This is a genomic window from Candidatus Kosakonia sp. 282A-S69 (genome assembly GCF_029433855.1).
GTDB classification, from domain to species: domain Bacteria; phylum Pseudomonadota; class Gammaproteobacteria; order Enterobacterales; family Enterobacteriaceae; genus Kosakonia; species Kosakonia cowanii_A.
This window is the reverse complement of sequence record NZ_JAROAU010000003.1, coordinates 1205356-1256856: the sequence shown is the minus strand read 5'-3', so window position 1 is coordinate 1256856 and position 51501 is coordinate 1205356. Positions and strand designations below refer to the sequence as shown.

Genomic DNA, 51501 nt, shown 5'->3' with positions numbered 1-51501 from the left:
ACGTGACCCGCAGGCCTGATAAGCGAAGCGCCATCAGGCAATGACGCCCGGTATACACCTCAACGCCGGATGGCGGCGTTGCCTTATCCGGCCTACGCCACCATTCAGGCCTCGTGACCCGTAGGCCTGATAAGCGAAGCGCCATCAGGCAATGAGGCGCGGCATACTTTCCACATAAAAAACCCCGGCTTCCCGGGGTTTTCTTTTTTCCACCTGCTGCTTAAAAATATTTGCGCAGATACTCAGTCAAACAGAGCATCGCCATTGCCTGGCCATAGGGCATGGAGGTTAACGGGATCTGGCGGTAAAACTCGAGATCGCTGCCCATCCCTGTGCCGAATGAGACCTGCAACAGCTCCCCTTCTGGCGAGATATGATTAACAATCGCCTTCACCGCCCGCTCGGCGACCGGCGCGTAATCGGCGCTGATATAACGCTTACGCAGCGCTTTTAACATCCCGTAAGCAAACCCGGCGGTGGCGGAAGCCTCCAGATAGGAGTCAGGATCGTCCAGCAGCGTATGCCACAACCCGCTCTGATGCTGGCATTTCGCCAGCGCCGCGACCTGCGCATTCAACACCTGCACCAGATAACGGCGCACGGCGTTGTGTTCCGGCAGATCCACCAGCTCGAGAAAATCGGGGATCACAATCGTCAGCCAGCTGTTGCCGCGCGCCCAGCGGGCTTTCGCAAAGTTGTGCAACCCCTCATAGCTCCAGCCGTGGAACCACAGCCCCGTTTCGCGATCCATCAAATTCTGCACATGCAGCAGGAACTGGTAGACCGCCTCTTCCACATACTCCGGCTTGTTGAGCAATTTACCGATCTTCGCCAGCGGTAGCACCGTCATCATCAGCGTATCGTCCCACATCTGCTGATGGTTCTCCTCCGCCAGCGTGATGTGCTGCATGCCGCCGTGATCGGTGCGCGGCATCTCACTCATCGCCCACTCTGCCCAGCTCTCCAGCCAGGGAAGCAACGCCGGGTTACGCGTCTCTTCATAGCGGTACGCCAGCGTCAGGAACGGCGCCATGGTATTGACGTTTTTGGTGGTTGCCCCCTCGGCAAAGCGATCGGTAAACCAGCTATCAATCACGCCAAGAATGTATTCATCGCCGGTCTGGCGATAATATTGATACATCCCATACAGCCCGACGCCGTGCGTCCACTCCCATCCGGCCCAGCCTTTAGTGTCAATCACACGACCATCGTCGAGACGGAGTAAAAATTCGCCGCTATCATCGTGAATGTTGACAAGATTGTGCGTCACCTTGCGGATCAACGCTTTCAGTTCATCACGGGCGATAAAACGCTCTGGCTGACGCAGTAACGGGCTCTGTTTGACAGGCCAAACCTTCATAGTATTAACCTCAGTTATAAGTCGATTTCAGATGCGCCTCTTTCAGCGTGGGCGCAGCCGGTTTATTGCGATTCAGGAAACCAATGTTGTTATTGCCCCACAAGGATTCATACGGCATCCCCGCCAGCATCTCGACCGTTTTACGCGCGTCTGGCGTGATGCTCTCCGGCATCGCGCGGCCGTTCTGGCGCATTTTTGCCGTCTCTTCACGCAGCACGCTGTGGGTTTCCAGGTTGAGCTTAAAGCGCAGCGAGACAAGGAAGCCGCAGCAGAGCACGGCGACAGTACCGAAACACATAATCATCAAAATGGTGTGGCTCACTTCCGGCAACTGGGTTTTCTGACCGGAGACAAAACCGGAGGCCTGCATCACAATCCCGACCAGCATCACTGCGCCAGCCTGCGACGCTTTGCGGGTCAGGGTCATAATCCCGGCGAAGATCCCCTCGCGGCGCTGTCCGGTGACCACTTCATCGATATCGGCAATATAGGTGTAGGTATTCCATGGCACATAGTTGATGCCCCCGCGTCCCAGACCCGCCACAGCCGAGATCAGCAGCAGCAGCGAGTAGACATCGCTCAAGCCCGCGTAGTAGAGCACCGCGTATGAGACCGCGCTGAGGCCAAACAGCACCACCACCATGCGATAAGAGGGTGCCGGGCCGAAGCGGATGCAGAGCGGGATCATGGCGATAACGGCGATAAACTGGAAAATCGCCATCGTACCAAGCAGGTTCGAGGCTAATGAGGCCTCCTGCATCAGCACAAACACCACGTAGTAGGTGAAGACAGCGTTAAACACATCCTGGGCGATATAGCCGCCAAGATACATGCCAAGATGCTGGCGGAAGATCTTAATACGCAGCGTCGAGCTCAGTTCCACCACCAGGCGGCGCAGGCTCTGCCCGAGTGATAAACTTTTCTTCTCCTCTTCGGCGCGCAGCGCCGCTTCTGTCCACGCCTCGCGCGGGCGTTCCCAGGTAAAGATCCAGACGAAAGTCAGCATAATGGCGCACAGCACCGAGAAGACCAGGCTGGCATAGAAGAAGGAGACGGCGTTGTCTTTACCAAAGTGCGTCAGCAGCACGCCCGGCAGGAAGGAGGCGAGGATCGCCGACATCTGCGCCATAGAGATGCGTGCACCGGAGAATTTGGTTTTTTGTTTGAAATCATCGGTCATCTCCGGAACCAGCGTCTCATACGGCACCAGGATCATCGTGTAGACCACATCAAACAGCAGATAGGTGAGCAAGTAGTACCAGAAGCTCATATCCCCAACCCACATAATCGAGTAACTAAAGACGCAGGGGATACCAAGCAGAATAAAGAATTTACGGCGGCCAAAGCGCTTGCCTAAGCGGGTCGAGCCGAAGTTATCGGTCAGGAAGCCCATCAGCGGGCTGACCACCGCATCCAGCACCCTTGCGGCGGCGAAGATAAAGGTCGCTTCAATCGGCGTCAGGCCGCAAAAGGTGGTGTAGAAGTAGAGTAACCATGCGGCGGTGAGCGCCGTCGTGCCTGCACCCAGAAAATCGCCCGACCCATAGGCCAGGTAATTAGCCAATCCAATTTTTCGTGTTTTCATTGCCGTCAACCCTGTTCATTTTGGGGGACCTTTGACGATCCGGCTGAGTCAAAGGAATTTGTTACACGGCTAAAGTAAGGGGATGCGCAATGGGAAACCTTTCTGTTTCTGCCATTAACATGCGCCATCTGGCAAAAATGCAAAGAGTGCCAATACTCGCTTCACTGATTTATAAAACAGCGTTTCTTTTGCATCAAAAGGAGAGGTCAAAAGTGCGGGGCGGATAGCAAAATCCCGCGCGAATGGCGGGATTGTCGGTGAAAAAGTGGGCTAACTGATTGAGTTTACAGCTCAGGGCTGCGCCGGAGGACGGCGATAGTTGACGATAACCTGATTGCTGCGCACCGATAGCGCAGGCCATAAACGCCCACCGCCCGGTACTTCCCAGACATAGCGCAGCGGCTCCAGCGCCGGTACACCATTAAACGCGCGGGTGGTGCCGCTCTGACCATCCAGCGCAACGCAGCGCGCCTGTGAACAGAGGCGCACAATCAGCCCGGCGGGCGTCGGGCCATTCAGCTCATAACGCCAGGAGACATCGGTCATCAGACCGCTGACCGGCTCTGTCGGGCCAAGCTGCGATGAGGAGGCGACCACGCCGCGGTTGGCGAGCGTGACGCCAATACTGCTCGCCTGCCAGGTCCCCTCGCCCATCGCGTGCGCCAGCACCGGCAGCGTGAGCAACAGTAGAGCAAGCTTGCGCATTATTTGCCTCCGATGGTCGCGGTCATGCGAATGCTGCGGTTGTCAGACATCTCCATATTTGACAGCACCACCAGCTGCGGCAGGCTGCGGCGCAGGAAGCGGGCCAGCAGCGGACGCAGAGCGTGGTTAACCAGCAGCACCGGCGGCGCGCCGAGCATCTCCTGGCGAGTCAGCGCTTCCTGGGTCTGTTCCAGCAAACGATCTGCCAGACCCGGCTCGAGGCCGCCACCGCCCTGCAGGGCTTGTAACAACAGGCGCTCCAGCGGCGTATCAAGACCAATCACCTGCACTTCACCCGTGCCCGGGAACCACTGCTGAGTAATAGCGCGGCCCAGTGCCACACGCACCACGGAGGTGAGTTCATGCGGATCGTTCTGCAACGGTGCATGCTCGGCCAGCGTCTCCAGAATGGTGCGCATGTCGCGGATCGGTACGCGCTCGGCCAGCAGATTTTGCAACACTTTATGCAGCGTCGTCAGCGTCACCACGCCCGGAACCAGATCTTCGGTCAGCTTCGGCATCTCCTGGCTGACGCGGTCAAGCAGCTGTTGCGCCTCCTGGCGGCCAAACAGCTCGGGAGCGTACTGCCCAATCAGATGGTTGAGGTGGGTCGCCACCACGGTACTCGCCTCCACTACCGTAAAGCCCTGGATCTGCGCCTGCTCTTTCAGGGCGCTCTCAATCCAGATTGCCGACAGGCCAAAGGCCGGATCGACGGTCGCTTCACCCGGCAGCGAGCCTGCCGCGGTGCCGGGGTTAATCGCCAGCCAACGGCCCGGATAGGCTTCGCCGCTGCCAATCTCCACCCCTTTCATCAGAATACGGTAGCGCGCGGGCGGCAGATCCATATTGTCACGGATGTGCACAACCGGCGGCAGGAAGCCCATATCCTGCGCAAATTTCTTACGAATACTGCGGATACGCCCAAGCAGTTCACCATCCTGCTGGAAATCGACCATCGGGATCAGGCGGTAGCCCACTTCCATCCCGAGGTTATCTTCCAGCTGCACATCGCTCCAGGTGGCTTCCACCGCCTGGGTGTTCTCCGGCATTTTCACCGGCGCGGCTTCCAGTGGCGCTTTCTGCTCTTTGCCACGCAGCCACCAGGCAAGCCCGAGCAGCGCGGCGGTAAAGAGAAGGAAGACGAAGTTTGGCATGCCTGGCACCATACCGAGCAGACCGAGTACACCGGCGCTCAGCATCATGACGCGCGGGTTGCTGAAGAGCTGCCCCACCATCTGCTGACCAACGTCCTGATCGGTGCTGACGCGGGTCACGATAACGCCCGCGGCGGTAGAGATCACCAGCGCCGGGATCTGGGCAACCAGACCATCACCGATGGTCAGCAGGGTGTAGGTTGATCCCGCATCGCCCATCGACATACCGTGCTGAATCACACCGACCAGCAGACCGCCGATGACGTTGATCACCATGATCAAAATCCCGGCGACGGCATCACCACGCACAAACTTACTCGCACCGTCCATGGAGCCGTAGAAATCCGCCTCCTGGGTCACTTCGCTACGACGACGCTTGGCTTCATCTTCGCCGATAATCCCGGCGTTGAGGTCGGCGTCGATCGCCATCTGTTTACCCGGCATCCCGTCAAGCACGAAGCGCGCGCCCACTTCGGCAATACGCCCCGCACCCTTGGTGATAACCATAAAGTTGATGATCACGAGAATGATAAAGACCACGATACCGATGGCGAAGTTACCGCCGACGAGGAAGTGGCCAAACGCTTCCACCACGCGCCCCGCCGCGGCACCGCCGGTATGCCCTTCCATCAGAATGATACGGGTGGATGCGACGTTCAGCGCCAGACGCAGCAGCGTGGTGAAGAGCAAAATGGTCGGGAAGGCGGCAAATTCGAGCGTACGCTGGGTGAACATCGCCACCAGCAGCACCATGATCGACAGCGCAATATTAAAGGTAAACAGCAGGTCGAGGACAAACGCCGGCAGCGGCAGCACCATCATCGACAGGATAAGCAAAATGAGCACCGGCCCGGCGAGCACTTGCCACTGGGTCGATTTCAGATTGTTCGGCAGACGCAGCATTGCCACCAGATTAGCCATCAGTGTCCTTCTCTTTCAAAAAGTCCAGCGCCTCTGGCACCGGGAGATTCTCAGGTTTAACAGGTCGTTGTCCGCCGGACAGACGCCAGCGTTTCAACTGCCATACCCACGCCAGCACTTCGGCAACTGCCGCATAGAGCTGGCCCGGGATTTGCTGACCAATTTCAGCATGACGATAGAGCGCACGCGCCAGCGGCGGCGCTTCCAGAATCGGCACGCGGTTTTCGGTGCCCAGCTCGCGAATACGCAGCGCCACGGCACCCGCGCCTTTGGCGACGACTTTTGGCGCGCTCATTTTGTTCTCGTCATACTGCAGCGCCACGGAGTAGTGCGTCGGGTTAGTGACAATCACATCCGCTTTCGGCACGTCCGCCATCATGCGACGGCGGGCGGCGGAGCGCTGCATCTGGCGAATACGCCCCTTCACATGCGGGTCGCCTTCGCTCTGTTTAAATTCGTCACGAATATCCTGCCGTGACATGCGCAATTTTTTGATGTGGCTGTAGATCTGCCAGAAGACGTCAAAGCCGACCATCGGGATGATGCTCAGCGAAACCAGCAGCGCGCAGAGCCCGGCAAGGTTCATGGCGCTGGCCATCGCCGTCACCGGCGATTCGCTCATCAGGCGCATCATGTCCGGCCAGTGATTCCAGAGGAAGAGGCCGGCCACGCTGCCCATCAGCAGCGCTTTCATCAATGCCTTTACCAGCTCCGCGCCGACCTGGGCGGAGAAGAGACGTCCAATGCCGCTAATCGGATTGAGTTTGGAGAACTTAAACGCCAGCGATTTGGTGCTGAACACCAACCCGCCGAGCAGCACCGGTGCCACCAGCGCGATAATCACCACGCCCACCAGCAGCGGCAGCATGCCGATCAGCGCCGTCTTCAGCATCATGATGATTTGGCCGAGGATCAGGTTCTGGTCGCTAATAATCTTGTGATCGAAACGTAGCCCGGAGGAGAGCACCATCGAGAGGCGGTGGCCAAACGACGCGCCGCCAAACCAGAGGATGCAGACGCCGGCCAGCATAATCAGCACCGAGGTCAGCTCTTTGGATCGGGGGATCTGCCCCTCTTCACGCGCTTTTTGCAACCGTTGCGCGGTGGGCGATTCTGTTTTGTCGTCGTTATCTTCAGAAGCCACGTTCAACGTCCGGGGTTACAGGTGTGACGTCATATTGCCAGAGTCAAGCGCGTCTAATGGGCAGAGTAAGGCATAAAAAGAGGGGGTTTTCGCCTTTTGGGCAGGAATGATTCACGCGTAGGCCACGTAAAGGGGGGAAAGTAGAACGGTATTGAAAAAGCGGGAAGGCTCTCCCCTTCCCGCTTTTAACGCCAGGGCTGATGCGAAATCAGAAGCCGAGGCTGTCCAGCAGATCGTCCACCTGATCCTGGCTTGCCACCACGCCCGCTTTTGTGACGTCGAGTTGTGGGCCATTGAGCAGGCTGTCGTTTTCACGTTTCGGACGCGCGGCCTGCTCCGGCATGTTCTCCAGCAGCACCATCAACAGCTGACGCTCAATCTCCTGGATAACATCCATCATGCGCTTGATGACCTGACCGGTCAGATCCTGGAAATCCTGCGCCATCATAATGTCGAGCAGCTGGGCGTTGGTAAAGCTGGTGTGACCCGGGACTTCTGCGAGGAACTGGCGAGTATCGGTTACCAGTTCACGGGCATCCGTCAGCTCGATCGGGTTTTCAAACCACTCATCCCAACGTTTGGTCAGCGCTTTCGAGCCTTTTTCCATCTCATCCTGATGCGGCTGTGAGGCTTCAACGCTGTTCAGCGCGCGCTCTGCCGCCTGGGCGGTCATCTGCACCACATAGTCGAGACGGTCACGGGCATCGGGAATCGCTTCCGCTGCTTCAGCAATCGCCTGGTCAAGACCCAGTTCGCGCAGACTGTCGCGCAGCATACGCGTCAGGCTACCAATACGGGCAATGATCTCGCTGGGTGAATGCTCTTCCGTGGGTTTAATTGAAGGTTGCATCATTTATCCAGTCCTCACATGCCAAGTTTCTCGAAGATCTTGCCAAGCTTCTCTTCGAGGGTTGCCGCCGTGAACGGTTTCACCACATAGCCGCTTGCACCCGCCTGCGCTGCAGCGATGATGTTCTCTTTTTTCGCTTCGGCCGTGACCATCAGCACCGGCATAGAGGCCATGTTGCTGTCTGCACGAATGGTTTTAAGCAGTTCCAGACCGTCCATGTTTGGCATGTTCCAGTCAGAGATGACGAAACCAAAACCACCGGCCTGGAGTTTATTGAGCGCATCAACGCCGTCTTCAGCTTCTTCGACGTTGTTGAATCCCAGCTCTTTTAACAGGTTGCGCACAATTCGACGCATCGTGGAAAAGTCGTCCACAACCAGAAATCTGAGCTCTTTATCCGCCATATAACTTCACTCCTCGTTAAATACGTATTGCCTGTCCGGCACTGATTTTCGCCAGCATCTGCTGGCTTACCTGGCTAAGATCGACCACTTCGCTGACGCCACCCATATTGATGGCCTCACGCGGCATGCCGAACACCACACAACTTGCTTCGTTCTGTGCGATGGTCCAGGCGCCCGCCTGGTGCATCGCTAACATCCCGGCGGCACCATCGTTGCCCATCCCCGTGAGAATAACCCCCACGGCGTTGCGCCCCGCATGTTTCGCCACCGAATGAAACAACACATCTACCGATGGCCGGTGCCGGTTGACCGGCGGGCCATCGTGAATCTTAATCTGGTAGTTGGCACCGCTACGGGCCAGCTCCATATGCTTATCACCGGGCGCGATATACGCATGCCCTGGTAATACACGCTCACCATCTTCCGCCTCTTTCACGCTGATCTGACAGAGCTTATTCAGGCGCTCTGCGAACGAGCGGGTAAAGCCCGGCGGCATGTGCTGGGTAATCAGAATACCCGGGCTTGAGAGCGGCAATGGCTGGAGTACATGGCGAATTGCCTCTGTTCCGCCCGTTGACGCACCAATTACCAACAATTTTTCCGAACTGAGCAGCGGACCGGCCTTCAGCGTTGCCGGTGCCGGCATCGGTTTATGCGCCGCGATACGGGCGCGCGATGCGGTGCGCACCTTTTCAGCGATCATTTCACTGTAGGCCAGCATGCCTTCGCGAATACCGATTTGCGGTTTGGTCACGAAATCGATCGCCCCCAGCTCCAGCGCGCGCAGCGTCACTTCTGAGCCTTTACCGGTCAGCGAGGAGACCATCACTACCGGCATCGGACGCAGACGCATCAGTTTTTCAAGAAAATCCAGCCCATCCATGCGCGGCATTTCCACGTCCAGGGTTAAAACATCCGGATTGAATTTCTTAATCAAATCCCTCGCCACTAAGGGATCCGGCGCGGTTGCCACCATCTCCATATCACTGTGGCTATTGATAATTTCGGTCATGATCTGCCGCATCAATGCGGAATCATCGACGGACAATACCCTGATTTTACTCATGCTTTATCCTTACTCAGCGCATAAACTGTTTGCCCACGCAGGCTAAACTCGCGCACGAGGTTGCTGAAATTCTCCGAATGCCCGGCAAACAGTAATCCGTCCGGTTTAAGCAGCGGAGCGAAACGATGCAGAATGTCCTGTTGCGTCGTTTTATCAAAATAAATCATTACGTTACGGCAGAAGATTGCGTCAAAAGGCCCCGGCACGTTGTACTGTTTATCCAGCAGGTTGAGGGTGGTGAACTCAACATAGTTCGCCAGCTCCTGCCGTACGCGCACCAGCCCTGCGTGCGGTCCTGTGCCGCGCATAAAGTAGCGCTGCATCTGCTGCGGCGAGAGGGTCTTCAGCTCATCGAGGCGGTAGATCCCACTGCGCGCCTTCTCCAGCACTTCGGTATCGATATCGCTGGCAAAGACTTTGAAGCGGCCGGGCGCCATCCCCAGCGCATCGGCGAGGGTGATGGCCAGTGAATAGGGCTCTTCCCCGGTCGAGGCCGCTGCGCTCCAGACGCGGTATTCTCCCGTGCGCTTACGCGCGTGCTCAGCCAGCACCGGAAAGTGGTGCGCTTCGCGGAAAAAAGCGGTCAGGTTGGTGGTCAGCGAGTTAATAAACGCTTGCCACTCAGCGCTGTTCTGGTTCGCTTCCAGCATGCTCAGATAGCGGCCAAAATCATCTAACCCCAGCGTGCGCAAGCGGCGAACGAGGCGGTTGTAAACCATGTCGCGTTTATGATCGGCAAGCACGATCCCGGCACGCTGGTAAATCAATTGGCATATCCGACGGAAATGCGCATCGGAGAGCGCCAGGCGCTGGGTCATCTGCTGCAATATTGATGACGTTTGCCCGTTAGGGATAGATGTTGTCATAGCGCCTTCTCAACTCAGTTCAGGATGCAACGAGCACGGCTTTTGGCGGTGCCACTTTTGTGGTGTGACATATTTTTCATCTTTATTCTGTTACCGGGCGTGACCGCCCGGCGTTGCAACCCTGCTTAAAACGTTTCCCAGTTCTCTTCTTTCCCGGCAGCAACCACCTGGCTACGTGCCGGGGCAAGCGTAGCGCTCATCGCCGGTTGCCGTGCGGCCTGCGATCTGCCCGCCGTGGCGGTCAGGCGGAAGGCGGAAACGGCCTGCGTCAGTCGGCTCGCCTGCTCCTCCAGCGCGGCGGCGGCGGCGGCGGACTGCTGCACCAGCGAGGCGTTCTGCTGCGTCACGCGATCCATCTCGGAGACGGCCAGCGCCACCTGATCGATACCGCGGCTCTGCTCATCGGAGGCCGAGGCGATCTCGCCCATGATGTCATTGACGCGCGTTACGGCGTTGACGATATCGAGCATCGTCTCCCCTGCATTTCCAACCAGTACAGAACCGGTATCGACACGGGAAACAGAATCTTCAATTAAAGATTTAATCTCTTTGGCAGCGTTCGCACTTCGGCTGGCCAGATTGCGTACTTCCCCCGCCACCACCGCGAAGCCGCGACCCTGCTCACCGGCGCGCGCCGCCTCTACCGCCGCGTTGAGGGCGAGGATATTGGTCTGGAAAGCAATGCCGTCGATGACGCTAATAATGTCGGCGATCTTCTGCGAGCTGGTGGCAATCTCATGCATGGTTTTCACCACGCCGTCGACCACTTTCCCGCCGCGCTCGGCGGTTTCGGAGGCGCTCTGCGCCAGCAGCGAAGCCTGACGGGCGTTCTCGGCGTTCTGTTTCACCGTTGCGGTCAGCTCTTCCATGCTGGCAGCGGTTTGCTCCAGCGCAGAGGCCTGCTCTTCGGTACGCGAGGAGAGATCGTTATTGCCGGCGGCGATTTCGCTGGTGCCAGAGTAGATTGCATCCGACCCCTGACGCACGTTGGTGACGGTGTCGATCAGCGCGGTTTGCATATGATCAACGCTCTGTGCCAGTTCGGTCATCTCGCTACGCCCATCGATGCGCAGCGTGTGGGTCAGGTTACCCCCTGCGATTTCACGGATATGGGCAATCACCGAGGAGAGCGGCAAGAGCAGAATACGGCGGATGCCATACCAGACGCCGGCCAGCACAATCACCAGCGCCAGGGCGAGGATCGCCATTTGCCATTTGGCAAAGGTGTAGTCGCTGACGCTCTGCTCCCAGGCATTGCGATAGAGGTTATCGCTCAGCGTGGCATAGTTGCTCATCGCTGCGCCGAGGGCATTTTGCATCCCCTGGGTCGGCTGCGCGAGGAAGCTGTTCATATTGCCGCTCTCAAGGAACTGCACCAGCTCGCTCAGGGCGGCGTGGTAAGTTTGGTACTTCTCATCAAGGCTCTGGCGCGCACTCTCCATCTCCGGCATGGCTGGCAGCTGGCGGAAGGCATCGTAGTGTTTTGCGGCATCGGCCAGCGACGCTTTCGCGCTGTTAAGCAGATCGGTTTTTGCGCTGCTCTGCTGGTTATTCGGGTCGAGCAACATCCGCGCGGAGGAGCGGCTCAGGTTGATACGCGTTTGCAGCATCAGCTCCCAGGCTTTGCCCAGTTCTGTTTGTTGCATACGCAGATCGTTTGAGACCGCAAAACTTTGCTGGTTCTGTTTAAGCGACGAAAAAAAGAGTCCACCAGAGACGAGCTGCAACAGTGCAAAGACCACCAGCACACTCATAAGCAGAGTTACGACGCGGATACGGTTCAACATGCAACAAACACCTTATTGATGAGTTATTAACGGTGTTATCGGCATCCGGCCTGGGAACTTTACATTTGCGAAAAGGAAATAAATTTGCGCTTAAAACACAATATCCACCGTCAGGGTATCGCTGTAGGTTCCGCCAGGCGGCGTCGTCTGCGTCGTCAGCACCCGCGCGGTGTAGTTGTAGGTGCGCAGCAGGCCATCGGCGCTCATCTGGGATGAGGCATCGCTGGCCCAACGCTCCGCGCCGATACTGCCCCAGCGGCTGGTCGTGCCTGCTTTGTAAATTTCGTAACTGAGACGGTTGGTGCCGCTCGCCATATTGCGCACGTTGCCGCTGGCGTAGAGACCGTTATTTATCCCGACAGTGTAACTGCTCCCTTTAGTACAAGTAATGGAGACGGATTGCGAAACAGTCGGGAAATTTCTCACCAGCGGCGCGCTGCCAAAATTGACGTTTGGCGCGCTGATGGTGGTGCAGTCATTGGTGATGGTGCCGGTCAATTGCAGGCTGGTGACCGCGGTGCCCCGCTGCGAAGATAAGCAAACACCGACCGCGCCCACAGAACAGACGTTATACGCGACACTAAAGTTGAGCGTAACCTGGTAAGGGCCGGCGCTGACGTGCTGTCCCGGCACCGTCATAAAATAGAGCGGTAAGTTATAGGTACGCGAACCGAGCAGCTCCAGAAGCGCAGCACCGCTCCAGGTATAGCTGTTTCCGCCAATCGTCACTTCACTGTTGTTCGCGCAGTTAGCCTGGCCGCAGAGCCGCACCGGAATGGTATCGGTGACCGCCGCGTTATCGCTGCGCTTCATCGCCGCCCGGTTGCTGGCCGTCACCGTCGCGCCGGTCAGCGTCAGGGTGACAGAGTCGTTGGTGAGCAGATTCAGGATCGTATCGCACCGCACCAGTAATCTGCCGGTGGTGGTTTGCGCCCCGGCGTTGAGGACAAAGGAGGTGACGGTGCCGAATGCGCCGTTAACGGTGCTGATCGTACAGGCCGACCAGGCCGGAGCAGCGCAGAGCAGCAGTAAAACGAAAAGTAGCCGACGCATTATGGATTCCTCCGGCAGGTAAGCGGCCCGTAGGTCTGCAATTTATGTTCAGGATTAGCGGTAAGGGTGAACGCGGTTTTACACTCTCCCCCCTCCGGCAGGCGGACAAAGAGCGAATTGACGTTCTCCAGGCTCTCCAGCCAGGCGATACCGTCATAGCCCACCACTGCGGGCGCTTTACCGGTGCGCTCCACCTGACTGCCGACCGGGATGGCTACGCCCTGCTCATCATGCAGGATGACACTGGCGACGCGCTCCTGCACCATCGGAAACTCAATCAGGTAACCGCTCTGGCGGCGCAGGGCAACTTTGCGCTCCGTATCCTGAAGCTGGGTATCGGCCGGCAAATTGAGGGTATTGATGCTGTAGTTTGCCGGGTAGTAGGCTGAGACACCGCTCACCAGCAGATAACCATTTTTATCGGTCATCCCCACTGGCTGATTTTCATAATTGACCGGTACGCCTGCATGACCACCGGTGCTGATTACCGCAAAGGCATCGTTAATATAGTTAGCAGCGAACAGCTGACCATCCATCAGCACCACTGCGCCAATCGTCTCGCCCCACCAGGTCATCTTGCCGCGCTCACCATAGCCGCCGCCCTGTAATTCGACGTTGTTGTTGCGCCAGCCGAGCGTGCCCTGCTGGTAGCTTCTCGCCTGTGACTGGTGCGCCAGCGACATATTCCAGCTCAGGCCGCCGTCGGTAGGCATGGAGTGGCTATAGTTCACGCGCTGTGTCGAGCCGGCATCGGGGGTTCTCTCCATACTGAAGGCGGCACTGTCGCGCTCGCCGATCGGGATCTGCACCGAGAGACCAAAGGTCCAGTCGCCCCGCTGGTTATCGCGGCTGGCGGCGATATTCATACTGCTGCTCCCCCACAGGTTGCGGCTCCAGGAGAGGTTCAGCAGTTCGGTTTTTTGATTATCGAAACTGCGCACGCCGATCCACGCCGCGCCAATGTTGCCAAAATCGCCCATATTAAAGGAGAGCGAGTACTGGTCGGTGTTGCGGCTGTAGCTGGCGATTGGCCAGCGTCCGTTCTGGCGCATATCGTTATAACTGGCGCGCTGATCGTAGAGCGCAAGGTTGCCGAACTCGCGGTTGCGGCGGCTGTGCTGGGTGTTGATGCTAAACAGGCTGGTGTTGTATTGATAACCCCAGTTGAGCTGGTTGCCCGCATCGCCGAACATCCGGCTCTCGGTCCAGGCACCGTTTACCACGCCGAGACGGCCAAGTCTGACAACCGCCCCTGCGCCGCCAAGCGCCAGCGATTCTGCCCCTTCGGCGTGCCCCTCCAGCGTTAACCAGTCGGTGACGCCATAGCGGTACGAACCGCTGCCCACCAGCGGGCCATAATCAAAATTTTCAATGCCGTAGTTGCGCCGCAATGAACCGATGGTGATCGCGCCGTCGCTCAGCCCTGGCGTTAACAGCTCGCTGGCGACATAAAAGGGCAGCGTGGTGCTGACGCGTCGCCCGAGGGCATCGGTGGTGACCAGTACTGCATCCCCCGCGCCGTTAATATAGGGCATGTTGGTGAGCGTAAAGGGCCCCGGCTGTAGCTGCCGGTTGCCAGCACGGTAACCGTTAATAAAGAGGTCAACCGAGGTGGGCACCGCCGCTTCGCCGGAGAAGGAGGGCAACGGCCAGGTCACAAGATCGGGGCGTAACGTGAAGTCGCGTCCGTAACGGATGCCGCCGACGCGCACGCTGCTGCTCCAGTTGAGGGCTTCCGAAATAACATCCCCCACTTCCCACTGCGTGGCATCCTCCTCGTTGTTAAACATCAGCGAGGTGTCATAGCGCATGTAGCCCTCCTGCTGGCGCAGGGAGCCGCTGAGCGTCTGGCGTAGCGCACCGGTAGAGGAGAAGACCGCGTTGCCCGTAAAGAAGCGGAACTCATTCCATAGCGCGGCCTGGCTGCCTACGTGTTCGGTGGTGCTGGTATAGAGGTCGTAATTGAGCACCGCACCGCGGCCAAATTTTGGCTCGCTGCGCCGTCCGCCCTCATTGAAGGAGGTATAGCGCGCCGGAACCCATGCCGCCGGGACAAACAGCAACAGCCGCTGCCCGGCACTGTCATACTCCACGCGCACGCCGGGGAGCGCAGACACATTCACCTCCCCCTCCGGCAGATGCTCCGGCGGCAACCCGGCGTGGAGCAGATCGGCACGCGAGAGAAAAAAATCGTTGAGCCGCCGCGTTACCGGCACCACCTGCTGGGTGTCGTAATAGTTGATCACCAGCGCAAGGTGAAACTCCGCCTGCTGGTTGATGCTCTGCGCATCCGGCGGCGGCGGTAAAGAGTCGTCTCCCGGCTGCCCCCATGCCGCTGCGCCGGGTAACACTATTGCGGCTGCGATAATCAGTTGCCTGCTGACGACTGCCATTGCTCATCCCGTGCGTTAATCGATGCTTCCAGCGCCGATGGATTACTCACCCCGGCGGGCAGTGGCCAGCGCCGGGCACTGTGCGGCAGCACATAACCTAATAGCCCCTCGGCAACCTGACGCATCTGCCCCCCCTGGCGTACGCGCACTTTACTCAGGCGGACATGAATGTTGTCATCATTGCGCACTTCGAGCTGCGTCTGACCGCCTTCGCGCACCACGCGCCAGTGTAATTTTGCCGGCTGCACAAAGGCGTGATGCGCCCCTTCGCGCTCGGTCTCAACGCCCTGCCCATAGACAAAGAGTGGGATGGAGTAACGCATCTGGAGTTTGAGGCCAATTTTGGGTTTGTTCGGGTCGTCCGGCTGCGGGATCTCATCGACAATAATGCGGTAAGCCTGCTCTTTGCCTGCCGGAATTGCCGCCTGCTTAATCAGACGGATCAGCTGCTTGCTGTCGGGTGTGATCTGCACAATGGGTGGGCTGGCGACCACGTCGCCCTGCTGCTGATAGCGCTCAAGGCCGCCCTCTTGTGTCCAGCGGACGATACGCACCTGCATGGTGGTGGGCGTTTCCCCCTGATTCTGGATCCACAACTCGGTAGCGTTGGTGGCTGCATCCAGCCAGGGATCGATCGGCCAAATCAGAATTGTTGCCGCTGCCTGCACATTTCCCGCCGCAAGGGTCAACGCCCCCGCCAGCATACATCCTGCCGCGCGACGGCCCAGGTTGACATTCATTCCCTCTCCCTTATCACCATGACAACGTCACGGTGAGTTGATCGCTGTAGGTACCCGCCGGGCTGAAGCCGGTGAGTTGCGCTGCGCCGAAAATGGCGAGCGAAATATTATTGCTGTCGGTGATGGTGACCGGAACCGGCTGGTTGACGCCGATTTCCGTATTGGGTGCCAGCGTGCTGCTGGTGTAGAGGCGGTACGGCACACGCTCGCCGCCGCCGCTGCGCTGCATATTACGCACCGTCGAATAGTAGTTACCGCCGCTGATACTCATACTGAGCGCCACGCCGGGTGTGCAACCCAGTGAGAGGGAGGCATTCGGGACAAAAGCGCTGGTCACCTGCCCCTTTTCGACGCCCGAGCGGGTGCCAAAATTGAGCGTGCCCAGCGCCGCGCCGCTGCCGGTGACCACCGCGCAACCTGGCGTAATGGTTGCGCCGACGGTAAAGGTCTGCGTCGTGACCGCCAGCGCAGCCGGTTGCGCCAGCATGCCCAGCACCACTCCTCCTGATAATGCGCGCAGCACAGCCCGGCCACCCTCGCGGGCGGCTCGCACGCTCTCCCTTTTCATTGGCGGAGCTTTAGTACGTGACGCTCACGTTAATGACGTCGGTGTAGGTACCCGGCACCACGGTAACGCTGTTGCCACCGCCGGTGATACGCCCGTAGAGGGTGTAGTTATCGACGCCGCCGGAGGTGGAAGCGCGAGGAATGTTGGTGTTGTTGGCAATAACGTTACTAAAGCCACTATCGCTATAGAGGCTGTACGCCACACCGCGAGTGGTGTCGGCGGTGTTCACCAGATAGCGGGCCGGTGTGCCCGGCGTACCGACAACGTTACCCGGCGCGGTGGAGTTGGTGTTGCCGGTTACCTGCACGGTGTAGTCGGTGGTGGTGCACTGCACCGTAAAGCTGTTGCCGCCGTTAGCGCCGGTCAGCTGCGTGGTGAGCTGGGAGAAGGTTGCCGGGTGGGTACCAAAATCGAGGGTACCGAAGTTAATGCCGTTCTGGCTCGGCGAGCCGTTAATCAGACACCCATTCGTGAGGGTCAATGTTGCGCCGATCGTCCCGCTACTGGTGACCGCCCTGGCACTCTGCCCGGCTATGATTAACGCGCCGCCAGCCAGTACAAAAAGAAGTTTTCTGTTCATATGTCATCTCCAGCGTTCCCGCACGCGCCACATTGCCCAATCAATGCGACGGTCGGAAAAGAGTCAATAAAATCAGTCGTAAAACGAGGTTTAACTGAAATTTAGATGAGGAGCAGAAAACCAACCACTTTATCCGGGCGGTAAAATGTAACGGATAAGTAAGCATTTTTAATGAATCACATCAGGGAGTTAATGACCAAATCGAAGGGAAAACGGTGGAAATGTAACAAATATATGTCTGAATTTGTGATAAGTATCACCATATATGATATCACCGCAAAATCATGTGGTTAGGGGCTTTGAAGAGTAACTTAAGGGTAACTGAAGTGATGCGTGCAGAGGAAAAAAACGGGCGGGTGAAGCGCTTCACCCGCCTGATGCATTACGCGACGTGAGTTGCCGCGATGTCCAGCAGCGCCATTTCGTCGCTGTTGAGCAGTTTTTCGATGTTTACCAGGATCAGCATACGGTCGCCGAGCGCGCCGAGGCCGGTCAGGTATTCGGTCGACAGGGTCACGGCGAATTCCGGCGCCGGGCGAATCTGATCAGAGGCGAGCGACAGCACGTCGGAAACGCCGTCAACCACGATACCGACTACACGCTGACCAAGATTCAGCACGATCACCACGGTGTTTTCGTTATATTCCACTTCGCCCTGGCTGAACTTCACGCGCAGGTCGACGATGGGCACGATCACGCCGCGCAGGTTGGTGACGCCCTTGATGAAATCAGGGGTGTTGGCGATGCGGGTAACCTGATCATAGCCACGGATCTCCTGCACTTTGAGAATATCGATGCCATACTCTTCATCGCCCAAAGTGAAGACCAGGAACTCCTGACCTGATGGCTCGCCCGCCAGTTTTGCTACATTACTCATACCGGTCATGTTTTATACCTTCTTAACTAAATCAGGCGGCTGTGTGCGCCATACGATGTTCACGATTCAATCCCTGCAGCGCTGAGACGTCCACAATCAGCGCGACGCTACCATCACCAAGGATGGTGGCGGCAGAAATCCCCGGCACTTTGCGATAGTTGCTCTCCAGGTTTTTCACCACCACCTGGTGCTGACCAATCAGCTGATCGACCAGCAGCGCATAGCGACGACCTGCGCTCTGCAGAATGACAACAATGCCCTGCGTGGCTTCGGTTTTTGCCCCCGCCACGTCAAACACTTTCCACAACTCCACCAGCGGCAGGTATTCGCCACGTACTTCCAGTACGCGCTCGCCGCCCGCCAGCGGATGCAGATCTTCTTCGCGCGGCTGCAACGACTCCATGACGGCGTTGAGCGGCAGGATAAAGACTTCGTTATTCACTTTGACGGACATGCCGTCAAGGATCGCCAGCGTCAGCGGCAGCAGAATACGGATAGTGGTACCGGTGCCCTGCTTCGATTTGATCTCGACGTGGCCGCCCATCTCCTGGATGTTACGTTTCACCACGTCCATGCCCACGCCGCGGCCGGAGACGTCCGTCACCTGCTCAGCGGTGGAGAAGCCCGGAGCAAAGATCAGCATGCCAACTTCTTCATCGGTCATGCTTTCGCTCACTGCCATGCCCTGAGAGAGCGCTTTGGCAAGGATACGGTCGCGGTTAAGGCCGGCACCATCATCGGTCACTTCGATGCAGATGTTGCCGCCCTGATGTTCTGCGGAGAGGATCAGGTTACCAATCGGCGATTTGCCCGCTTCAACGCGTTTTTCCGGCGTTTCGATCCCGTGGTCGAGGCTGTTACGCACCAGGTGGGTTAACGGATCGATAATACGTTCGATCAGGCTCTTATCGAGTTCGGTCGAGCTACCCTGCAGGGTCAGTTCTACCTGCTTATCGAGCTTGGTCGCCAGGTCGCGAACCAGACGCGGGAAGCGGCTGAAGACATACTCCATCGGCATCATACGAATCGACATTACCGACTCTTGCAGATCGCGGGCGTTACGCTGCAGCTGGCTCATGCTGGTGATCAGATCGCCATGGGTCACCGGGTCCAGCTCATTGGAGCGCTGGGCCAGCATTGACTGAGTGATCACCAGTTCACCCACCAGGTTAATCAGCTGGTCCACCTTCTCAACCGCGACGCGGATGCTGGTGGACTCGCTGGCGGCGCGCGCCGGCTTTTCACGACCGGCAGGCTGCGACTCTTTGCCAACGGCTTTCAGTGCCGGTGCGGGCGCGGCCTGAACGGCAGGAACAGCCGCTTCGGCCTCTTCTACCGGCGCAGCAGCTTCGGCGACCGCATCAACGGCGGCTGGCGCAGCGGCTTTCTCAAAAGCGATTTGATCCGCTTCGATGACAAAGCAGAGCACCGCAATAATGTCATCTTCACCGAGACCGCCATCGATGGTGGCGCTCAGGCTATTACTGCCTTTGACCACATCGCTCAGCGTGCCGAGGTTACCCAGCTCCTCTTCCAGCAGGGCAACTTCGCTCTCTTTCAGGCGCGAAAGCACGACGCGCAGCTTGCCGTCGTTCGCCGCAGCCGGTGCGGCGTCAGCAGCCTGCGCGGTGCTTTCAACCACAGAGAGCTTCGCGCTGCCGGCAGCCGGAACGGCTTCGCCTTTCGCTTCCAACGCCAGCTGGCGCAGAGCGTTGCAGATATATTCGAAGCTGGCAGCATCCGGCTCTTGCGAGCTTTTATAGGCGTCGAGCTGTTCTTGCATAATATCTTTGGTTTCCAAAAACAGGTTGATGATATCGGTGTTAAGCTGCATTTCGCCACGCCGGGCCTCATCCAGCAGGTTCTCCATCAGGTGCGTGGTTTCCTGCAGAATGGTAAAGCCAAACGTTCCCGCACCACCTTTAATAGAGTGAGCGGCGCGGAAGATGGCGTTGAGCTGTTCTGAATCAGGTGCTTCCGGCACCAGGTCCAATAAATGTTGTTCCATATCGGCCAACAGTTCGTCGGCCTCATCAAAGAATGTCTGGTAAAAATCACTAATATCCATGCTCACGCTATCACCTCGGATTGGCTTGTGGCGATGTGGGAACTGCTACCGGAGACGCAGAGGCTGGCGCGGGGGCTGCCGGCGCTGCGGGCTCAGGCTGTGTAATGGCGCTTATCGGCGCACTTTGACTCTCGGCGTTCTCATGCAGAATGGCCGCTTCTGCCTGTTTGTTGAGTACCAAAAGACTTATTCGACGGTTGATAGCTTCATCAGGACCGCGGTTGGCAAGTTGCATAGTGGCGGCCATGCCGACAACACGCATCACCTTGCCATCATCCAGCCCACCGGCAACCAGCTCGCGGCGCGATGCGTTTGCACGATCGGCTGAGAGCTCCCAGTTGCTGTACCCTTTATCGCCGTTGGCGTACGGGGCATCATCGGTATGGCCGGAAAGACTCACTTTATTCGGGATGCCATTCAGCACCGGGGCAATCGCCCGTAAAATATCGCGCATGTAGGGCTCGACTTCCGCGCTGCCGGTTTTAAACATCGGCCGGTTCTGGCTGTCGATAATCTGGATGCGCAGCCCTTCCTGCACAAGGTCGATCTTCAGATGCGGGCGCAGGGCGCGCAGCTTCGGATCCGCCTCGATCAGCTGGTCCAGATCGCCGCGCAACTTGCTCAGGCGCGACTGCTCCATGCGTCTTTTCAAATCATCAATGTTCGGCTGTTTTTGCACTTCGCCTTGTTGCTGTGTGTAGTCATCACCACCGCCCGGAATGGGGCTGTCGCTGTTGGAAATACGCGGCCCCCCGGTCACCGCTGTTGCCAGCGGCGTGCGGAAATACTCCGCAATCTGAATCAACTCTTTCGGGCTGGAGATGGAGATCAGCCACATCACCAGGAAGAACGCCATCATCGCCGTCATAAAGTCGGCATAGGCAATTTTCCACGAGCCATGACCGCCGCCACCATGGCCTTTATGTTTTTTCCGTTTAACTACGACGATAGGATGGGCCTGATTTTTCATGCGTCCTCGGTTGTCGTCTGTTGGTTAGGGTTGCGGACAGCACGCACGTGCTCATCCAGCTCGACAAACGATGGACGCTCGCTTGAATAGAGCGTTTTACGTCCAAACTCGACCGCGATCGGCGGTGCGTAACCGTTCAGGTTCGACAGCAGCGTGATCTTGACGCACTGCATCATCTTGGCGGTTTCAGCACTTTTCTGCCGCAGAACACTTGCCAGCGGCGAGATAAAACCGTACGCCAACAGGATGCCGAGGAAGGTTCCCACCATCGCGTGGGCAATCAGCGCACCCAGCTCTGCCGCCGGACGATCCGCCGAGGCGAGCGCGTGAACCACGCCCATTACCGCCGCAACGATACCGAACGCCGGAAGCGAGTCACCGACCGCCGCGAGGGCGTTGGCAGGCACTTCCGCTTCACTTTCGTGGGTCTCGATCTCTTCATCCATCAGCGCTTCGATCTCGAAGGTGTTCATGTTGCCGCTGATGATCAGTCGCAGATAATCGACAATAAACTCAAGCATGGTGGCGTCGGCCAGAATGCGCGGGTAGCTGGCGAAAATCTCGCTCTCTTTCGGGTTCTCAATATCTCTTTCGAGAGAGAACATCCCCTGCTGACGTGATTTCGCCATCAGGCGATAGAGCAGCGCCAGCAGATCCATATACATACTTTTGGTGTACTTAGAGCGGCGAAACAGCAACGGCAACGCTTTCATCGTGCCTTTGATGGCTTTGCCGTTGTTGCCCACAATGAATGCACCCACACCCGCCCCGCCGATAATAATCAGTTCAGAGGGTTGATACAGTGCCCCAAGGTGACCGCCGGTCATCATATAACCGCCTAAGACTGCACCAACTACTATCAGGTAACCTAATACGATAAGCACGACATCATCCTTCTGCTAATGACTAAGGCTTAAGAGAAACATTTCGGAGGGTTTTCACGAACGGCGGGCAAAAAAAAGCAGCGGCATTAAAGCACCGCTGCTGGAGTTTTGATTCCACCTGATTCGGTTAAACAGCCTGATCGATCTGTTCTTCCAGCAGTTGTGGAATAATATCGGCAGCTTCCGGCGAAAGTTTACGTCTTTTTACCGCGCGGGACGGCGGCTGGCATAAACTGCAGGCAAAGCTACCAACGGGCTGATGAGCATGAGTAACAAAGTTACCGCTGCAGCAGTTACAGCGCGACAACTCCAGCATTCCGCTTTCCACGAAACGGACCAGCGTCCAGGCGCGAGTCAGCGCCAGCAGCGGGCCTTCATCAGAATGAGGGCACTGTTCGAGGTAGAGTCGGTAAGCTTTAATGACTGCGTCAACGCCACTGCACAGACCGGTCTTTAACAAAAACTGCCAGGCGTTGCAGAACATCGACGCGTGGATGTTTTGTTCCCAGGTCATAAACCAGTCGGTGGAGAATGGCAGCATGCCTTTCGGCGGCGGGCTACCACGCAACTCTTTATAGAGTTTGATAAGACGACCGCGGCTAAGCTGCGTCTCACTCTCCAGCATCTGTAAACGCGCACCCAGCGTAATCAGTTCCATGGCTAACTGAATATCGCGCGCTTCCTGAACAATGCTTTTCTCACTCATGATTAAGCCCTTTTCTTCCTGGCCGCGTCGCCGTCTTTAGATGATTCGTTGAGCAGGCGGGTTGAAAGCAAAATACCGGTATGGACTTGCTGCAAATCATCCACACGTGATTCCTGAGTCAGACGAGTGATGGTCTGATGATTGTCAAAACGGAACTGACAAATAAGCTGATTGGTTTCAGCCAACTTCACCATTTGCGGCAGGGTTAACTCACCCAGCGTGTTTGCCATCTCTTCATTAATCCCTAAACGGAACATGGCGGAGGCTTTGTCCTGGCTAATCAGACGCTGAGCAAGGAGTAAATATGACAGATTGATATCGTAAACGTGTTTCAGCAACTCGGATGTATGCATTTTTCCCATCCAGAATAACCAACTTGAATCTTATGCGGCTAAGCCGCACCCCGTGATGTCGCCGGGAAAAAACCCGGTATAAAAAAGAAAGGCTAAATGCATAACTGACTCAGGATCTCGCAAGCAAGGCGCTTCGTTGAGATGTTAATGCCTTGCTGCTCTCTTAATCGTTTCTTACAAAGAACTAAGATTTTTCCTAATTCGACGCAACTGTACTCGTAGGTGGTTCGACATACAATCTGAGCAGAGCGGGAATTTGAAATTTTTGTGATCCACGTCACATAATTTACGTGAATTTTGATCAGAAATCTATCAGTCTCGCTTGTGATTTGATGTTTATTTGCTCGATTGAGCCCTTTTTTATTCCACTAGTACGAATACTCATGCAGTACCAGCCGCTAAAAAGCGCCACTGGTCAGAGGTATGACATGCTGGAATGCCTCGATTCAGCTAAACGTATCTATTGCAGACACACAAATAAATATACTTACAAAACAACAAGTTAAGATTTTAGTGTGGCTAATTAGTTGACTTAAGTAACCATTTCATTTTCGTTAATGAGCCTGATGATCAGAAGAGAAATTTAGCGATATATTCTTTAAATTTCAGTTAGGTATTCAAAATTCGTTAACTTGCTTATTATATGTACGCTCTGTTACGTTAGAAAAATTAATGAATATTTATGATTACCTTCACAGAGTGGCAATGTTCATGGCTTGCACTGCAGCATGAAACAGAGTAATGGTGAAAAAACTGGAATACCTCGTGGAGAAAGCAATGGCCTACACGCATCTTCTGGTTGCGGTGGCGATGACCCCGGAGAGTCGTCAGCTTCTCGCCAAAGCAATTGATATTGCTCGACCTTCTCACGCCCGCATCACATTAATTACCCTTACCGCCGACCCCGAACTCTATAATCAGCTTGCCGCGCCGATGATGGAGAGTGTCCGAACTCTCTTACAGGAAGAAATGCAACAGTTTCTTAACGAGCTGGTAACTAGTACAGAATATCCCATTGAGCAAATGCTGATCGCTTCCGGGGAGTTGGGTGAGCATATCGTCGAGGTCTGCCGGACAAAGGGGGTCGATCTGGTGGTATGCGGTAACCATAACCAGACATTTTTCGCGCGTGCGGCCTGCGCGGCGAAGCGTATCGTGAAGAGAAGTGAAGTGGATGTGCTGCTGGTGTCGCTGGAGGGATAAAAAATGCCCCCGCCGTGGCGGGAGCATTCGGGTTTACGGCTTAAGCAAGTTTCGGGAAGGTCGCCACTTTATTTTGCAGCTCGCTCTGCGCGCTACGTGGCGTGATTTGCTTTAGGTCGTTGATGAACCTCTGCTGCCAGTGGTCAATATCATTCTCCTGAATGATTTTGAGCATCTCCGCATGGCGCGAAATACGCTCTGCCAGCGGCATGCGCAACGCACGGTCAAGCGCCGCAGCCACATCGTCACGATCGTAAGGGTTAACCAGCAAGGCAGAGGTAAGCTCGTTTGCCGCACCGGCAAACTGCGACAGCACCAGCACACCCGGGTTTTCCGGGTCCTGCGCTGCCACATACTCTTTCGCCACCAGGTTCATACCATCACGCAACGGCGTTACCAGCCCCACTTCGGCATAGCGGAAGACCTTCATCAGCACTTTGCGATCGAAATGCTGGTTGAGATAGTAGAGCGGCGTCCAGCCAAGCTGGCCATATTTACCGTTAATGCGCCCCGCTTCCGTCTCCAGCTGGTGACGAATATCCTGATAAGCCTGCACCTCACCGCGCGAGGTCGGCGCAATCTGCGTATAGCGGATTTTGCCGTGGTGCTCGGGGAATTTCTCCAGCAGCGTCTCATACGCGAGGAAACGCTCCGGTAAACCTTTGGAGTAATCCAGACGTTCAACGGAGAAGATATTCTTCACATTCTTCAGCTCGGCTTTCAGCTGCGCCAGCTTAGGCGGCAGCGGGCCAGCGGCCTGCTGAGCGATCTCATTCGGCTCAATACCGATCGGGTAGACTTCAGTGCGGAAGTTTTTGCCCCACGCCATGTGCTCTTTACTGTTACGCGTACTGAGGCGCGTCTGCATTGAGAGGCTGTCGAGAAATGCGGTGCGATCGCTCTCGGTCTGGAAGCCGAGCAGATCGTAATCGCACAGCTGCTCCAGCAGCTCTGCGTGCGGCGGCAGCGCGTTGAAGATCTCCGGCGTCGGGAAAGGGATATGCAGGAAGAAGCCAATCTGATTTTTCACGCCGCGTTTACGCAGCTCGCTGGCAAATGGCAGCAGGTGGTAATCATGGATCCAGAGAGTGTCATCCTCTTTCAGCAGCGGCACCAGCTTATCGGCCAGTAGAGCGTTGACCTCCTGATAGCCATCCCACGCTTCGCGCTGGAATTTCACCAGGTCGAGTCGATAGTGGAAAGCGGGCCACAGCACGGCGTTAGAGAATTGATTGTAATACTGCTCGTGATGCTCTTCGCTGAGGTTAAATGAGACCCAGGTAATGTTCCCTTTGCTCACCTCTTTCAACGGTTGATCTTCATCGCCGATTTCGCCGCTCCAGCCAAACCAGAGACCGCCGGCGGCTTTCAGCGCGCCCAGAATACCGACTGCCAGTCCGCCAGCACTGGCTTTTTTATCATCAGGCGGTGCAATTCGATTAGATACTACGACTAAGCGACTCATAGCCATCTCTCCTGTTTGTTAGCGCCTTTTCTTCTTGTTTTTGATACTCGGATATACGTTCCAGCCAGTGATGAACATCCCGGACGTCGTTCAGCCGCCACTGTGCGTGGGTTTCGCCTGAACCGACTTTAATCGAGATCCCGCCGAGTTTATTGACGGTTTCAAACCCGTGTTCATCCGTAAGATCGTCACCAAGAAACACCGGTTTCCTGCCGGTGAAGGGCGGCGTGCGCAGAAAGGCTTCAATGGCCGCGCCCTTATGAATATCTGAAGGTTTCAGTTCAACCACACATTTGCCTGGCTGCATGGCCAGCTGCGGGAAGGTGTCAACCATCTGTTGTGCCAGGGCAAAAACCGCGTCTTCATACTGCGGTGCCTGGCGATAGTGCAGTGCGAATGCCATCCCTTTGGTTTCCAGCACGACGCCGTCAAGCGACGCCAGCCCTTGCTGAAGCGCCTGCTCCAGCGGAATAAGCACCTCTTTCGGTAATGTCACCCGTTCCGTCTGACCTGAGATATCGCGACGCTCTGCCCCGTGAACACCGGCAAGCGGGAAGCGATAGGGTTTAACGAGCTCATCAAGTTCGCTAATCGAGCGCCCTGAAATTAACGCCAGCGCGCCGTTATTCATCTCTGCAAGCAATGAAAGTCTGGTCAGCACCTGTTCCGGAATAAAAACCTCATCCGGGCGCGGTTTAATATCAGCGAGGGTGCCATCCAAATCGAAAAAAAAGGCAAAATCACCGGAAAAGAGAGGCGGTTTTGATAACGCGTCGTCCACCCTTGTTTCCTCCTTACATTCATCATGTGAGCCGATATTTCGCTGCGGCCCATTATCATTAGCTATGTAAGTATAGACAGTGTGACGCTGCTCGCCATTTTAACAATGAAAGACCAGCCGCATTCGCGGCTGGTTAGAGGGGGAATTACACTGAAAGGTTGTGTCGATAATTTAAGCAGTTAGCCTCACACCGTGCGCTTCGCTTTTTGCTTATAACGGTCGAAGATCACCGCTGCCAGCAGGATCAGACCACGTACGACGTACTGCGAGAAGGGGGAGATATTGAGCAGGTTCATCGCGTTCTCAACGGTGCCAAGAATCAGAATACCTGCCACCACATACGAGATTTTTCCTATGCCGCCCTTCAGTGAAACACCACCTAATACGCAGGCAGAGATGACAATCAGCTCATAGCCAATCGACGTCATCGGCTGTCCGCTGGTCATACGTGAAGCGAGAATAATCCCCGCCGCCGCCGACACCAGCCCGGAAAGCACGAAGATGATGATTTTGGTGCGCACCACCGGCACACCCGCCAGCCGTGCGGCCTCTTCATTACCACCAATCGCCAGCGTGTTACGGCCAAAGGTGGTGCGGTTCAGCAGGAAGCCAAAGATAATCAGGCAGCCGACCGTCAGCCAGATTGGCGCCGGCAAGCCCAGCCAGTTTGCGTAACCCAGCTCAAAAAAGCGCTCATCTTCAATGCCGACCGCCTTACCGTCGGAAATGATATAGGCCAGCCCGCGCACAATCTGCATGGTCGCCAGCGTGGTGATTAGGGCGTTGATCTTTAAGCGGGCGATGACAAAGCCGTTAATAAAGCCGCTGACCACACCGAGCAGCAGACCGGCGGCAACGCCAATCCACAAACTTTCGCTGAGGTTAATCACCACTGCGGTGGTCACACCGGCACAGGCAATCACCGAGGCGACCGAGAGATCGAAATCACCGGAGGCGAGGCAGAAGAGCATGCCGCAGGCAACCATCCCGGACATGGAGATCGCCAGCCCCAGCCCCTTCATATTTACGAAGGAGGCGAAGTTCGGCACAAACACCGCGCAGCCAATAAACAGCACGGCGAAGACCACCAGCATGCCAAACTGATCCCAGATGCGCCCGACGCTAAAGGGCGACTTTTTCGGCGCGCGGGCCGTTGTTAAAGATGACATCGTATTCTCCTCGCTCAGGCGACCGCCTGGCTCACTTTTGGCATAGCCAGGCTCAACACCTGCTGTTCATCACCCTGACCGTGTAACACCTCACCGGCAATCTCCCCTTCACGCATCACCACAATGCGATCGGCAACGCCGAGCACTTCGGGTAAGTCGCTTGAAGCAAAGAGCACCGCGACGCCACGCGCGGCCAGCGCGTATATCACGTTGTAGATCTCATGTTTGGCACCCACATCTATACCGCGCGTCGGCTCATCAAGCAGGATCACTTTCATCTCCTCCGATAGCCAGCGCCCAAGGATCGCCTTCTGCTGGTTGCCGCCGGAGAGATTCATAATCAGCTGCTCAGCACCGGGGGTTTTGATATTAAGCGCCTGAATATGGTGCGCGGCGTTTTCGCTCTCCCAGCCGTCGTTAATCAGGCAGCCGGCGCGGATGTATTTGCGCCGGGCGCTGATGTTGATGTTCTCCTGCACTGAGTGCACGGGGATGATCCCTTCCGCTTTACGATCTTCCGGGCAGAGCATCATCCCGGCGCGAATGGCGTGGGCGGGTTTCTGGATGGTGATCGCTTCGCCATCGATAAAGACCTGACCTTCGGTGATCTTTGTACCGCCGAAGAGCCCCTTCATCAGCTCGCTGCGCCCGGCGCCAACCAGACCAAAGAGGCCGACGATTTCGCCGCTGCGCACGCTCAGACTGACAGGCGTGCGTACGCCCGGTGCTTTCACCTGCTCCAGGCGCAAACGCTCTTCGCCATAGGGGCGTGGCTGCCAGCCATAGATATCGCCCAGCTCGCGCCCGACCATCGCCTGCACTAACTGATCGTGGTTGACCTGCTGCATATCGCTGAAGGTGCGCACGTAGCGGCCATCTTTAAAGACGGTAATGGCGTCGCTGAGGGCAAAAATCTCCTCCATGCGATGGGAAACATAGAGGATCACGCGGCCCTCTTTGCGCAGCTCGCGGATCACGCGGAACAGGTTGTCGATTTCACGTGCCGAGAGGGAGCTGGTCGGTTCGTCAAAGGCGATCACTTTGGCGTTGCGCGCCAGCGCTTTGGCAATCTCCACCATCTGCCATTGACCAATAGAGAGATACTTGAGCGGCGTCTGGGGATCGATATCCAGCCCAAGATGCTGTAACTGCAGGCCCGCTTCGTAGTTGAGCAGCGAGCGGTTCACGATGCCGCCTTTTTGCGGCAGTTGCCCAAGGTAGATATTTTCCGCGACGGTCATCTCGGGCACCAGGTGCAGCTCCTGGTAGATAATCGCCACGCCGGCATTGAGCGCCGCGGTGGTGTCGCTAAACACCACCTCTTCGCCTTTAATAGCCAGCGTGCCGCCGGTCGGCGCGTAGTTACCGCTGAGGATCTTCAGCAGGGTAGATTTTCCCGCGCCATTTTCGCCCATCAGCGCGTGCACCTGCCCGGCGTAACAGTCAAAAGTGATATCACTCAGCGCCTTAACGCCGGGAAAGGTTTTGCTGATCCCGCGAAACGAAAGATAGGGAGTGGCGTGTTGCATAACGTCTCCGTGAAGCAGTTGAGGGTACGACAGGCTCCCCGTTGATACGGGGAGCGCAACCGACAGAGCCTTACAGTCCTTTCTTCGCCAGCTCTTCTTTAAAGTTATCGCGGGTGATGAGCACCACATCGGTTACCGCTGTGAACTTCGGCGGCTCAACCCCTTTGGTCACCCAGTTGTAGAGGAGCTCGCTGGTTTTGTAGCCGTGCACATCCGGGCTCGGCAGCAGGGAGCCATAGAAGCCGGTGGCCTGCCCTTTCGACAGTTCGCTCACCGCATCGACACCGTTAATACCGATGCCAATCACATCTGCCGCTTTAAAGCCCTGGCCTTCGGTGGCGCGTACGCCGCCCAGCACGGTGTTATCGTTCATGCCCAGCACCAGCCAGTGTTTCACTTCCGGGTGCTGTACCAGCAGCGAGTTGCCGGCATCGAATGCGCCGGGGATATCGTTAGATTTGGTTGGCACCTGGTAGATCTGCTTTTCCGGGAAACCGGCTTTTTTCAGCGCGTCCATGGAACCGCTGGTACGGCGACGGGCGGTGTCGAGTTCGTTAGCGGTGATTGCCATCACGCCGGTCTCTTTTACGTCCCAGCCGCGTTTCTGCATCTCTTTATAGAGTTCCTCGCCCTGACGCGCGCCGATTTCGCTGGCCGCCATCATCACCAGCGGAACGGACTCCATCGGCTTACCTTTGGCATTAACGAACTGATCATCGACGGCAATCACTTTCATGTCGTAACCACGTGCTTTCGCCATGATGGCGGAGCCGAGTTTCGGATCTGGCGTACAGATGACAAATCCTTTCGCGCCGCTGGCCGCCAGGCTATCGATGGCGTTCAGCGTTTTTTCGCCATCCGGAACGGCGATTTTTATCACCTCGAAACCTAACTCTTTGCCCGCTTTGTCAGCGAATTTCCACTCAGTCTGGAACCAGGGCTCTTCCGGCTGTTTAACCAGAAACCCGAGCTTCATGGTTTCAGCGATAGCGGATTGTGACATAACGGCAGCCAGGCCGATGGCCGCCAACGCTTTAGTGAATTTGTGCATGGTAAACTCCGGCTTAAACACGCTTTTATGTAGGAAACAGAAATAATTGGTATTGTTAAAAGTTCAAAAAACAAGGCATTAGCGCCCATGCATCAGATGGACATCTGTGCTGGAAATAGTTTTAGCGGGAAATTGATTCTCCATAGGAGAGCGGCATCACACGGCTGAATTACAGTAATTCCGTACATAAATTCAGCGAATTTAGCCATAAAGTCAGCGGCTTTTGTCAGACAAATCGCAAGGGAGAAAGCAGGATAATCCATAACGTCAGCCAGCTTATCCTTGTACCCGGCCGCAGGGCGCGGCCGGGAGAAACGATCACCAGTGGTAGTAGATATGATCGGCGTGATCGCGAACGGCTGTTTCGTCGCCCAGCAGGCGTGCGGCAAGCGTGAAGGCGAAGTCGAAAGCATGCCCCAGCCCCTTGCCGCTAATGAGGTTGCCATCTTCAACGACGGGGGCATCGACATACTCGCCATCGCGCACCTGCTGATAGAGATCGCCGGAGCAGACATACCGGCGGCCCTTTAGCAGGTTGTTGCCGCCCAGCACGCGCGCGGCGGCGGAGCAGATCGGGCAGATAAGTCTCCCTGCCGCATCGTGGGCGTTAATAAATTGCACGACATCATTATTGGCCGCGAGGTTGACGCTGCCCTGCGGGCCGCCGGGCAGGACGATGGCGTCGAACAGCGTCGCTTGCCGCTCTGACAAGGTGCTGTCTGCCACCAGGGGAATGGCGTGATAGCTGACCACCGCGCGGGAATCCGCGCAGGCCAGCGTCTCTACTTCAATATTTAAGCGGCGCAAAATATCAATGGTGATAATCGCTTCCGCTTCTTCAAAACCGGGCGCTAACAATACCGCCACTTTTTTCATGACCAACTCCTTGCCGTTGAGGTCAGGTGAAACAGGTGGCGTTATTGTTGATCAAAACGGCGTTTCAAAAACACCGCTGCGTCACAGACCCGTTGCCGGGGATCGTGAAATCGCGCGTTAGTGCGCTTCGCCCTGTGGGGTGAACTTCAGTTCAATCAGCGCAATGGCTTTTTGAATAGCCCGGCGCGTAACCGGATCGGCGGCGGCAGGATGGGTCGAGAAGTCGATGGTTTTCAGCTGGTTAGCCATTTTTTCACGCACTTCAACCGGCGCGATAACGTCAATGACATCAAGGATCTGTTTGATGACCAGCTGGCAGGCGACAACGTCAGAGACCAGCTCCTGGTCGGCGGGAGTATTTTGCGACATGGGAAGCTCCTTATTGAAAGGGCGCCATAGTAGCGGGAAACGGCGGGCAAGAGTAGTTTTGCGCACGCATGGCCTGCACAGACACAAAAAAACCTGCCGCAGCAGGTATTTTATTCTCAAAACATCGCGCCAGGCGGTACGTCTTTGAAGGTCTTGCAGTAGGTTTCAAACATATGCTTCAGGATTTTACGCAGTTTCATCTTTCACTCCGGCGAATTGTCAGGCAGGTATTCAGCCTTAATGAGCGACATAATATGACGCCCGTCACAAAAATCAATCCATCTGAGATCAAAATCACGTTTCAAAAATCGAAACTGGCGTAGTTTTATCAGCATATCTGATGAAAGATCCGACAGTTAGCGCGCTAAAAATTCTTTAGCGTTTTTCAATTTTTTTTGCAAATGGCAGATCCTTAATGACCCACCCTTCCCCTGCGCAAACGCGAGGCGCGATTTCCCCGGCAGCTTTACTGGTGGCGGGCGCCTTCTTTATGGAGTTTATTGATGGCACGGTGATCGCCACGGCGCTGCCGGATATGGCAAAAACGTTTGGCGTTGAAGCGGTCGCCCTCAATATCGGGATTAGCGCCTATCTGATCACCCTTGCCGTGTTGATCCCCGCCAGCGGCTGGATTGCCGACCGCTTCGGCGCGCGTACCGTCTTTACGCTGGCGCTGGCGATTTTCACCTGCGCTTCGGTGCTGTGCGGGCTCTCTACCAGCGTCGGAATGTTTGTGGCAATGCGGATTTTACAGGGCGTGGGCGGCGCGCTGATGGTGCCAGTCGGGCGGCTGGCGGTGCTGCGCACCACGCCAAAACATCAGCTGATTACCGCTATCGCTACGCTCACCTGGCCTGCGCTGGTGGCACCGATCATCGGCCCGCCGCTCGGCGGGTTTATTACGCACTACGCCGACTGGCGCTGGATCTTCTTTATTAATGTGCCGCTCGGGCTACTGGGGATGGCGCTGGCGCTACGTATCATCCCCCCTATCCGTGAAGAGGAGCGTCGCCCCTTCGACTTAACCGGATTTCTGACCACCAGCATCGCGATGGTGAGCCTGGTTTACGCGATGGAAGCGCTCGGTTCGCCACATCCGCAGGGCGGATTGACGCTGGCATTGCTGGCGCTTGGCGCGGTGATGTTTGCCTTTACGTTGCGCCATTTTCGCCGCCATGCGTGGCCGATGATCCGTCTCGACGCGATGCAGGTGCCGACCTTTCGCGTCACTATGCACGGCGGCTCGCTGTTTCGTGCCTCGATCAGCGCCGTGCCGTTTCTGCTGCCGCTGCTGTTTCAGGTCGGATTTGGTATGGATCCTTTCCACGCCGGGCTGCTGGTGCTGGCGGTGTTTGCCGGGAATTTGACCATTAAACCGGCGACCACTCCGCTTATTCGCTGGCTCGGCTTTCGCAGGCTGCTATTGATTAACGGCGCGCTAAATGTGATAGCGCTACTGGCCTGCGCATTTCTCACCGCCGCTACGCCCGTGTGGCTAATCTTTGTCATCCTCTACCTTGGCGGCGTCTTTCGCTCGGTGCAGTTTACTGGCGTCAGTACGCTGGCTTTTGCCGATGTGCCCGCCGCGCAGATGAGCTATGCCAATACGCTGTTTAGCACGGCGACCCAGCTGGCGGTGGGTCTTGGCATTACGCTTGGCGCGATTGGTATTCGCCTTGGGGAGCATATCAGCGGCTGGTTAGGGATCGGCGCGATAGAAGGGATCAGTTTCCGGCTGGCGTTTGTCTTTATTGCGTTGATCTGTCTGGTGGGAATGATTGATACGCTGCGTTTGACCAGGGATGCCGGCAGCGCCGTGTCGCAGAAACGACAGTAATACCGGAGCGTGCTGCGGGAATTATGCCGGATGACGGCGTACGCCTTATCCGGCCTACGGGTGCGAACAGAGAAATCTGCGCGCCGTAGGCCGGATAAGCGTAGCGCCATCAGGCAAAGGTGTTATCAGGCCAGCACTTCGCGTACGAAGGCTTCGATCTCTTTATTCTGGCAGTTCTCGAAGAAGCACTGCTGGAAGCGTTCGCCGGAAACGGCGGTTTTCACCAGATCGCGATCGATAGCGCGCAGCGTATCGAGATAGTTCTCTTTTACCACCGCCGCTTTCACCTGGTTCAGGATGCCAGCGTTACGTACCTGCGGCTCTTTACGCTCTGGCGGGTAACCTTCCCCATTGCGACCGGTGAAGGCTTTCTCAAAGATAAAGCGCACATTCAGCTCGGCACCCCAGCCAAAGCCTTTGGCAAACGGCAGCGCCAGCGCATTACCGTTGTTGATCTGCGCGAAGAGGAAGGCATCGGCCGGATCGATACAGTATCCGCAGACCACGCCCGGATGGATGTTCAGCGACATCAGCGCGCCCTGTCCGGTGCCACAGCCGGTCACCACGAAATCCACCGCTTTGGAATTAAGCAGGATACTGGCCATAATGCCGAGGTGAATATAGGTCAGATGATGGTCATTTTCGTCGCTCATGCCGACGTTATACACCGGGAAATCCTTCTCATCGGCTACGGTTTTCAGCTCTTTGAGAATGATGGCGTTTTTCGCCGCCTGGCTGTTTTCCATCATCAGTGCAATTTTCATTTTCATCTCCTGTGGACGTGCTTCGGATAGCAAAGGTTACCTAAACCTTACTACCTCGCAAACATACTTTCAAATTTAGTGAAAAATGGTTTTAAAAATCAAAAGACGCTTCACACTTTTGAGCGACCCGCTTCAGCCGTCCTGATTAGTAGGGGGTGTTCGGGGGGTTATTCCGTCGATTGCCGCGCCGAGGGCGCGATTAAGATGAGAAAATGCAAAAAATGAAGCAGAGCAACGTCATGAAGAGAGTCGTTATTGCCGCCACGCTGTTACTCCTTGCCGGGTGCACCATCACCAAAGAAGCAGAAGTGAGCAGTGTGGACACTACCAGCGGCGTGGTGCGTCTGAGCTTTAACCAGCCGATGATGCAGAACGCGCGCTACGATGAGTATGTCGCGCAGGGCACCGCCAACAAACAGTGCCAGCAGCTGGGCTACGCCACCGCCGTGGCGTTTGGTCAGCCGGTACAGACCTGCAGTTTGATTAGCGGTTCGGGGTGCATGAACACCAAAATCACCATTCAATACCAGTGCCGCGGTATCGCTATCGATCCCAACCGGGCGGCCTGGTAAATCCTGAAGCCAGCAACCCTTGCTGGCTTTTTCTTTTATTAATAATTTAAACAATTCTCATTTATTTAAATAATCTGCTGGCAATGCGTGTTATTCGCATTCTCTTTATTAATCAAGCGCTTTATTATTTTACCTTTTGCAAATAATTAAATAACAAATTATAGTGGCGGCACTTTCCCCTATTATTTTTAAATTGCGGAGCCGTCGATGTTAAAAGCAGAGATGATCGAAAAACTCAACGAACAGATGAATCTGGAACTCTTCTCCTCCCTGCTCTATCAACAGATGAGCGCATGGTGCAGCTACCACAGTTTTGAGGGAGCCGCCGCGTTTCTGCGCCGCCACGCGCAGGAAGAGATGACCCATATGCAGCGCCTGTTCGACTACCTGACGGACACCGGCAGCCTGCCGCGTATCGCGAATATTGCTTCGCCGGTCGCAGAGTATGCCTCCCTTGATGAACTGTTCCGCGCGACTTACGAACATGAGCAGCATATTACGCAAAAAATTAATGAGCTGGCGCACGTTGCGATGATGTCACAGGATTATCCGACCTTTAATTTCCTGCAGTGGTATGTTGCCGAGCAGCATGAAGAAGAAAAACTCTTTAAATCGGTAATTGATAAATTGACGCTGGCAGGTAAAAGTGGCGAAGGTCTCTACTTTATTGATAAAGAGCTGGCGACCCTCGACGCACAAAATTAATAGTAAAGGCGGTTCAGTTAATTCTGCACCGCCTTTTTTCTTCGATTATTCATTATTCCCCTCTGCTTATCCTCTCCTGCAACACTTTGCTGATGCTTCACGCCGCAAACGAGGTAAATGCTTCGTTATACCCACCTTACAAATCGTAAAGAAAAGCTTACAACAGATGTAACGGCCGTTTGACGAAGCGGAGGAATTATCTTACTCTGCGCCGCGTATTGCGTTGTGCAGTAAGTTCAGAGATTGAGGAAAGTGTGAAAAATCGGGCACTTGGAAGTGTATTTATTGTCGCTGGCACCACCATTGGTGCGGGCATGCTGGCGATGCCGCTGGCGGCGGCGGGGGTCGGGTTTGCAACGACGCTCGGCCTCCTTTTCATCTTATGGGCTGTGATGTGTTACACCGCCCTGCTGCTGCTTGAAGTCTATCAGCATGTTCCGGCAGAGACCGGGCTCGGCTCGCTGGCGCAGCGCTATCTGGGTCGCTGCGGAGAGTTGATCACCGGCTTCAGTATGATGTTTTTGATGTATGCACTCACGGCTGCGTATATCAGCGGTGCAGGCGAGCTGCTCGCCTCAAGTATCAGTGAGTGGTTCAACGTTTCGCTCTCGTCAAGCGCGGGCGTGCTGATCTTCACGCTGGTCGCCGGCGGCGTGGTCTGTATCGGCACCTCGCTGGTCGATCTCTTCAACCGCTTTCTCTTCAGCGCCAAAATTCTCTTTTTGCTGATTATGCTGGCATTGTTAATGCCGCACGTGCACAAGGCTAACCTGCTGACCATGCCACTGGAAAAAGGGCTGGCGCTCTCAGCCCTGCCGGTCATTTTTACCTCGTTCGGTTTTCACGGCAGCGTGCCGAGCATTGTCAGCTACATGGGCGGTAACATTCGCCAGCTGCGCAAAGTGTTTATTATCGGCAGCGCTATTCCGCTGGTGGCGTATATCTTTTGGCAGCTGGCGACGCTTGGCAGCATCGACTCACATACCTTTATGGGTCTGCTTGCCAGCCAGTCGGGGCTGAATGGTTTATTGCAGGCGCTGCGCGAAGTGGTTGCCTCTGCGCATGTTGAGCTGGCGATCCATCTCTTCGCCGATTTGGCGCTGGCTACCTCATTTCTCGGCGTCTCGCTGGGTCTGTTTGATTACCTGGCCGATCTCTTCCGCCGCCGCAATAGTGCCAGCGGTCGTTTGCAAACCGGCATCATCACCTTCCTTCCGCCGCTGGCATTTGCCCTCTTCTACCCGCGCGGTTTTGTCATGGCGCTCGGTTACGCGGGCGTTGCGCTTGCGGTATTAGCACTGCTGCTGCCATCGATGCTGGCATGGCAGAGCCGTAAACACCATTCGCAAAGCGGCTATCGCGTACGGGGCGGTAAACCAGCGCTGTGCCTGATCTTTGCCTGTGGTATCGCTATTATTACTATTCAGTTTTTTATTGTGGCGGGATGGTTGCCGGAAGTGGGTTAAGACGAAAGCGGGCGGGTTTTAACCCGCTTGTTATGAGCACAATAACGATAAAAAGAGGTATACGTTCAGCATCATTGCAATACCTTTTTTTGCGACCAACGTCATGCTGCTTGCGCTAAGCCTGAGCCGTCAACGCCCTCCCTTTCTGATCGCGGGAGTGCCCTCGCCCCTTCAGCGGTGGTGAATCCGGTAATTGGTATATCGCAATAAGCTTTTTACCGTTCACTCACCAAAAAGGCCGCAGCACGCGGCTTTTTTTATGGCGGTGCCGGATGGCGAAACCAGATTTCAGGCACAAAAAAACCACCTTTCGGTGGTTTCACGACACTGCTTATTGCTTTGATTATTCTGCTTTTTCCCCATGGTACCCGGAGCGGGACTTGAACCCGCACAGCGCGAACGCCGAGGGATTTTAAATCCCTTGTGTCTACCGATTCCACCATCCGGGCTCGGGAAGAAATTGGAGGCGCGTTCCGGAGTCGAACCGGACTAGACGGATTTGCAATCCGCTACATAACCGCTTTGCTAACGCGCCAGAATTCTTCAGGCTTTTCAGCCAGCATCCGCTGTAACAGCCGATGCATAAAACTGGAGCGGGAAACGAGACTCGAACTCGCGACCCCGACCTTGGCAAGGTCGTGCTCTACCAACTGAGCTATTCCCGCATTACCAAGCGTGTTGTAATTGCTTGATTTTGTTATCTTCTGGCAAGCTGTGCCGCCTTCCGATGCGTTGCATTCTACTTACCTGACGGACTGAGTCAACGATATTTTTCAAAACCACGATCGTTTGCTGAAATTTGCGACGAAACGATCACGGTTCGAGCAGATCGCCACGCGCAGCATTGAGATATTGCAGCATCGACCACAGCGTCAGCACTGCCGCGACAAAGAAGAGCGCGATCCCGGCGTACTCAACCCACTGGTTCGGCCGCCACAGCAGCCACACCAGCGCCACCATTTGCGCCGTGGTTTTGACTTTGCCAATCCATGAGACCGCTACACGGCTACGCTTGCCCATCTCTGCCATCCACTCGCGCAGGGCAGAGATAATAATTTCACGGGCGATCATCGTTGCCGCAGGCAGCGTCACCCACCAGCTGTGATAGTGCTCCGCCACCAGCACCATCGCGATCCCGACCAGCACCTTATCGGCCACCGGATCGAGAAAGGCACCAAAGCGCGTGCTCTGGTTCCAGCGACGCGCCAGATAACCGTCAAACCAGTCGGTTACCGCCGCGCAGCAAAAAATAAGGGCGCAGACAAACGGCGCCCAGTGAAACGGCAGATAGAACGCCAGAACGAAAAACGGGATCAGAATGACGCGAAAAAGGGTGAGCAACGTAGGAATATTGAATCGCATGGTGGCGTTAACTGTCTGTTGTCCGTAAAATTTCGCTCTATGTTGCTACAGAGCCCCTAATGTTTCAACGAGTAGAAGATCTTTTCTGCCAGACCTTGCGAGATGCCCGGCACTTTCGCAATTTCCTCAATGCTCGCGTTCTGTAACCCTTGCAGACCGCCCATATACTTCAGCAGCATCTGGCGGCGTTTTGGCCCCACCCCTTCGATAGTTTCGAGCGAACTGGTGTTTTTCACCTTCGCCCTTTTTTTGCGGTGTCCGCTGATGGCGTGATCGTGCGATTCATCGCGAATATGCTGAATCACATGCAGCGCAGGGGAATCCGGCGGCAGACTGAACCCCTCCCCTTCCGGCTCGAAAAAGAGCGTTTCTAAACCGGCTTTACGATCTGCGCCCTTTGCCACACCCAGCAGCAGTGGCTTGTGTTTATCCCACGGTACATCCAGCTCAGCAAACACCGTTTTCGCCTGGCCAAGCTGTCCTTTCCCTCCATCAATCAGGATCACATCGGGGATCTTGTTCTCTTCAATCGCTTTGCCATAGCGGCGGCGCAGTACCTGGTTCATCGCCGCATAGTCATCGCCCGGCGTAATGCCGGTGATGTTATAGCGACGATACTCGGCGCGCACCGGCCCGTTGGGGTCAAACACCACGCAGGAGGCGACCGTCTGCTCGCCCATAGTATGGCTGATATCGAAGCACTCCATGCGTTTTACCGCCGGCAGATTAAGCACGCTCGCCAGTGCGGCAAGCCGCTGATGCACGGTTGACTGCTGCGAAAGCTTCGTGCTGAGCGCCGTGGCGGCATTTGTACGAGCCAGCTTCAGATAGCGGGCGCGATCGCCACGCGGTTTGGTCTGCACATTCACTTTTCGCCCGGCCAGCTCAGAAAGCGAGTCGCCAAGCAGGGTTTTATCACTAAGGTCAAAGTCCAGCAGGATTTCGCCCGGCAGTGTGCGCATCTGGCTGCCCTGCAGGTAAAACTGGCCGACAAAGGTTTCGACCACTTCGCCAAGCTCGGTGCCACCCGGCACTTTCGGGTAGTAGCTGCGACTGCCGAGAACCTTACCCTGGCGAATAAACAGCACATGGACGCAGGCCATACCGGCGTCAAACGCCACGCCGATAACATCCAGATCGTCGCCGTTATTGGAAACGAACTGCTTCTCCGTTACGCGGCGCACCGCCTGGATTTGATCGCGTACGCGCGCGGCTTCTTCAAAATCGAGTGCCTGGCTGGCTTTTTCCATCCGCGCGATAAGCTGCGTCAGTACCTGATCGTCTTTACCGGCGAGGAACAGCCGCACGTAATCGACCTGCTGCGCATACTCCTCTTCGCTCACCAGACCCGCGACGCACGGACCCAGGCAGCGGCCAATCTGATACTGCAGGCAGGGACGGGAGCGGTTGCGATAAACACTATTTTCGCACTGGCGAATGGGGAAGATTTTTTGCAACAGCGCCAGCGTTTCCCGTACCGCATAACCGTTCGGGAAGGGACCGAAATACTCCCCTTTCGCATGCTTCGCGCCACGATGGGTTGCCAGACGGGGATGAGTATCGTTGCTGAGAAAGATAAACGGGTAAGATTTATCATCCCTGAGCAGCACGTTGTAGCGAGGCTGGTAAAGCTTGATGTAGTTGTGCTCCAGCAGCAGCGCTTCGGTCTCCGTATGCGTCACGGTCACGTCGATCTGTTGGATCTGTGCGACCAGCGCTTCGGTTTTGCGCGAGGCAAGATTGCTGCGGAAGTAGCTGGAAAGACGTTTTTTCAGGTCTTTTGCTTTACCGACATAGATAACGGTACCGCCGGTATCATACATACGATAGACACCGGGCTTACTGGTTACCGTTTTCAGAAAGGATTTGGAATCAAAAACTTCAGTCACTGACTTATTAACGTCTCCGCATTGCACAAACCATGGCGAATGGCGAGGTGCGTCAGTTCGACGTCACCGTGAATGTTCAGTTTACTGAACATTCGATAGCGATAGCTGTTCACCGTTTTCGGGCTCAGATGCAGTTGCTCTGAGATCTCATTGACCTTCTGGCCCTTTGTGATCATCAGCATAATCTGCAATTCACGTTCCGACAAACTGTCGAAGGGTGAATCTGTCTTTTCTGGCTCGATTTGGCTAAGCGCCATCTGTTGTGCAATGTCAGAAGCGATATAGCGTTGGCCTGAGTGAACGCAGCGAATGGCATTAACCACGTCCTGCGGCGCAGCGCCTTTACTGAGATAACCCGCAGCGCCAGCTTGCATCACTTTGGCGGGCAACGGGTTTTCGGTGTGAACGGTAAGCATGATGACTTTTGTGTCGGCACTGCCGCGCGCGATTTTTCGCGTCGCTTCAAGGCCGCCGATACCGGGCATATTCATATCCATGAGAACAACATCAACCGCATTGGTACGACACCATTTAATGGCGTCTTCACCGCAGTTGACCTCACCCGTCACTTTTATGCCCTTAATATCTTCGAGAATGCGTCGTATCCCTGCGCGCACCAGTTCATGGTCATCAACAAGTAGTACGTTGATCAAAGGAGTATCTCCGGAATAGGGATAACGCTGCGAAAACTAATTCGGCATATATTAGCTTTTTTTTAGCCCATAATGAAAGGCATAAAAACAACGATCGCCAATTTTGTTCTCGTTTTTGCAAATGAAGTTGTACATAAGCTGGAAACTTTTTTCAATATAAAAAACGAAGCGGCAAATTCAGAAATTCTTTATATTCAGAAAGTTAGCAAAACGCACGCGTTTATGCAGAAGAAATCACGCTAATATCCTCGTTACAGCAATTAACCACGCTTAACGCGTGCTAAACATATATTTCAACTACAACATTTGCGTAACCTTAATTTTCAACCATGCCTCAATCAATTGATCTCTATAGTGATGAAAAAATAACCACTGCTTTTTTTTATAAGCCTTGTGGTATACTTCGCGGCCTTGACAGCAACCGTCGCGAAAGTCCGTGACAATGTAATGAGGAAAATAAATTGAGCACACCTGATTTCACCACCGCCGAAAATGCAAAAGAACTGGCGCAGGAAGTCGCTTGCCTGAAGTTGATGATTACCCTGATGCTGCAAGCGATGGGCCAGGCTGATGCAGGCCGCGTCATTATTAAGATGGAAAGATTAATTGCACAAATGGAAGATGAAGCTCAGGCCGACGTATTTTCCAGCACCGTTAAGCAAATTAAACAGGCTTACCGCCAGTAATTACTCTCCGGCTGTCAGGTTGGTTCTCTGACAGCCGGAATCAGATTGCGCCATCCGCCGCGCAGGCTATTTAAATTATTCCCGTCGCTGCCGCATAGCAGGCAATTTGCGTTTTATTCGGCGCGTTAAATTTCTTCTGCATATTCTTCTGGTGGAAATTGACTGTGTTTTCGGAGATAGAGAGAATCATCGCTATTTCTGCCGACGTTTTCCCCTCCGCCGTCCACTTCAGAATCTCCCGCTCGCGCTTGCTGAATTTCATCTCTGGTGTCATCACCGTGTGATCCGCAAGGCGCGTCAGCGCCAGCAGGCTCAACTGCACCAACGTCTGCAAACGCAGTTCAATTTCATCATCGGCCATCGTCTTGCTAAGCAGACTGCTGCGCGAGACCGAGAGAAAGCCGAGTGCGTGATTAGGCAGCATCAGACACTGGGAAACCCCTTTGCGCAGGCCGTGGTCGCGTGCGGCATCCCACAATGTCATCGCATCATGAAAAAGTTTGTCATTCCACGGCAAGTGTCCCTGGATGAAATTTTCCGGCTTTAGCACCGGATCGACAGCGAAGTAATTCTCTGCCTGATAGTGCTCCATCCATCCAGGCGGATATGAGGTTTCCACGCTCAGCTTCGGCCGGGTGAAAGGCACCGGATGCTTTACGCAAAGCGAGTAATAATCAAACTCCAGCAACTGTGTCTGCTGCTGGATCTCCGTATAAACGTCCTGTGCCACACTCATTTCCTGAAAACGCGAAATCATTTCACGACGCCAGGTTAAAAAATCTTTTTGCTGCATACCGACCGGTAATACCCCTGCATTTATTAATCATATTTTTGTATACAATAAGCTAACACATAAAACTTAATTATAAATATAAAATATCGGAAGATTTGGTAAGGAGTTCGCTTTATTACCGAATTAACGCGCGGCGAGCAGGAGTAAATAAGCCCTAAAAGATGAGATTATTTCCCTGGTACAGAGGGCCTAATTGATTACTTTAATAGAGGCTTTAAGTAAAATTGTCGCGATTCAGCGCCCGGCATCGCTGAATCGCGGCTTCGCATTACTGGGTGAGGAATTTCTCGAGGAACTGCTGCGTGCGCGCCTGTTGCGGTTTGGCAAACAGCATTTTCGCCGCCCCCTGCTCCACTATGCGCCCCTGATCCATAAAAATTGCCCGATCCGCGACATCGCGGGCAAAGCTCATCTCATGGGTGACGATCACCATGGTGCGTCGCTCCTGTGCCAGCTGGCGAATAGTGTTTAATACTTCGCCTACCAGTTCAGGATCGAGTGCTGAAGTAGGTTCATCGAAAAGTATCACATCCGGGCGCATCGCCAGCGCGCGGGCTATCGCCACGCGCTGCTGCTGGCCACCGGATAAACGGCGCGGATAGCTGTTCTCTTTCCCGCTCAGCCCCACTTTCGCTAACAGTTCACGCGCTCTGCCCAGCGCCTCCTCTTTTGGCTCGCCTTTAACAATCACCGGCCCTTCAATAATGTTTTCCAGCACCGTACGATGAGGAAAAAGGTTGAAGTTCTGAAAGACAAAACCGACATGCTGACGCAATTCGCGGATGGCGCTTTTCTGCTGGCCGACAGAGCGGGCGGCGTCGATGGTGATATTCCCCACGCGGATTGAGCCACTCTCCGGTTGTTCAAGCAGGTTAATACTGCGCAACAGCGTGGTTTTCCCCGAGCCGCTCGGGCCAATGATCGCCACCACTTCGCCCTCTTCTACCTGCAGATCGATACCATGCAGCACCGTCTGACCGTGGAATTTCTTCACCAGGTTTTTTACGTCAATTGCGCTCATTTCGGATCCTGCTCCTGCCGGTTAAGCTGGTTTTCAAAGTAGTTCTGCAGCGTCGAGAGCACCGTCGCCATCACCCAATAAATCAGCGACGCTGCCAGATACATGGTGAAGACCTCCAGCGTGCGCGAGGTGATCAGCTGCGCCTGGCGAAACAGCTCCGGCACCTGAATAGTTGCCGCCAGCGACGTATCTTTCACCAGGCTAATGAAGCTGTTACTGAGCGGAGGCAATGCGACGCGCGCCGCCTGCGGGAGAATGGCGCGCCGCAGAGTCTGCCACGGTGTCATACCGATACTCGCCGCGGCTTCCCACTGCCCTTTATCAATTGACGAAATCGCCGCACGCAGGGTCTCTGCCGCATAAGCCGCCGTATTGAGGGAGAGGCCAATCATCGCCGATGGGATCGGATCAAGTTCAATGCCGAACTGCGGTAAGCCGTAGTAGATCATAAAGAGCTGGGCGATAAGCGGCGTGCCGCGAAATATAGAGATGTAGAAACGCGCCAGCCAGCGCAGCGGCAGCAGCTTCGACATGCGCATTAGCGCCAGTAAAAAGCCGAGCAGCAGGCCAAAAAACATGCCGCCGATACTGAGCTGTAGCGTGAAGACCGCGCCCTTCAGCAGATAGGGGGCGGAGTCGATAACGAGTTGTAGGCTCTCTTGCATTCTGGTTTTTGCCTGCGTTAAAGGTGAGGATGGTAGGCAAAGAGCGCCGGTGCGCCGCCCGTGTGTACAAATAAAATAGGGCCGTCATCTTTAAAGCGCTTCTGCTCAATACCGTCAAGCAGACCGGCCATCGCTTTGCCGGTATAAACCGGATCGAGCAGTATCCCTTCAAGGCGCGCCAGCAGTTTTACCGCTTCCATCCCTTCATCATTAGGCAGCCCGTAACCTGGCGCGTAGTAGTCATCCCACAGCAGGATATCCGCCTGCGCCTGCAGCTCAAGTTGACGGGCAATCTCCTGTTGTAGCGTGACGACCTTCGGTTTCTGCTCCGCAACGCTGCGCGAGACGGTGACGCCAATCAGCTCCACCTCCGGCATCAGCTGTTCAAGCCCCACTGCCAGCCCGGCATGGGTACCCGCGCTGCCGGAAGCGACAACCACCGAGGAGAGGCCGAGCACCCCTTCACACTGCTGGGCAATCTCCAGCGCGCTCTCGACATAGCCCATCGCCCCCAGCGCGTTAGAGCCGCCCACCGGCACCACATAGGGGCGAAACCCCTGCGCTTCAATGCGCGTTGCCAGCTCGCTGAGCTGAGCCGTCGGATCGGTGAGCGCGTCGCACATCTCAATCTGCGCATTAAAGAGATCGAGCAGCAGGCGGTTGCCGTTGGTGAGATAGTTTTCCGCGCGGGTTCCGGTCGGGTTCTCCAGCAGCGCGACGCAGTGCAGGCCGAGCTTCGCCGCGACCGCCGCCGTCTGGCGCACATGGTTGGACTGGATTGCGCCGGCGGTAACCAGCGTATCAGCCCCTTCGCGCAGCGCATCGGCGGCGAGAAACTCCAGCTTACGCAGCTTGTTACCGCCCATCGCCAGCGGCGTCACATCATCGCGTTTGATATAAATGTCGCGACCAAGGTAATCCGATAAGCGCGGCAAATAGTCGAGCGGCGTCGGCGCGCCGATAAACTCAAGGCGAGGAAAACGGGTTAAAGTGTGCAAGGGCATACAACCTCCTGAAGCTGCACGGATACGTAATGGTTTTATTATGCACGGAAATATCCGCCGCAATAAAAAAGGCGCTTGATTAAGCGCCTTTTTTTAGCAGAGCACGATTACTTCGTGACATCCGCACCGAACCACTTCTCCGACAGCGCCTTCATAGTGCCATCTTTCTGCATTTCGGCAATGGCCGCATCGATCGCTTTCAGCAGGTCATCGTTGCCCTTGCGCACCGCCACGCCAGACTCCTGACGGGAGAAGGCATCACCGACAACCGCCAGCGTATCTTTGGTTTTCTTCACCAGATCCAGCGCCGCCAGACGATCAACCAGAATGGCGTCAATACGGCCTACGCGCAGATCCTGGTATTTGGTCGGGTCATCATCGTAGGTACGAATATCGACGCCCTGCACATTTTTGCGCAGCCACTCTTCATAGTTGGTGCCAAGGCCGACGCCGACTTTCTTACCTTTCAGATCGGCAGGTGTTTTGATGCTGCCTTCATTGCCTTTTTTCACCAGCGCCTGAATACCGGAAACGGTGTACGGCGTTGAGAAGTCATATTTTTTCTTGCGCTCATCGGAGATGGTCACCTGGTTTATCACCACGTCGATGCGCTTTGAGTCCAGCGAGGCCAGCATGCCGTCCCATTTTGTGGGCTTCAGCGACGCTTTTACGCCCAGGTGCTGAGCCAGCGCCTCGGCGAACTCCACCTCAAACCCGGTCAGCTTGCCATCATCACCCTGGAAGCTGAATGGCGGATAGGTGCCCTCCAGCCCAACCAATAACGTGCCGCGCTCTTTGACTTTATTCAGCAGATTTTCCGCGGCAAAGGTTTTCACGCTCATACCGGCCACCAGCGCGACAGCCATAACGCCCATCAATGCCTGACGACCCAAAAGTGCTAGTTTCATTCTTCCCCCACTAAGAGATTCGCTATAGCGCGCCGCGTCTTCGCGCTAAGCGCAGCCGCGGCCTGATAACACATTCTTTTTTAATATATATCAGATGTCGCGCCGACAGCGATCTTTTGCGCGCCAGTAAAGCGTTGTTGGGCTTTAAACTGCGCATATTTGCGCAAAGCGATGCGATAGTTATTGGTGCTGGTCGCAGGTAGCCAGGGTTCGAGGTTCTCATCAAGGAACCCCTCTTCCAGCAGCTGGCGGGAGATATTCAGTTCAGTGAGATGGTTGCCGAGGCGGCGTAGACGCACGACATATTCGCGCACCGTACCGTGGCTCATCTCAGTTTGTTCGAAAAGGTATTGCTTAAAGCCGATGATATCGAAGAAATCGCTCTGCTCTTTGCAGTGCAGATCGCCACAGAAGCGACAGAGTGCCACCCACTCTTTTTGCTCTTGTAGCCACGCGGCTTCATCTAACAACATGTCCAGGCGCGAAATCGCGATTTTGTTGACGATCTCGCCCCGGCGGACCAGTGTAATGCGGTCGAGCAGTTTGTGGCAGTGAGCACAATGCGTTTGGCTGTGTTTAAAGTCTTTAAGGTAGCGGCTTAGTGGCCGTCTTTTGGATTGCTGCATCGTCATGATAACTCCTGGTTGTCAATGCGTTGTACAGCATTTACCAGGGGCGATGCAGTATCACCAACCTATAACTTACCCAGCTTAGTACGTAAGCGCTTAATGGCCTGACTATGGAGCTGGCTGACTCGCGATTCCCCGACTTCCAGCACGGCACCGATCTCTTTGAGATTCAGCTCCTCCTGGTAGTACAGCGTCAGGACAAGTTGTTCACGCTCGGGCAGCGACTCGATTGCTTCCATCACCCGGTGGCGTAAATTACTCTCCATTAACTGGAATAACGGGTTTTCCTGTTGATGATCTTCCGTCACCAGCTCGATACTGTCGCCGTGCTCTTCGCGCCATTCGTCATAGGAGAAGAGTTGGCTATTATTCGTATCGAGCAACATCTGACGGTACTCCTCGACAGGAATCCCAAGACGCTGCGCGACTTCGGTTTCCGACGCGTTACGTCCCAGCTCTTGCTCTAGTTGCCCCATTGCCTGCGCCACTTCGCGGGCATTACGTCGGACACTGCGTGGCACCCAATCGCGGCTGCGCAACTCGTCCAACATAGCCCCACGAATACGCTGTACTGCGTAAGTGGTAAATGCCGTTCCTTGCAGAGCGTCATAACGATCTACTGCATTCAATAGACCGATGCCGCCCGCCTGTAGCAGGTCGTCCAGTTCCACACTCGCTGGCAAACGCACCTGCAGGCGCAATGCTTCATGACGCACTAGAGGAACATAACGTTGCCACAGCGAGTGTTTATCCATTACACCATCAGCGGTATAGAGTGAATTCACGATAAACAGCCCTGCGTTAATTGAGTTATCGGCATGATTATCCGATTCTGTAGTGATTTTGATTGGTTGAATAGTGGCTGAAATGAGGGGTTATTTTGCTAGTTAGAGAGCTAGTTTGACGCTCCAAAGAAATTATCGAACCATGAAAAATACCATTTCTTAAGTTAAATCAGCCTTTTACGTAATCTGATAGGATAATTTTTCACATTATCCTCCTCAACAAAATATCCCGCTTTGTAAAAAACGGGACATTTTGATAGGAGCTATATTGACGAGAAAACCTAGGCCGTGACGTACTTATACTCTTCAAGTAATTCATCAAGGTGTTTAAGGTCAATTTTTTTCTTGAGCTTAAATACCCCCAGACTCTCCGCACTATCGACTACATCGAGAAACCTCAACACCACGTGATAATTCGGTCGATCCCAAAAGTCATGAATAATAATTACCGTTTTTTGCCTGGCCGGCTGATGTTTCAGCGTATGCTTTATGGCATTTAATGTACATGCAACACGAAAACGCCCGTCAATCAGAATAACGTCGAACCCATTTTCGTAACGCATAATTGCTTCACTGTAATCAGGAAACTTATTGTTGTCCGTTTCATCAATCGGGTAGCCCCACTCTTTCGTAGGCCCAATGTCGACGTAATCAACGTTACACAAAGGCCCCGCCTCATCGCGTAACGTTTCTACCCAGAATTTATCACTTTCAACGCCGAAGACTTCAACACCATGCCTGGTAGCTAATTTTGTGGAACCGCCGCTACCAAACTCATAATATCTTTTCGTTTTTTTAAGATATTTTTCGAACATCTCACGCTCTTCTGCTGACATTCGTGGCATCTCAGGAATGAGAAACGCAGGTTCGTCATCCGCACGCTCTTCAGCCATCGCTTCGCTATGAGGATTAAGTGCGGACAAAAATTTAGCTGCACGCTCTTTGTCATTCATCATAAGCACCGAGTAAGCTACATCGGTGATGCTGTAAGCCATATGCATAATAAAGCCAAGCTTTTCCCGCTGCCCAGCCGAAAGAGCGGTCAGTTTTTCCTTTCCAGGAATGAACAACATATTCGCTGCCACCATCTGGGTTGGCGATAACACGTCAGGCATTGCTTTACTGCCAGCCTCGGCATATTGAATCTCATTAAACGAGTGGAAAATAAAGCCCATTTCCCGCAGCACGCTACAAATCTCGTCATAAGTCATTTGTCCCTGGTGAGTAGGCTCAAATGTCATTCGGATATCTAAAACCAGGCTCTGGCTGATTTTATTTGCGCCATACGTAAACAGATCGCGCAAATTAAAACGGTTATTCACAATTAGCCACTCAACCCGCTGTAAGCTTTCGATATCATCAAGCTTCTCAGTATGAGCAACAACCTCAGCCACCACTTTATGTCCCTCAAGCTCTAAAGCTGGCCTTAAATCGCTGCTATATGCTGGATCGAGACAAATATTGACCTTAGCAGGCTCACCGTTGCCAAAAATATAGAGCTTGGTATGAAAAATATCATTTTTGCGTGCAGGCAGCTCGTCATCGCGCACGTTACCAGCAATATCCATAATGATTGTCTGAAGTGCGTCAGTGGCGTGAAGCGAAACAAATCTATCACTTCTGGCAAAGAGTGCGCCGTAATCAACCGTGACGATTTTGCCACTCAGAAGGAAACTAAACTCTTCATCGCCTTCTTTCTGCAGAGTCACTGAACCCGGTTCTGGCTGCTGGAGCATGACCGGCTCAGCTTCATCGAGGAATTGTGGTCCCTTATCTTCAGTAAGTGTAAGCGCTTCCGGGGCTTTTCCATCACAGTATCTTTGCCAGATAGCGCGCATTGCATTAGAAAAGTGCAGCGCAAACTTCTCACCGTCACATACCGGTGACTTGATTAGGATTTCACGTAAATGCTGGCGAATAATCGTCAAACTGCTCAAATCTTGCGTAAGCCCCACCACGATATTGATGTAGTGCTCCCAGTTCTCCGCAACCAGTTCCTGCATACCTGCATTGGTAAGATGTGTGGCCGAATGGCGGCCCGCGAAAGTTGGGCCTGGCAAGGTAACCACTGGAACGCCCATAATCATCGCTTCACAGGTCGTCAATCCGCCCGAATAGGGCCACGGATCAAGTGCAATATCAACATCGTTGTAGCACGCCAGCAGATCTTTATGCGCAGAGCTTCCTTCGATACGCACGCGTTCACGTGAAATACCATACGCCTCAAGCTGAGACAGAACACGCGCCTGCAGACCTTCATTCTCGAAGTTGAAGCTTTTCAAGAAGAGACGTGAATCCGGAACAGCGTGCATAATGACAGACCATTGCTGCAGCAACACATCATTAATTTTCGTCGCGTTGTTAAAGCAACCAAAGGTGAAATACCCGTTACGCTTAACTGGGTTATCCGCCAGAGCAGGCAAATAGACTGGCGGATCGTAACAGATATAATCATTCGGCATTCTGATAAGCTTTTCTGTGTAGAGCGTATCACTGCCTTCAGGCGTCTCGATATTGTCGCTGATAAGATAATCCATGGTCTGCAATCCGGTGCTGCTAATCAGCCCACCGACCCATTTAATCTGAACAGGCGCAGGAGCAAGCTGGAAATTGCGCATGCAGCTATTCGAGTTGTAGCCACTCAAATCCAATAAGATGTCGATCTCATCCTCACGAATAATGCTATCGAGCTTATCTACTGAATAGTTTTCGACAACCATCCATTTTGTGCAGAAACGCTTGATACGTTGAGTAATATGATCATTCCTAAAGTTAGTGCTATAAGCGTAAAACTCCAGCTGTGACGCAGGTACGCCAGACAGCGCTAAGGTGATCATGTTTCCAACCGGATGCAGTCGAAAACCGTCTGAAATCATGCCGATACGTATACGTTTATTTTTATCTTTATTCCTGGCTTCGATTCGTGGTTTTTGACGTACTGCGAACTTCGTCTGCCACTCCTGGCACATCGCCAGAATCTCTTCAGCGGTGAATTTGGGATTGTAGTGCGCGCCGACAATTCTGTTATAGAAAGGAATGGGATCGTCTGTTGTATATTTGGCTGCTTCAATGAAAGCAAGATCCATATCGTCGAACAGGCTCTGATCCTGGTAGATCATGCCAAGATTATTCCAGTGCAACCAGTTGCCGGGTTCTTCTTCAAGCAATTCTTTATAGAGCTCAACGGCCTGCTCATATTTTTTCTGCTTCAGTAACGTTGAAGCCAGAAATGCGCGTAAGCCGAGCGATTTCGACTTGCCCAGAGAAGCTATCGCGTCATTCAGCACTGTCGCAGCTTCATCATAACGCTCATTCTGATCAAGCAAATCAACTCGCGCATGAATCGCGTCTTCATAGTATTTATTGAGTTCAAGGGCGTGATTGTAGTTTTTTTCTGCCTGAGGAAAGTTGCCCATCTTCTGATACGCTTTGCCAATCAGCAATAGTAGAAAAGGATCGTTCTTGTTTTGAATAACCAATTTTTGCGCAATCTCCAGCGCCTTCTCAGGCTGATCGGACAGATACGCTAACACTTGCTCGGTTTTGCTTTTGTAAGCGGTAGTGGTTTTTTTGGGTGCTGCAGGCCAGGTAAGTCTTTGCTTCATATGGCGCTCCATAATTGTGACGAGCATACAGAGGAAACACCGTATGCGCAGGATTGCACCAATGGTAAAAAAAATAAAAAAAAATAACGGGCAAAATACCCGTTATTTTTGATGCTAATTTTACAGATTGTTTTTGCGTTATTAACGCAGCAGGGACAACATGGTCTGCGGAACCTGGTTCGCCTGAGCCAGTACAGAAGAGCCAGCCTGCTGCAGAATCTGCGCACGGGACATGTTGGACACTTCAGTCGCGTAATCAGAATCCTGAATACGGCTGCGCGCTGCGGACAGGTTGCTTACCGTGTTGCTCAGGTTAGTGATAGTCGATTCGAAACGGTTCTGGGACGCACCCAGGGAGCTACGCTGAGTATCAACAGCTTTGATAGCAGCATCGATATCTTTCAGCGGAGAGCCAGTACCAGCAGCGGTGCCAGTGATTTTACCAGAGACAACGTCGAAACCAACGGCAGCAACGCTACGAGCGTTACCTGCAACAGCGGCCAGAGAAGCAGCAGCACGGGTGTTATGGTAAACACCACCAGTCGGAGAAACGGTAGTAGAACCGCTTGCAGAAGCCAGGTTCCAGCCAGCTGCGCTGTCCATGGAGATGCTGATGGTTTCGCCATCTTTCGCGCCAACCTGGAAGTTGTAAGATTTAGCGGTAGCAGTCTGGTTGT

Annotated in this window: 48 protein-coding genes and 3 tRNA genes; 6 read left to right on the top strand and 45 right to left on the bottom strand. The window is 54.8% G+C overall.

What is annotated here, in order from left to right; genetic code table 11:
* Positions 1-220 precede the first annotated feature (220 nt).
* The 21 genes from bglB to flhD all read right to left on the bottom strand — a co-directional run bounded on the left by bglB (position 221) and on the right by flhD (position 23037).
* A complete protein-coding gene (bglB, locus tag PU683_RS11615) occupies positions 221-1360 on the bottom strand; it encodes a beta-galactosidase BglB (protein WP_277171574.1) in 1140 nt (379 codons plus the stop codon).
* Positions 1361-1370: 10 nt separating this feature from the next.
* Positions 1371-2945, bottom strand: a complete 1575-nt coding sequence (locus PU683_RS11610) for an MFS transporter (protein WP_277171573.1) — start codon at positions 2943-2945, stop codon at positions 1371-1373.
* Between the two features lie 291 nt (positions 2946-3236).
* The gene (flhE, locus tag PU683_RS11605) at positions 3237-3650 is read right to left on the bottom strand and encodes a flagellar protein FlhE (RefSeq protein WP_277171572.1); all 414 of its coding nucleotides are present in this window, start codon (positions 3648-3650) and stop codon (positions 3237-3239) included.
* Positions 3650-5728, bottom strand: coding sequence for a flagellar biosynthesis protein FlhA (gene flhA, locus PU683_RS11600; RefSeq protein WP_277171571.1), 2079 nt, complete (start codon positions 5726-5728; stop codon positions 3650-3652). The genes flhE and flhA overlap by 1 nt, the downstream gene beginning before the upstream one ends.
* Entirely contained in the window at positions 5721-6872 is a 1152-nt protein-coding gene (gene flhB / locus PU683_RS11595; protein ID WP_277171570.1) for a flagellar biosynthesis protein FlhB, read from the bottom strand. The genes flhA and flhB overlap by 8 nt, the downstream gene beginning before the upstream one ends.
* 208 nt (positions 6873-7080) lie before the next feature.
* Positions 7081-7725 (bottom strand): protein phosphatase CheZ, encoded by a 645-nt coding sequence (gene cheZ, locus PU683_RS11590; protein ID WP_277171569.1) that lies wholly within the window; start codon positions 7723-7725, stop codon positions 7081-7083.
* Between the two features lie 11 nt (positions 7726-7736).
* Positions 7737-8126: a chemotaxis response regulator CheY gene (gene cheY, locus PU683_RS11585; protein WP_023480048.1), complete on the bottom strand. Its 390-nt coding sequence runs from the start codon at positions 8124-8126 to the stop codon at positions 7737-7739.
* 16 nt (positions 8127-8142) lie between these two features.
* Entirely contained in the window at positions 8143-9192 is a 1050-nt protein-coding gene (locus tag PU683_RS11580) for a protein-glutamate methylesterase/protein-glutamine glutaminase (protein WP_023480154.1), read from the bottom strand.
* Positions 9189-10058 (bottom strand): protein-glutamate O-methyltransferase CheR, encoded by an 870-nt coding sequence (gene cheR, locus PU683_RS11575; protein ID WP_187799203.1) that lies wholly within the window; start codon positions 10056-10058, stop codon positions 9189-9191. The genes PU683_RS11580 and cheR overlap by 4 nt, the downstream gene beginning before the upstream one ends.
* 125 nt (positions 10059-10183) lie before the next feature.
* Positions 10184-11845, bottom strand: coding sequence for a methyl-accepting chemotaxis protein II (gene tar, locus PU683_RS11570; RefSeq protein ID WP_277171568.1), 1662 nt, complete (start codon positions 11843-11845; stop codon positions 10184-10186).
* 90 nt (positions 11846-11935) lie between these two features.
* Entirely contained in the window at positions 11936-12898 is a 963-nt protein-coding gene (locus PU683_RS11565) for a Csu type fimbrial protein (RefSeq protein WP_277171567.1), read from the bottom strand.
* On the bottom strand, positions 12898-15291 hold the full coding sequence (locus tag PU683_RS11560) for a fimbria/pilus outer membrane usher protein (RefSeq protein WP_277171566.1): 2394 nt from the start codon (positions 15289-15291) through the stop codon (positions 12898-12900). Before PU683_RS11560 ends, PU683_RS11565 begins: the two co-directional genes overlap by 1 nt.
* Entirely contained in the window at positions 15267-16031 is a 765-nt protein-coding gene (locus tag PU683_RS11555; protein WP_431190936.1) for a fimbrial biogenesis chaperone, read from the bottom strand. Before PU683_RS11555 ends, PU683_RS11560 begins: the two co-directional genes overlap by 25 nt.
* A gap of 13 nt (positions 16032-16044) precedes the next feature.
* Positions 16045-16518 carry a Csu type fimbrial protein gene (locus PU683_RS11550; protein WP_277174277.1) on the bottom strand — a complete coding sequence of 158 codons (474 nt, stop codon included), beginning with the start codon at positions 16516-16518 and terminating at the stop codon, positions 16045-16047.
* A gap of 91 nt (positions 16519-16609) precedes the next feature.
* Positions 16610-17179, bottom strand: coding sequence for a Csu type fimbrial protein (locus PU683_RS11545; protein WP_277171565.1), 570 nt, complete (start codon positions 17177-17179; stop codon positions 16610-16612).
* A gap of 382 nt (positions 17180-17561) precedes the next feature.
* Positions 17562-18065 carry a chemotaxis protein CheW gene (cheW, locus tag PU683_RS11540; protein WP_023480148.1) on the bottom strand — a complete coding sequence of 168 codons (504 nt, stop codon included), beginning with the start codon at positions 18063-18065 and terminating at the stop codon, positions 17562-17564.
* Between the two features lie 22 nt (positions 18066-18087).
* Positions 18088-20124 (bottom strand): chemotaxis protein CheA, encoded by a 2037-nt coding sequence (gene cheA / locus PU683_RS11535; RefSeq protein WP_277174276.1) that lies wholly within the window; start codon positions 20122-20124, stop codon positions 18088-18090.
* A 10-nt stretch (positions 20125-20134) separates the two neighbouring features.
* Positions 20135-21094 carry a flagellar motor protein MotB gene (motB, locus tag PU683_RS11530; protein ID WP_277171564.1) on the bottom strand — a complete coding sequence of 320 codons (960 nt, stop codon included), beginning with the start codon at positions 21092-21094 and terminating at the stop codon, positions 20135-20137.
* Positions 21091-21978: a flagellar motor stator protein MotA gene (motA, locus tag PU683_RS11525; RefSeq protein ID WP_094420765.1), complete on the bottom strand. Its 888-nt coding sequence runs from the start codon at positions 21976-21978 to the stop codon at positions 21091-21093. Before motA ends, motB begins: the two co-directional genes overlap by 4 nt.
* Positions 21979-22105: 127 nt before the next feature.
* Positions 22106-22684: a flagellar transcriptional regulator FlhC gene (gene flhC / locus PU683_RS11520; RefSeq protein WP_042714166.1), complete on the bottom strand. Its 579-nt coding sequence runs from the start codon at positions 22682-22684 to the stop codon at positions 22106-22108.
* A gap of 2 nt (positions 22685-22686) precedes the next feature.
* Positions 22687-23037 (bottom strand): flagellar transcriptional regulator FlhD, encoded by a 351-nt coding sequence (gene flhD / locus PU683_RS11515; protein ID WP_277171563.1) that lies wholly within the window; start codon positions 23035-23037, stop codon positions 22687-22689.
* A 777-nt stretch (positions 23038-23814) separates the two neighbouring features.
* Here flhD and uspC point away from each other — a divergent pair.
* The gene (gene uspC, locus PU683_RS11510; RefSeq protein ID WP_277171562.1) at positions 23815-24240 is read left to right on the top strand and encodes a universal stress protein UspC; all 426 of its coding nucleotides are present in this window, start codon (positions 23815-23817) and stop codon (positions 24238-24240) included.
* A 40-nt stretch (positions 24241-24280) separates the two neighbouring features.
* On the opposite strand, the gene otsA is transcribed toward uspC, so the two are convergent.
* From otsA to azuC, 8 genes are all read right to left on the bottom strand, one after another.
* Positions 24281-25705: an alpha,alpha-trehalose-phosphate synthase gene (gene otsA, locus PU683_RS11505; RefSeq protein ID WP_277171561.1), complete on the bottom strand. Its 1425-nt coding sequence runs from the start codon at positions 25703-25705 to the stop codon at positions 24281-24283.
* Positions 25680-26486, bottom strand: a complete 807-nt coding sequence (otsB, locus tag PU683_RS11500; RefSeq protein ID WP_277171560.1) for a trehalose-phosphatase — start codon at positions 26484-26486, stop codon at positions 25680-25682. The genes otsA and otsB overlap by 26 nt, the downstream gene beginning before the upstream one ends.
* A 185-nt stretch (positions 26487-26671) precedes the next feature.
* Complete coding sequence (gene araH / locus PU683_RS11495; protein ID WP_023480059.1) at positions 26672-27655, bottom strand: L-arabinose ABC transporter permease AraH; 984 nt, start codon at positions 27653-27655, stop codon at positions 26672-26674.
* Positions 27656-27669: 14 nt separating this feature from the next.
* Positions 27670-29184, bottom strand: coding sequence for an L-arabinose ABC transporter ATP-binding protein AraG (gene araG / locus PU683_RS11490; RefSeq protein ID WP_277171559.1), 1515 nt, complete (start codon positions 29182-29184; stop codon positions 27670-27672).
* Between the two features lie 70 nt (positions 29185-29254).
* Positions 29255-30235, bottom strand: coding sequence for an arabinose ABC transporter substrate-binding protein (locus tag PU683_RS11485; protein ID WP_277171558.1), 981 nt, complete (start codon positions 30233-30235; stop codon positions 29255-29257).
* Positions 30236-30553: 318 nt separating this feature from the next.
* Complete coding sequence (locus PU683_RS11480; protein ID WP_277171557.1) at positions 30554-31111, bottom strand: DJ-1 family glyoxalase III; 558 nt, start codon at positions 31109-31111, stop codon at positions 30554-30556.
* A 117-nt stretch (positions 31112-31228) separates the two neighbouring features.
* The gene (locus PU683_RS11475) at positions 31229-31480 is read right to left on the bottom strand and encodes a DUF2766 family protein (RefSeq protein ID WP_023480161.1); all 252 of its coding nucleotides are present in this window, start codon (positions 31478-31480) and stop codon (positions 31229-31231) included.
* Positions 31481-31596: 116 nt separating this feature from the next.
* Positions 31597-31680: a stress response protein AzuC gene (gene azuC / locus PU683_RS11470; protein ID WP_017458329.1), complete on the bottom strand. Its 84-nt coding sequence runs from the start codon at positions 31678-31680 to the stop codon at positions 31597-31599.
* A 215-nt stretch (positions 31681-31895) separates the two neighbouring features.
* Here azuC and PU683_RS11465 point away from each other — a divergent pair, with 215 nt between their 5' ends.
* A complete protein-coding gene (locus tag PU683_RS11465) occupies positions 31896-33317 on the top strand; it encodes an MFS transporter (RefSeq protein ID WP_277171556.1) in 1422 nt (473 codons plus the stop codon).
* Between the two features lie 125 nt (positions 33318-33442).
* Here PU683_RS11465 and PU683_RS11460 read toward each other — a convergent pair whose 3' ends face one another.
* Positions 33443-34081, bottom strand: a complete 639-nt coding sequence (locus PU683_RS11460; protein WP_139965889.1) for an RpiB/LacA/LacB family sugar-phosphate isomerase — start codon at positions 34079-34081, stop codon at positions 33443-33445.
* Between the two features lie 239 nt (positions 34082-34320).
* On the opposite strand from PU683_RS11460, the gene yecR reads away from it, so the two are divergent.
* From yecR to tyrP, 3 genes are all read left to right on the top strand, one after another.
* The gene (gene yecR / locus PU683_RS11455) at positions 34321-34653 is read left to right on the top strand and encodes a YecR family lipoprotein (protein WP_277174275.1); all 333 of its coding nucleotides are present in this window, start codon (positions 34321-34323) and stop codon (positions 34651-34653) included.
* A gap of 207 nt (positions 34654-34860) precedes the next feature.
* Positions 34861-35358: a non-heme ferritin gene (gene ftnA / locus PU683_RS11450; protein ID WP_023480186.1), complete on the top strand. Its 498-nt coding sequence runs from the start codon at positions 34861-34863 to the stop codon at positions 35356-35358.
* Positions 35359-35612: 254 nt separating this feature from the next.
* Positions 35613-36824, top strand: coding sequence for a tyrosine transporter TyrP (gene tyrP / locus PU683_RS11445; RefSeq protein WP_277171555.1), 1212 nt, complete (start codon positions 35613-35615; stop codon positions 36822-36824).
* A gap of 362 nt (positions 36825-37186) precedes the next feature.
* Here the strand turns inward: tyrP and PU683_RS11440 are convergent.
* The 6 genes from PU683_RS11440 to uvrY all read right to left on the bottom strand — a co-directional run bounded on the left by PU683_RS11440 (position 37187) and on the right by uvrY (position 40728).
* A tRNA-Leu gene (locus PU683_RS11440) sits at positions 37187-37273 on the bottom strand.
* A 12-nt stretch (positions 37274-37285) separates the two neighbouring features.
* Positions 37286-37359: transfer RNA gene (locus PU683_RS11435), tRNA-Cys, on the bottom strand.
* 54 nt (positions 37360-37413) lie between these two features.
* Positions 37414-37489 (bottom strand) — tRNA-Gly (locus PU683_RS11430).
* A gap of 148 nt (positions 37490-37637) precedes the next feature.
* Entirely contained in the window at positions 37638-38186 is a 549-nt protein-coding gene (pgsA, locus tag PU683_RS11425) for a CDP-diacylglycerol--glycerol-3-phosphate 3-phosphatidyltransferase (protein WP_187799225.1), read from the bottom strand.
* A gap of 56 nt (positions 38187-38242) precedes the next feature.
* The gene (gene uvrC, locus PU683_RS11420; RefSeq protein ID WP_277171554.1) at positions 38243-40075 is read right to left on the bottom strand and encodes an excinuclease ABC subunit UvrC; all 1833 of its coding nucleotides are present in this window, start codon (positions 40073-40075) and stop codon (positions 38243-38245) included.
* Positions 40072-40728, bottom strand: coding sequence for a UvrY/SirA/GacA family response regulator transcription factor (gene uvrY / locus PU683_RS11415; protein ID WP_277171553.1), 657 nt, complete (start codon positions 40726-40728; stop codon positions 40072-40074). Before uvrY ends, uvrC begins: the two co-directional genes overlap by 4 nt.
* A gap of 461 nt (positions 40729-41189) precedes the next feature.
* On the opposite strand from uvrY, the gene PU683_RS11410 reads away from it, so the two are divergent.
* Positions 41190-41414: a DUF2594 family protein gene (locus PU683_RS11410; protein WP_277171552.1), complete on the top strand. Its 225-nt coding sequence runs from the start codon at positions 41190-41192 to the stop codon at positions 41412-41414.
* Positions 41415-41484: 70 nt separating this feature from the next.
* Here the strand turns inward: PU683_RS11410 and sdiA are convergent, their stop codons facing one another.
* From sdiA to PU683_RS11365, 9 genes are all read right to left on the bottom strand, one after another.
* On the bottom strand, positions 41485-42207 hold the full coding sequence (gene sdiA, locus PU683_RS11405; RefSeq protein WP_277171551.1) for a quorum-sensing transcriptional regulator SdiA: 723 nt from the start codon (positions 42205-42207) through the stop codon (positions 41485-41487).
* Between the two features lie 268 nt (positions 42208-42475).
* Positions 42476-43228 carry an L-cystine ABC transporter ATP-binding protein TcyN gene (gene tcyN, locus PU683_RS11400; protein WP_277171550.1) on the bottom strand — a complete coding sequence of 251 codons (753 nt, stop codon included), beginning with the start codon at positions 43226-43228 and terminating at the stop codon, positions 42476-42478.
* A complete protein-coding gene (gene tcyL / locus PU683_RS11395; protein WP_023480131.1) occupies positions 43225-43893 on the bottom strand; it encodes a cystine ABC transporter permease in 669 nt (222 codons plus the stop codon). The genes tcyN and tcyL overlap by 4 nt, the downstream gene beginning before the upstream one ends.
* 17 nt (positions 43894-43910) lie before the next feature.
* On the bottom strand, positions 43911-44897 hold the full coding sequence (gene dcyD, locus PU683_RS11390) for a D-cysteine desulfhydrase (RefSeq protein ID WP_277171549.1): 987 nt from the start codon (positions 44895-44897) through the stop codon (positions 43911-43913).
* 107 nt (positions 44898-45004) lie between these two features.
* Positions 45005-45805: a cystine ABC transporter substrate-binding protein gene (tcyJ, locus tag PU683_RS11385; protein WP_277171548.1), complete on the bottom strand. Its 801-nt coding sequence runs from the start codon at positions 45803-45805 to the stop codon at positions 45005-45007.
* A gap of 80 nt (positions 45806-45885) precedes the next feature.
* Positions 45886-46437, bottom strand: a complete 552-nt coding sequence (fliZ, locus tag PU683_RS11380; protein ID WP_277171547.1) for a flagella biosynthesis regulatory protein FliZ — start codon at positions 46435-46437, stop codon at positions 45886-45888.
* Positions 46438-46499: 62 nt separating this feature from the next.
* Positions 46500-47219, bottom strand: coding sequence for an RNA polymerase sigma factor FliA (locus PU683_RS11375; RefSeq protein WP_023480141.1), 720 nt, complete (start codon positions 47217-47219; stop codon positions 46500-46502).
* A 281-nt stretch (positions 47220-47500) separates the two neighbouring features.
* On the bottom strand, positions 47501-50824 hold the full coding sequence (locus PU683_RS11370; protein WP_277171546.1) for an O-linked N-acetylglucosamine transferase, SPINDLY family protein: 3324 nt from the start codon (positions 50822-50824) through the stop codon (positions 47501-47503).
* Positions 50825-50965: 141 nt separating this feature from the next.
* A partial coding sequence (locus PU683_RS11365; protein ID WP_277171545.1) for a flagellin occupies positions 50966-51501 on the bottom strand: 536 nt, incomplete at its 5' end.

Excerpts from the sequence above, each read along its gene's own strand:
- otsA (WP_277171561.1), bottom strand. The coding sequence starts at position 25,705 with ATGAGTCGCTTAGTCGTAGTATCTAATCGAATTGCACCGCCTGATGAT.
- PU683_RS11560 (WP_277171566.1), bottom strand. The coding sequence starts at position 15,291 with ATGGCAGTCGTCAGCAGGCAACTGATTATCGCAGCCGCAATAGTGTTA.
- dcyD (WP_277171549.1), bottom strand. The coding sequence starts at position 44,897 with ATGCCCTTGCACACTTTAACCCGTTTTCCTCGCCTTGAGTTTATCGGC.
- PU683_RS11475 (WP_023480161.1), bottom strand. The coding sequence starts at position 31,480 with ATGTCGCAAAATACTCCCGCCGACCAGGAGCTGGTCTCTGACGTTGTC.
- ftnA (WP_023480186.1), top strand. The coding sequence starts at position 34,861 with ATGTTAAAAGCAGAGATGATCGAAAAACTCAACGAACAGATGAATCTG.
- tar (WP_277171568.1), bottom strand. The coding sequence starts at position 11,845 with ATGTTGAACCGTATCCGCGTCGTAACTCTGCTTATGAGTGTGCTGGTG.
- PU683_RS11480 (WP_277171557.1), bottom strand. The coding sequence starts at position 31,111 with ATGAAAAAAGTGGCGGTATTGTTAGCGCCCGGTTTTGAAGAAGCGGAA.
- PU683_RS11485 (WP_277171558.1), bottom strand. The coding sequence starts at position 30,235 with ATGCACAAATTCACTAAAGCGTTGGCGGCCATCGGCCTGGCTGCCGTT.
- flhC (WP_042714166.1), bottom strand. The coding sequence starts at position 22,684 with ATGAGTGAGAAAAGCATTGTTCAGGAAGCGCGCGATATTCAGTTAGCC.
- bglB (WP_277171574.1), bottom strand. The coding sequence starts at position 1,360 with ATGAAGGTTTGGCCTGTCAAACAGAGCCCGTTACTGCGTCAGCCAGAG.
- tcyN (WP_277171550.1), bottom strand. The coding sequence starts at position 43,228 with ATGAGCGCAATTGACGTAAAAAACCTGGTGAAGAAATTCCACGGTCAG.
- flhD (WP_277171563.1), bottom strand. The coding sequence starts at position 23,037 with ATGCATACATCCGAGTTGCTGAAACACGTTTACGATATCAATCTGTCA.
- cheW (WP_023480148.1), bottom strand. The coding sequence starts at position 18,065 with ATGACCGGTATGAGTAATGTAGCAAAACTGGCGGGCGAGCCATCAGGT.
- PU683_RS11565 (WP_277171567.1), bottom strand. The coding sequence starts at position 12,898 with ATGCGTCGGCTACTTTTCGTTTTACTGCTGCTCTGCGCTGCTCCGGCC.
- sdiA (WP_277171551.1), bottom strand. The coding sequence starts at position 42,207 with ATGCAGCAAAAAGATTTTTTAACCTGGCGTCGTGAAATGATTTCGCGT.
- araH (WP_023480059.1), bottom strand. The coding sequence starts at position 27,655 with ATGTCATCTTTAACAACGGCCCGCGCGCCGAAAAAGTCGCCCTTTAGC.
- PU683_RS11465 (WP_277171556.1), top strand. The coding sequence starts at position 31,896 with ATGACCCACCCTTCCCCTGCGCAAACGCGAGGCGCGATTTCCCCGGCA.
- azuC (WP_017458329.1), bottom strand. The coding sequence starts at position 31,680 with ATGAAACTGCGTAAAATCCTGAAGCATATGTTTGAAACCTACTGCAAG.
- cheY (WP_023480048.1), bottom strand. The coding sequence starts at position 8,126 with ATGGCGGATAAAGAGCTCAGATTTCTGGTTGTGGACGACTTTTCCACG.
- PU683_RS11550 (WP_277174277.1), bottom strand. The coding sequence starts at position 16,518 with ATGCTGGCGCAACCGGCTGCGCTGGCGGTCACGACGCAGACCTTTACC.
- cheR (WP_187799203.1), bottom strand. The coding sequence starts at position 10,058 with ATGACAACATCTATCCCTAACGGGCAAACGTCATCAATATTGCAGCAG.
- PU683_RS11610 (WP_277171573.1), bottom strand. The coding sequence starts at position 2,945 with ATGAAAACACGAAAAATTGGATTGGCTAATTACCTGGCCTATGGGTCG.
- flhA (WP_277171571.1), bottom strand. The coding sequence starts at position 5,728 with ATGGCTAATCTGGTGGCAATGCTGCGTCTGCCGAACAATCTGAAATCG.
- flhE (WP_277171572.1), bottom strand. The coding sequence starts at position 3,650 with ATGCGCAAGCTTGCTCTACTGTTGCTCACGCTGCCGGTGCTGGCGCAC.
- tcyJ (WP_277171548.1), bottom strand. The coding sequence starts at position 45,805 with ATGAAACTAGCACTTTTGGGTCGTCAGGCATTGATGGGCGTTATGGCT.
- cheZ (WP_277171569.1), bottom strand. The coding sequence starts at position 7,725 with ATGATGCAACCTTCAATTAAACCCACGGAAGAGCATTCACCCAGCGAG.
- fliZ (WP_277171547.1), bottom strand. The coding sequence starts at position 46,437 with ATGACGATGCAGCAATCCAAAAGACGGCCACTAAGCCGCTACCTTAAA.
- yecR (WP_277174275.1), top strand. The coding sequence starts at position 34,321 with ATGAAGAGAGTCGTTATTGCCGCCACGCTGTTACTCCTTGCCGGGTGC.
- pgsA (WP_187799225.1), bottom strand. The coding sequence starts at position 38,186 with ATGCGATTCAATATTCCTACGTTGCTCACCCTTTTTCGCGTCATTCTG.
- tcyL (WP_023480131.1), bottom strand. The coding sequence starts at position 43,893 with ATGCAAGAGAGCCTACAACTCGTTATCGACTCCGCCCCCTATCTGCTG.
- araG (WP_277171559.1), bottom strand. The coding sequence starts at position 29,184 with ATGCAACACGCCACTCCCTATCTTTCGTTTCGCGGGATCAGCAAAACC.
- PU683_RS11460 (WP_139965889.1), bottom strand. The coding sequence starts at position 34,081 with ATGAAAATTGCACTGATGATGGAAAACAGCCAGGCGGCGAAAAACGCC.
- PU683_RS11580 (WP_023480154.1), bottom strand. The coding sequence starts at position 9,192 with ATGAGTAAAATCAGGGTATTGTCCGTCGATGATTCCGCATTGATGCGG.
- PU683_RS11555 (WP_431190936.1), bottom strand. The coding sequence starts at position 16,031 with ATGAATGTCAACCTGGGCCGTCGCGCGGCAGGATGTATGCTGGCGGGG.
- cheA (WP_277174276.1), bottom strand. The coding sequence starts at position 20,124 with ATGGATATTAGTGATTTTTACCAGACATTCTTTGATGAGGCCGACGAA.
- PU683_RS11370 (WP_277171546.1), bottom strand. The coding sequence starts at position 50,824 with ATGAAGCAAAGACTTACCTGGCCTGCAGCACCCAAAAAAACCACTACC.
- PU683_RS11545 (WP_277171565.1), bottom strand. The coding sequence starts at position 17,179 with ATGAACAGAAAACTTCTTTTTGTACTGGCTGGCGGCGCGTTAATCATA.
- uspC (WP_277171562.1), top strand. The coding sequence starts at position 23,815 with ATGGCCTACACGCATCTTCTGGTTGCGGTGGCGATGACCCCGGAGAGT.
- motB (WP_277171564.1), bottom strand. The coding sequence starts at position 21,094 with ATGAAAAATCAGGCCCATCCTATCGTCGTAGTTAAACGGAAAAAACAT.